We start from the raw sequence: 57671 nt of genomic DNA, 5'->3' as shown, positions 1-57671 counted from the left end.
GAAAACGCCGTGCTGCCACGGCGCGCGCGGGATGCGAAAGTCAGATCACAGATGCAGCGTACGCTGAGCGGCCGGCATCCAGGTTCGGGAAACCAGTTCGGTACGATTGACGACTTCGGTCTTGGCGAAAATGTTGCGCAGGTGCGTTTTTACCGTCGAGAGTGAGATATCCAGCTGGCGGGCAATCAGCTTATTGCTGGCGCCTTCGCGCACCATGCCGACGATTTCCCGCTCTTTCGCCGTCAGGATGACGGGCAGGTCATCTTCTTCCTGCAGACAGTCGCGAATGGCCAGCTCCACCAGCGGCAGCACCGCCTGAGCCCGCTGGCGCTCTTCGCTGGAGAAAGGCACGTCACGCATCAGCGAGATACCGGCGATGATCCGCCGCTCGCGACGAATAAAGATCTCGGTCATGTCGCGCACGTTATTCGGCAACATAAATTCATGATAGTAATGGCGGTTGCGGTCGCAGAGCCGCGGCGTCATCGCCGCCACGGTAGTGTTCTGGTGGCTAAAGTGCGACGGCAGAAGCGGATCCAGCGGCTGGAAGTTTTCCAGATATTGTTGATGCGTATTATCAGAAATATTATGCAATATATAGTTTTCGGGTTTTAAACGATTATTTACTCGATAAAAAACCGCGGAAGTCAGTGGAATTAACTGGGATATAGTCTGTAAACAACGGGCTATTATCGCATCATTACGGCTGGCTTTTAACAAAGCAGACATGATAGGGCCTCCCCGTCGAGATGATGGTACGTAACACATGAATAACTACCGATAAATGAAGCATACATTTCACATTTAAGCAACACAATCATTAACATATTAACAATGTGATAGCCGTTACAAAATTTTAATCAATGCATTGTTATATAAAGCATTTAAAAAATGCGAATGCCATGCTTTACCGTGGACGCGTTAAAACATAAACAAAAAATATTAACACCCTAACTACATTCCATTGGCGATAAAAAAAAGCTATCCCATACACCTCTCTCATCCTTAAGAACGATGGATTTCTGTTTTTTTTCACTTATACCCTTAACAGGATGCCCATTAACTTTCGCCGCGGCGTAATCCTGTGATTACGCCTGACCTGCTGTTGCCAAAATAATGTGAACAGCCCCCTTTGAGCGGGCGCCATTAACCGCCCGGCTATCGTTCTTTCGGGCGATAGCCGGGACCTGGCGCGCTTTTTAAGGTAATCGGAAATCCCATTACAGGAGAGTGCAGATGGCGAGAGTCGTGGTAATTACCGGCGGTGGAACCGGAATTGGCGCCGCCTGCGCGCGGCTGATGTGCGCCGCGGGCGACCGGGTGTTTATTACCGGGCGGCGCGAAGCGCCATTGCAGGCTGTCGCCGATGAGACCGGCGCCACGGCGTTGGTGGGCGATGCAGCCGACGGCGAGGTCTGGGGTCAGCGGTTGCTGCCGGCGATCCTCGACCAGGCTGGCGGGATCGACGTGCTGATCTGCAGCGCCGGCGGGATGGGCAACAGCCCCGCCGCCGAGACCAGCGACAGCCAGTGGCGCAAGGCGCTGGACGGCAATCTCACCAGCGCGTTCGCCAGCGTTCGCGCCTGTCTGCCTTCGCTGATTGCCTGCCGCGGCAATGTGCTGTTTGTCGCCTCCATCGCCTCGCTGGCTGCCGGGCCGCAGGCCTGCGGCTACGTCACCGCTAAACACGCCTTAATCGGTCTGATGCGCTCCGTGGCTCGCGATTACGGCCCACAAGGGGTACGCGCCAACGCCATCTGTCCCGGCTGGGTTACGACGCCGATGGCGGATGAAGAGATGCTCCCGCTGATACAGGCGGAAGGGCTATCGTTGACTGAGGCTTATCAGCGGGTCTGTCGCGACGTTCCGCTGCGCCGCCCCGCCAGCCCCGAGGAGATAGCCGAGGCCTGTCAGTTTCTCTGTTCGCCGCAGGCCGCCATCATCAGCGGCGCCACGCTGGTCGCCGATGGCGGCGCCAGTATCGTCGATGTTCCCACTCTGGCGTTTGCTTAACGCCCTACTCTCCTCAGGAGCCCACATGACTTCAGAAGCTGTATTTATCCAGGTCGGCGCGCTGGCCGATGGTTTTGCCCCGTACGGCAACCTGCTGGCTACCGCCAGCCTGCCCGCAGGCGAAACCTTTACCTTTTATGTCGCTGGCAGTAAGCCGCAGCAGTTGGTTATCGAAGATGACCAGACGCTCAGCTGGAACGGCAAGCGCGCCCCCTGGCGAGCAACCGCCCTGCGCCCCGATATTCTGTTTATCGACTTCCTTGACCCGGAGCACGATAACGCCAGCATCAGCGCGGTATGCAACCTGACGCAGCGCAATGCCACCCTGGTCTACGGCCAGTTGCCGGACGAAGCCGCCGCGCGGCTGGACGCCTTCAGCCGGGTGGAGCAAGGCCTGCCGCTAACCGCGGTAGAGGCACGGTTTGTTTTTGCCCGCCTGGATGAGCAGCCGGGGCCGCTGCCAGGCTTTACCACTGCGTTGGTCGGGATGCGTAATCAGTACACCTACAGTTCGACCGAGCGTTATGAGCATATTTATCTCAACGATAATTTTTACGCCTGGCAATGTCTGGATGGCGTGGAAAAGGGGCTGGCGGATGTCGATCGTTGCCACTATGTGCAGGTGGCGGAGGATCTCTATCTGTTCGTCTGGCGGGAGAAAATCATTCCCACGCTGGGGGTGATCCTGATCGATCTGCAGCAGATGCGCACCGACGGCAAGATCATGGGCTATCAGGGCAGCGATTTTGGCGCCTTGAGTAATTTCCCGGTCGGCGCGAGCGCGAAGATCCTCAACGTCACCCGCCATCAGGAATAAAGGGGCGTCGCCGGGCACGCTTTCAGGCACCACACCCGTCATTTCGCCGGGTGGCGGCTGGCGCCTTACCCGGCCTACGGTCCGAGCAGCCAGTCATTAATTTACCCACTTGTGCGACTGAAACTGCCGGTGTTGCGGCCTCAAAATCGCTGAAACGTTCCCGGAAGGCCGGGGCAGCCCGCATGGATGCGGGCTGAGGGCCGTGTTTTGCACGGACGCTGCCTCGGCCCGACCCGAAGCCTGCAGGGAAAAGTCGAAGGTACCACGCAGTGGCGATTTTGCTGGCCGGAGCCCGGGGGTACAGGGGGCGGCGGCGACTGGCCGCCCCCTGTGCGCTCCCTGCGCCATGAGTGACATAACGCAGAAGAAATATCGGGAGCGCAATCAGCTCGGAAATAGCACAGGAGTGGTAGCCCTGCTAAGCGCAGCGCGAGCAGGGACATTTCGATTGCGCCGTCATTTCGCCGGGTGGCGGCTGCGCCTTACCCGGCCTACGGGTCCCTCTCACAGACTGACACATCGTAGGCCCGGTAAGCGCAGCGCCACCGGGCGATGGCATCAGCTACGGAGCCGCTTTATTGCCGGGTGGCGGCTGGCGCCTTACCCGGCCTACGGTCCGCGTCATGTATAGCCCTTCCCCCCTCTCCCCGCCGGCGAGAGGGGTTGACTCAGGCGCTGGCGCTGTCCAGTCGCGCCACTTGCTCCGCGCTCAGGCTCAGCGCCGCCGCGCGGGCAAAACTCTCCACCTGAGCCACGCTGGTGGCGCTGGCGATCGGCGCGGTCACGCCTTCGCGGCCGATCAGCCACGCCAGCGCCACCTCTGCCGGTTTCACGCCCTGCTCGTCCGCGACCGCCACCAGGGTATCGATAATCCGCATCCCGCGTGGATTCAGGTACTTACCAATCCCGCTTCCGCGCTGGCTCTGCGCCAGATCCGACGGCTGGCGGTACTTACCGGTTAAGAACCCGGAGGCCAGGCTGTAGTAGGTCACCACCCCGATATCGCGGCTGACGCAGAGATCGCACAGCGCGCCTTCAAACGCGGAGCGGTGGTAGAGGTTATATTCCGGCTGCAGCACCTGCCAGGCAGGCAAGCCGCCTTTACGCGCTACCTCCAGCGCCCCCGCCAGCTGCATCGCATCCAGGTTAGAGGCCCCCATCGCGCGGATTTTCCCGGCCTGCTGCAGGCTGTGGAAAGCCTCCAGCGTTTCCGCCACCGGGGTTTGCGGATCCGGCCAGTGGGAGAAATAGAGGTCGATATAGTCGGTATTAAGGCGGCGCAGGGAGTCGTCTACCGCCTGTTGGATCCAGGCTTTGCTGAGCCCTTTATGGCCGGGGAGGCCTAAATCGGAGCCGACTTTGGTGAAGATTTTGACCTTATCGCGCATGCCGGGGCGCGCCTGCAGCCAGCGGCCGATGATGGTTTCGGATTCGCCGCCCTGGTTACCGTCCGCCCAGCGGGAATAAACATCCGCCGTATCGATAGCGTCAAAACCGTGGTCAACAAAAGCATCAAGAAGAGCAAAACTGGTTTTTTCATCGATGGTCCAGCCAAAGACGTTGCCGCCAAAGACTAATGGGGCGATGGAAAATCCGGTTTTGCCCAAGGGACGTGTCATCATGCCGAGTACTCCTTAGCTTATATTCTGCTTCCCTCAGGTAACCGCAGGGGTCAGGAGAGGAGGTGATTGGATAATCAGAAAAGGAATCTTACGGCGGGCGCTCCACGCCCGCAGGTACACTCAGACATTATGTCCCGGAATAAACATCAAAGCTAAAATATTTGCCGGCTAATTTTTTATAGGTGCCGTCGGCAAGAATCTTCGCAATCGCGCCGTTAATTTCCTGACGCAGTGTCTCGTCGTCTTTACGCAAGCCGATCGCCGCCCCGGCGCCAAACAGCGTATCGTCCTGCAGATGGCCGCCGACAAAGGCGAATTCCTTACCCTGCGGCTGCTGCAGGAAGCTGTAGTCGGCCATCATCCCGGAGAGCACCGCGCCGTCGATGCGCCCGGACTCCAGGTCACGCACCACGCTATCGGCCCCCTGGTAGGCCACAATGTTAATCCCCTGTGGCCGCCAGTGCTGGTTAACATAAGTTTCCTGCGCCGATCCCTGCTCCACGCCGATGGTTTTGCCCTTCAGCTGTTCCGGCGTATTGCCCTGCAGGGTATTTTTACGCGCCACGAGGAACACCGGCCCGTTATATAGCTTGTCGCTAAAGGCAATCTGCTCTTTGCGCTTCTCGGTCATGTACATCCCGGAAAGGATCGCGTCGAATTTGCGCGCTTTCAGCGCCGGGATTATGCCGTCGAAATTGCTTTCCACCCACACGCATTTCGCCTGCAACTGCTGGCAAATGGCGTTGCCTAAATCGATATCAAACCCCGCCAGCTTGCCCTGCGGATCTTTCCATTCAAACGGCGCGAAGGTCGGGTCGACGCCGAAGCGGATTTCTTTTCCTCCTTCGGCCAGCGCCGACGTCGACGCCATTAATGCCAGCCATAGCAACAGTGATTTTTTCATTCGCGTTCTTCTCCAGAGATTAGCGACAGTGCTTTTCCACCAGGCGGGCGAACAGCGTCGCGCCGGTGGTGATAATGTCATCGTTAAAGTCGTAGCCGGGGTTGTGCACCATGCAACCGCCCTTTTCCCCACTCTCACCGTTGCCGAGCAGGAAGTAGCTGCCCGGGCGTTCGCGCAGCATAAAGGCGAAATCCTCGCTGGCGTTCATCGGCGAGACCGACTCCAGGACCCCCTCGCGGCCAAACACCTCCAGCGCCAGCGCCCGGGCGAAATCGGTCTCTTCGGGACTGTTGGTTAATACCGGGTAGGAGTCGTAAACCTCCACGGCGCTGCTGGCGCCATAGCTTTTGGCGGTAAATTCAGCGAGCTCGTGAATACGCTTGATCAGCAGGTCGCGAATGTCCGGCTTCATCGCCCGCACGCTCAGCTCCATCACCACGCTCTCCGGAATGACGTTGGAGGCGATACCGGCCTGGAAAGTACCGACGCTGACCACTGCCGTTTCCCCCGGCGGCACATTGCGCGCCACGATGCTCTGCAGGGCCATCACCAGCGCCGCGCCGGCGACGATCGGGTCGACGGTACGCTCCGGATGGGCGCCGTGACCGCCGTAGCCGGTAATCGTAATTTTGACGGTGTCCGCCGAGGCCATAAAGTTGCCGGCATAGAAGCCCAGCTTGCCCACCGGCAGCCCTGGCATGTTGTGCAGACCAAAGATGCGTTCGCAGGGGAACTGCTCGAACAGGCCGTCTTTAATCATTAAATCGGCGCCGCCGATAGCCTCTTCCGCCGGCTGGAAAATCAGATGCACCGTGCCGTTAAACTGGCAGGCCGGCGAGGCGATATATTTCGCCGCCGCCAGCAGAATGGTGGTGTGGCCGTCATGGCCGCAGGCGTGCATTTTTCCGGGTACCGTACTGGCCCAGGGCAAATCAGTAGTTTCATGGATCGGCAGCGCGTCCATATCGGCGCGCAGGCCAATAGTACGCGGCGAGTCGCCTTTGCTCAGGCTACCGACGACGCCGGTTTTACCGAGGCCGCGGGTGACCTGATAGCCCCACTCCGCCAGCCTGCTGGCGACCAGTTCGCTGGTATTAAACTCTTCAAGACTTAATTCCGGATTGGCATGTAAATAATGACGGATAGAAATCATTTCCGCTTCCGTCGCTTTAATTTCTGGAATTACATAATCACTCATGCCGTTCTCCGGGAAATAAATTAAGAACTTAACACGTTATCGTGGTGGAAACTTTATGCAAGCAGCATTTCTAATAGCTGGAATGAACTCATCTTATTTAATAATCCGCACATTACAGAGTAATAAATAATCAAAATGGTGAAATTTAAAAATAAACGTTTATTTTATGGAGGATTTACCGTTATTTAACCTATCATTCCCGACCATATTCAGATTTAAATAAAATAAACGTATATGAAATTACAGACGCTTTTCCTCGCCGCTATCGTCACGCTGGCGGGCTGCAGCGCGCAGGGCGATACCGCCAGTCAGCAGCGGGCCAGCATCCAGAAGATGCGCAGCGAAACCCTCAACAAGCTTTACGCCCTGCAGCCTGAGGCCCGCAGTGATATTCAGCATGCGAAGGGGTATGCGGTGTTTGCTAATAACAGCAGCAAGATCCTGCTATTCGGGTTTGGCAGCGGCTACGGCGTGGTGCGGAATAAGGCCACCGGGAAGGACACCTATATGAAAATGGCCCAGGGCGGCGCCGGCCTGGGGATGGGGATTAAGCAGCAGCGCACAGTGCTGGTTTTCCATGATAAAGCGGCCCTGGAGACCTTTATCCGCCAGGGATACATGGTTGGCGCCGATGCGAACGCCGCTGCAAAATATGATGACAAAGGCATCGCGCCGATCGCCGCCTCCACCAGCGGCGTAGCGTCAGATACCGCCTCGCTGCCCTCGAAGGTCAACGTCTACGACCTGACCGAAAAAGGGCTGGCCGCGCAGGCAATGATCAATGGTTATAAATACTGGCCGGATGATGCGCTGAACCCGTAGATTTCCGCGAGTGCGCCATCGCCGGATCAGGCTTTGCCTGACCCGGCGTCGCGGAGAGATGCGTTTAGTGGCCGAGGGCGCCGCTCACCAGAATCGAGGTGATAATCCCGGTCGCCGCGGCGATCAGCACATAGTTACCGTCGATATAGGACCAGTGATGGCCTTCCGGCGGGCGCGGCAGGCCGCGGTCGCTCCAGTCGCGGACGCGATATTCATCGCCACGGAACGACGCCGGAGCCGGGTGGCCTTTACGGAAATCGTTACCGCGCCAGGCGAAATGATCCTGCTCATGACGCCCCTGATCGCGATTGTCATGACCGTCGCGATCCGGACCACGCTGGTCATGGTCGCCCTGGTGATGCGCGTCAGGTCCGCCCTGCGGCGCATGCCCATCATGGTCCTGGCCGTTCTGCCAGACCGTTGGCTGCCCCGGGCGATGGCCGTCGTTCGGGCCATCGGCAAAGGCCGGGACGCTCAGCACACAAGATAAAATTACTGCCAGAGAAATCATCTTTTTCATGGTACACCTCCTGATTGAGGTCTTTTGTACCGGGAAAATGTGAAGAAAGAGTGAGTATCTGGTTAACCAGGATGATTCCTGGCATCGGCGGCGTCGGCTATCGGGAAGAGGTGGTGCTGATGGCGGGACAATAAAAAAGGCCGCTCTCGCGACCTTTATTCAGACGGGTAAAAGGACTTATTCAGTCACTTTATTTTTTAACTCTTCGGCGCCGGTTTTGGTTTTATCCCAGCCCTTTTCTGCACCGGATTTGGTGGCGTTCCAGCCTTTTTCACTGGCCTCTTTGGTCTTATCCCACCCCTTCTCGGTGCCTTCTTTGGTCTTGTTCCAGGTTTTCTGCGCGCCTTCGCTCACCTGGCTGCCGACGCTGTCCTGCTTGCCTTCGGCGGCGTGTTTCGCCTTCAACTGCTGCTCTTCGCCCTCATGCTGGGCCTGGTGCAGCTTCTCTTTGGCGGTGTTGGCGTTGGCATTCGCCGCCGCGACGGTATCATCTGTTGCATGTGTTGTCGCAGCAAAAACCGGAGCTGCAACCAGAATAGCCGATAACGCAATCATTGCTTTTTTCATAATATCCTCTCTCACGTGTCGTGTTATGAGTCGCATTCAGGATGGCACAACGAACCGGGGATGACATTAGGAATTAGCCTGAAAAACGTTTTCGACCTCCAGCCATGGCAGAAAATGCTGCCGCCGCGCGCGCCCTGTCGGCGTTGGCATAATTTCCAACATGTTTGTTACATTTTATGAAATTTGCCCTTGATATACTTGCCGTTGATGTTCATTCGAGAATACTTCTCAGAATCATTATATTTATAAATTGGCAAATGGAACTCCTTTTATGGCAAGAAAATCAGTAAGATCGCTGTTGCTTACTGCGCTGATCGCGACTCCCCTCTTCAGCTATGCGACCCAATATCCCCTGACGGTCACCGACCTTGACGGCCGGCAGGTCACCCTGTCCAAAGAGCCGCAGCGTATTATTTTGCAGGATGGCCGCGACATTATGACCCTCGCCCTGCTGGACCGGGACAATCCGTTTAAACGGCTGGTGGCATGGAATAATCTGGCGAAAAAGCAGGACGTTGCCACCTGGCAGATGCTGAAAACGACGTGGCCGCAGTCGGCCACGATCCTTGACATGGGCTTCAGCGACAAAGGGAATGTCGATCTTGAAAGCGTCATCGCCCGTCAGCCGGATCTGATGATCGCCCAGCTACGCGCCAGGCCAGCGCTGATGGAGAGCGGCGTCATCGACAAGCTCAGCGCCCTGCACGTTCCGGTGCTGTTTGTCGACTATGAGATCGACCCGGCGAAAGATACCGCCCCCAGCATCGACCTGCTGGGCAAAGTCCTTAACCGCGAGAGTCAGGCCAAAGCCTTTACCGATTACTATCGTCAGCAGCTGCAGACGATTCGCCAGAAAACCGCGGCCATCACGCCGAAGGCCAATGTCTTCGTGGAAGCGCTGGCCGGCAACAGCGACGCCTGCTGCTTTACCCACGGCCACAGCGGCTGGGGCGGGTTGGTGGAGGCGGTCGGGGCGAACAATATCGGTTCGCAGCTGCTGCCGGGCGCCTCCGGGTTCGTCTCGCTGGAGAAAATCATCAGCATGAAGCCCGACGCCTGGATCATGACCGGCTCGAAGCGCGGCAACAGCCAGGTGCTGCCCCTGGGTTATGAGGTTAAGCCGGAGGCAGTGAAGGCCCAGGCGCAGATCCTGCTGGCGCGACCTGGGGTCAGCCAGATCCCGGCGGTACAGGAAAAGCGGGCCTATGGCGTCTATCACCACTTCTATAACCACCCGTGGAATATTGTCGGCATGGAATACCTGGCGAAAGATATCTACCCGCAGGCCTTCGGCGATCTCAACCCGGATGAGACTTACCATTATATCGTGCGCCATTTCACCGACCTGCCGGACCAGCCGTTCGTCTTCTCCTGGCAGCAGAGCGAGTAATCCGGCATGCGTTTAACCTCCGACTCCGTGCTCGACGGGCTGCCCGCCGGGACCTCTGGCGTGATAGATGATTATCGCCGTATCGTGCGTCGCCGCCTGCTGCTGATGCTCCTGCTGGCGCTGTTGATTGTCGCGTCGCTGCTGCTCGATTTTATGCTCGGCCCCTCCGGTCTGCCGCTGCAGAGCCTGTGGCAGACGTTAACCGATCCGGCCAGCGCCGATCCGGGCACGCGCGCCATCGTCTGGGATATCCGTCTGCCCTATGCGGTGATGGCGATTATCGTCGGTCTGGCGCTGGGACTGGCCGGCGCCGAAATGCAGACCATCCTCAATAACCCGCTGGCCAGCCCGTTTACCCTGGGCGTCTCCTCGGCTGCGGCGTTTGGCGCCGCGCTGGCGATTGTGCTGGGTATTGGCCTGCCCGGTATTCCCGGCCAGTGGTTTATCTCGGCCAACGCCTTTATCTTCGCCCTGCTGGCGGCCCTGCTGCTGGACGGCATCACCCGTTGGACCCAGGTGGCCACCTCCGGCGTCATCCTGTTCGGCATCGCGCTGGTCTTTACCTTTAACGCCCTGGTCTCGATGCTGCAGTTCATCGCCAACGAAGACACGCTGCAGGGGCTGGTGTTTTGGACCATGGGCAGCATCGACCGCGCCTCCTGGAGCAAAGTCGCCATCCTGCTGGTCGCCCTGGCGCTGGTGATGCCCCTGTCGCTGCGCAGCGCGTGGAAGCTGACCGCCCTGCGGCTGGGCGAGGACCGGGCCATCAGCTTTGGCATTAACGTTCGCCGTCTGCGCCTGACCACGCTGCTGCGGATCAGCATTCTGTCGGCGCTTTCGGTGGCTTTTGTCGGGCCAATCGGCTTTATCGGCCTGGTGGCGCCGCATATTGCGCGGATGCTCTTCGGCGAAGACCATCGCTTTTATCTGCCCGCCAGCGCACTGATCGGCGCCCTGGTGCTCTCCCTGGCCTCCATCGCCTCGAAGAACCTGATCCCGGGGGCCATTATTCCGGTGGGGATCGTCACTTCCCTGGTCGGGGTCCCGTTCTTTTTGAGCATTATTTTACGTCATCGGGGGCAGGTATGAGCGACCAGACGTTATCCGGGCTGTCGCTGTCTCACTTCAGCGCCGGCTACCCCAGACGCAAGGTGATCGAGAACCTGACGGTTCCCCATCTGCCGCGCGGGAAAATCACCGCGCTGCTGGGGCCAAACGGCAGCGGTAAATCAACGTTAATGCGGGCGATGGCAGGGCTAGGACCCTGCCGCGGCGAACTGCGGCTGGAGGGGGAAAATCTGCTGACGCAGCCGTTCTCACGTCGCGCAGAGCAGGTGGTCTATCTTCCGCAGACGCTGCCCGCCGGCGTGCATCTGCATGTGCTGGAGTCGATTATCGTTGCCCAGCGCGCCGCCGGAGGACGCCACAGTCCGCAGCACCAGGAGGAGGTGATGGCGCTGCTGCGACAGCTGGGGATTGCCCACCTGGCGATGAGCTACCTCGATCAGCTTTCCGGCGGGCAAAAGCAGCTGGTGGGTCTCGCTCAGTCGCTGATCCGCCAGCCGCGCCTGCTGCTGCTCGACGAACCGCTCAGCGCCCTTGACCTCAACTACCAGTTTCACGTGATGGATCTGGTGCGCCGGGAGACCCGGCGGCGCAACATCGTAACCCTGGTGGTGGTGCACGATATCAATATTGCCCTGCGTCACGCCGACCACGTGCTGATGCTCAAGGCGGGCCAGTTGCTCGGCGACGGCACCCCGGCCGCGGTCATCACCCCCGAGACCCTGGCGGCGGTCTATGGGGTCCGCGGGCGTATTGAACCCTGTTCGCAGGGGGTGCGGCAGGTGATTATTGACGGCCTGGTGGACAGCGAGGCCTGACTGCGGCGCGGGACGGCACCTCCGCCCCGCGCCCGCCGGCTTAGTGATCGAGATAGATATAGTTTTCCCAGCTCTTCATGCGGATCAGGATCTTCCTGATCAGCGACAGCTCTTTCAGGTGATCCGAGTAGACCGCCGCCTCAAGAGTGGCCCCCTGCGGCAGCGCGTATTCGGCAAATCGCGGATCGGTGACCTTCAGCACCACCAGCGCCCGGCCGTGGGTATTGAGCGCATCCGTGGTCAGCAGTTTGCCCTGCCCCTGAAACTGACTCTCGCCAATCGCCGGCAGTACGTCGGCCACTTCTCCGCGAAAGACGGTGCCCGGGATAGCCGGAAACATCAGCTCCGCGGGCTCGCCTTTGCGCAGACGCTGCAGGGCGTTCTGGCGAAATGCCGCGACGTACTCCCGCGAGGCGGCGCCCTCCACCGGCACAAAGGTCATCAGCGGGATCATCCCCAGCGCAGTGGACATGGTGCCCGGCCGTAAGCCGACGGTACTGACATAGCCATCCTCCGGGGCGCGGACGACGGTGTTCTCCAGCTGAAACTGCGCCTTCTGCAGCTGCGCCAGCAGGGAGGCCACGGTGGTATTTTTGCCCTTCACCACCGAGTCCAGCGCGTTGCGCGCCTGCACCACCTTCGCCTGAGCCGCGCTGACGCTGGCTTCATCGGCTTTCCACGTCTGCAGACGGGTATCAACCATTTGATCGGAGAAGGCGCCCTGGGCATGACCCTCCCGAAAGCGGGCATACTCTCGCCGCGACTGGTCGCGCTGGGCCACCGCTCTGCTCAGCTCGGCCTGCGCCTGGCTTAACGCCGCGTTTAAGGAGAGCGCATCCTGACTGGCCGCTTTTATCTGCGCCTGCAGATCGTCCACTTTCGCCTGGAACGGCGTCGGGTCGAGGGTAAACAACACATCGCCCTTATGCAGCATCTGGTTAGGCTTCACCGGTACGCTCTGCACCCGACCGCGCACCTGCGACACAATCGGCACGGTGCGGAACACCTGATTACCGACGTCGGTATACGGGAAGTTGTAGTTCATCCCGAAGATCACCGCGCCAATCAGGGCGATACCGCCGAGCACCGCCGTCGGCACGGTCCACTTATTGAGCGGGATGCGGAAGACTTTAAACACCACGATGCACAGCGCGGCGTAGGTCAGCAACATTAACGTTTCCATTAGTTTGCCTCCTTCGTTTTGAGCGCATCCACCTCGCGCTGGACCTGTTCCAGCTGCTGGACTACCGTTTCCAGACGCTGATGCAGCGCCAGCTGGTCATCGGCGATGCGGCGCATCCCCCACCCGCGGTCTTCGCGCCACAGCGTCGCCCAGATCCACAACAAAGGCCACAGGGCGTGTAGGGTAAATAAGCTGACCCAGCCGGCATAATGGATCGCATCCTGATGAGGATGGCGCCGCTCTTTAGCGATTTCATAAGGAATATCGTGAATAACAATCACGCCATAAAAAAGTATTAAGGCCACGGAGATCAGAATGGCCAGCGCAACATAATCCAGGGTCATAAAATAACTCCAGAGTGAAAGATTAACTAAATAAAACAGCCAGATTCAGACGTAACGGGGCCGGGGAAAAAGCGCGCTTAGCGCTTTCCCTGGCGGTGATAGCAACGTGATGGCGTGAATCTGCCGAATCGGGTTCAGAATTTCTCAGGAATATGACGGTCGATGGAGATCAGCTTGCCTTTTTTCACCGTGATATATCCCCCCTCGCGCAGCGCGGCCAGCACCTGGTACACATAGCTGCGCGAGAGATTGGTTCGTTTAATAATAAATGCCGACAGGCTTTCATGCTGACCACCATCAATTTCGCTGCGATATAAATAGCGCGACAGCATCGATTTAATGGTCTGAAAACTGGTCTGGCTGCCGCGTTCATAGTGGGCATCAAGGGCAAATATGCCCATATAGGCCAGGATCGTGGTCAGCTCTTGCATATAGCCCGGCGACGAATGAAAGAATATTCGCTCAAAATCGCTGGCGGTTATTTTCGCCAGCTGGCACTCGCCCAGACACTGATAATAGAGCGCGACCGACGGACAATAATGTTCCAGTAATCCTAACGGCATATGCGCGATAACAATGCCGATCAGGTTCTGCTCATCACCAAAGGCCAACGTCATTTGCCCCTGCAGCAGAAAGTAGAGATAGCCCGGCTGCGGAATAAAGCCCTGGTCTTTGCCCAAACTCAGCGTTTCACTGCAGGCGATCACCGCCGGCAGATGCGTGGTCAGCGTCAGCTTCTGGTACCGATCGTAAATATCGCCAAAACTGGGGTTCATCGCGCTGCGCACTCCTTTACCTTTGGCCACCGCGGCGGGGCTAACCGCGACCTGTTGAACTATACCTAAGCGGGTGGGGAAGGAAAAGTCCAGATCTGGAGTGGCGAAATATTTCGCCTGGGTCACATTTTTTACCCTCACCTCCCTGTTTCGTGACCCGATCGTTCCGCTTACCGGTGGGCTATGCTTTAATTAGCTAAACCGGTTTAACATAGTTTAGCTAAGAGGAATTTGTCGAATGAATGGAAAAATCTGGGTACTCGGCGATGCGGTCGTCGATCTCCTGCCCGATGGAGAGGGCCGCCTGCTGCAATGCCCTGGCGGTGCGCCAGCCAACGTCGCGGTCGGCGTGGCGCGGCTCGGCGGCGACAGCGGCTTTATTGGCCGCGTCGGCGACGATCCCTTCGGCCGCTTTATGCGTCACACCCTGGCGCAGGAGAAGGTCGATGTGAATTATATGCACCTCGACGCCGCGCAGCGCACCTCCACGGTGGTGGTCGATCTCGATCAGCACGGGGAGCGCACCTTTACCTTTATGGTCCGTCCGAGCGCCGACCTGTTCCTTCAGCCCGAGGATCTCCCGCCGTTTGCCGCCGGCCAGTGGCTGCACGTCTGCTCCATCGCTCTCAGCGCCGAGCCGAGCCGCAGCACGGCATTCGCGGCAATGGAGGCGATAAAACGCGCCGGGGGCTATGTCAGCTTCGACCCCAATATCCGCAGCGACCTGTGGCAGGATCCGCAGGACCTGCGTGACTGTCTCGACCGGGCGCTGGCCCTCGCCGACGCCATAAAACTCTCGGAAGAGGAGCTGACCTTTATCAGCGGCAGCGACGACATCGTCAGCGGCATCGCCCGGCTGAACGCCCGCTTCCAGCCGACGCTGCTGCTGGTGACCCAGGGCAAAGCGGGGGTCCAGGCCGCCCTGCGCGGGCAGGTTAGCCACTTCCCCGCTCGCCCGGTGGTGGCCGTTGATACCACTGGCGCCGGCGATGCCTTTGTCGCCGGGCTGCTCGCCGGCCTCGCCGCTCACGGTATCCCTGACAACCTCGCCGCGCTGGCTTCCGACCTTACGCTGGCGCAAACCTGCGGCGCGCTGGCCACCACCGCCAAAGGCGCCATGACCGCCCTGCCCTACAGGGACGATCTTCAGCGCTCGCTGTGATCCCGTTGGGCCGGCGTAACGGCCCACTTTGCTGGCGACATCACAATTCTTAAACCGGTTTAGCAATTTTTATTTTCACCGCGTTACTGACATGTTTACCATATTAACTAAACCGGTTTAGCAAAAGTTAGCACACTCACTGATTTTCACCTTTGGATGTCAACAGCATGTATAAAAAACGGAAGTTAGCCATTCTTATTGCTTTGCTAACCGGCACCGCCGCCGCCCATGGGCAGACAGACCTGAACAGCATTGAAGCGCGTCTCGCCGCCCTGGAAAAACGCCTGCAGGACGCCGAAACCCGCGCCAGCACTGCCGAAAGCCGTGCCGCCTCGGCGGAGCAGAAAGTTCAGCAGTTAACCCAGCAGCAGCAGCAAACCCAGGTCACCACCCAGCAGGTGGCCAAGCGCACCACTCAGCTGGAAGAAAAAGCCGAACGGCCTGGCGGCTTTGAGTTCCACGGCTATGCCCGTTCCGGCGTGATCATGAACGACTCGGCCGCCAGCACCAAATCCGGCGCTTATATGACCCCCGCCGGGGAGACCGGTGGCGCCATTGGTCGTCTGGGCAACCAGGCCGACACCTATGTGGAAATGAACCTCGAACATAAACAGACGCTGGACAACGGGGCGACCACCCGTTTCAAAGTGATGGTGGCCGACGGGCAGACCACCTATAACGACTGGACGGCAAGCAGCAGCGACCTGAACGTGCGCCAGGCGTTTGTCGAGCTGGGCAACCTGCCCACCTTCGAAGGCCCGTTCAAAGGCTCGACCCTGTGGGCTGGGAAACGCTTTGACCGTGACAACTTCGACATCCACTGGATTGACTCGGATGTGGTGTTCCTCGCCGGGACCGGCGGCGGGATCTACGACGTGAAATGGAACGACAGCCTGCGCAGCAACTTCTCGTTATACGGCCGCAACTTTGGCGATATCGCTGACAGCAGCAACAGCGTGCAGAACTATATCGTCAGCATGAATAACTTTGTCGGCCCGGTGCAGATGATGGTCAGCGGGATGCGGGCGAAAGATAATGACGAACGCCAGGACACGAACGGCAATCTGGTGAAAGGCGATGCCGCTAACACCGGGGTCCATGCTCTGCTGGGCCTGCACAATGAGAGCTTCTATGGCCTGCGCGACGGGACCAGCAAAACGGCCCTGCTGTATGGCCACGGGCTGGGCGCCGAGGTTAAAGGCATCGGCTCCGACGGTGCGCTGCGCCCGGGGGCCAATACCTGGCGCTTCGCCAGCTACGGCACGACGCCGCTGAGCGATCGCTGGTTTATTGCCCCGGCCGTGCTGGCGCAGAGCAGTAAAGATCGTTATGTCGATGGCGACAGCTATCAGTGGGCCACTCTCAACCTGCGTCTGATTCAGGAAGTGACGCAGAACTTCGCCCTGGCCTGGGAGGGCAGCTATCAGTACATGGATCTGCAGCCTGAAGGCTACAACGATCGCCACGCGGTGAACGGCAGCTTCTACAAGCTGACCTTCGCCCCAACCTTTAAGGTGGGCAGCATCGGCGACTTCTTCTCGCGTCCGGAGATCCGCTTCTATACATCGTGGATGGACTGGAGCAAAAAACTGGATAACTACGCCAACGATGATGCATTAGGCAGCAACGGGTTCAAATCGGGCGGCGAATGGTCGTTCGGTATGCAAATGGAGACCTGGTTCTGACGGTAACCCGGACGACAGGGTAAGTAACACATAAATATAAGGTTCGCGGTGCCTGCCACGGCCGGCACCGCCCACGCCATATCATCATGCATTCAGAGGGTACTATGGATTTTGATCAGATTTCCCGCTCACTGCTTCCCCTGTTGGGCGGCAAGGAAAATATCGCCAGCGCCGCGCACTGCGCCACCCGCCTGCGGCTGGTGTTGGTCGACGACGCGCTCGCCGACCAACAGGCCATAGGCAAAATCGACGGGGTGAAAGGCTGCTTTCGCAATGCCGGACAGATGCAGATCATCTTCGGTACCGGGGTGGTCAATAAAGTCTATGCCGCCTTTATCCAGGCCGCAGGCATCAGCGAATCAAGCAAATCCGAAGCCGCCGACCTGGCCGCGAAAAAGCTGAACCCGTTCCAGCGCATCGCCCGCCTGCTGTCCAACATTTTCGTACCGATCATTCCCGCCATCGTCGCCTCCGGCCTGCTGATGGGCCTGCTGGGGATGGTGAAAACCTACGGCTGGGTCGACCCGAGCAACGCTATCTATATCATGCTGGATATGTGCAGCTCGGCGGCGTTTATCATTCTGCCGATCCTGATCGGCTTTACCGCCGCCCGCGAATTTGGCGGTAACCCTTATCTGGGCGCGACCCTCGGCGGGATCCTGACCCACCCGGCGCTGACCAACGCCTGGGGCGTCGCCGCCGGCTTCCATACCATGAATTTCTTCGGTATCGAAGTGGCGATGATCGGCTACCAGGGCACCGTTTTCCCGGTGCTGCTGGCGGTGTGGTTTATGAGCATTGTCGAAAAACAGCTGCGCCGCGTTATCCCTGACGCGCTGGACCTGATCCTCACCCCGTTCCTGACGGTAATTATTTCCGGCTTTATCGCTCTGCTGCTGATCGGCCCGGCCGGTCGTGCGCTCGGCGACGGCATTTCGTTTATCCTCAGCACGCTTATCAGCCACGCCGGCTGGCTGGCGGGACTGCTGTTCGGCGGCCTCTACTCGGTGATCGTCATTACCGGTATCCATCACAGCTTCCACGCCATTGAGGCCGGACTGCTGGGCAACCCGTCGATTGGCGTCAACTTCCTGCTGCCGATCTGGGCGATGGCCAACGTCGCTCAGGGCGGCGCCTGCTTTGCGGTGTGGTTTAAAACCAAAGATGCCAAAATCAAAGCCATCTCCCTGCCGTCGGCGTTTTCGGCGATGCTGGGGATCACGGAAGCGGCAATCTTCGGGATTAACCTGCGCTTTGTGAAGCCGTTCATCGCTGCGCTGGTGGGCGGTGCTGCCGGCGGCGCCTGGGTGGTGTCGATGCACGTCTACATGACCGCGGTGGGCCTGACGGCGATCCCGGGGATGGCCATCGTGCAGGCCACTTCGCTGCTGAACTACATTATCGGTATGGCGATCGCCTTCGCCGTGGCCTTCATGCTTTCTCTGACGCTGAAATACAAAACGGACGCTGAATAATGTCATTACCGTCACGCCTGCCTGCGATCCTGCAGGCCGTTATGCAGGGCCAGCCGCAGGCGCTGGCCGACAGCCATTATCCGCAATGGCATCTGGCGCCGGTCAGCGGACTGCTGAACGATCCCAACGGCTTTTGCCAGGTCGCCGGGCGTTACCACCTGTTTTATCAGTGGAACCCGCTCGCCTGCGACCATACCTATAAGTGCTGGGGACACTGGAGTTCAGCCGATCTGCTGCACTGGCGGCATGAACCTATCGCTCTGATGCCGGACGAAGAGTATGACCGCAACGGCTGCTACTCCGGCAGCGCGGTCAAGTTCGAGGGCGCCCTGACGCTGTGCTACACCGGCAACGTGAAATTCCCCGACGGCGGGCGCACCGCCTGGCAGTGCCTGGCGACAGAGAATGCCGATGGCACCTTCCGCAAGCTGGGGCCGGTGCTGCCGCTCCCTGACGGTTACACCGGTCACGTGCGCGACCCCAAGGTGTGGCAGCAGGACGGGCGCTGGTACATGGTCCTCGGCGCGCAGGATTTGCAACAGCACGGTAAAGTGCTGCTGTTTACCGCCAGCGATCTGCGGGAGTGGCGCCTGGTGGGCGAGATCGCCGGACATGGCGTTAACGGTCTGGCGAACGGCGGCTATATGTGGGAGTGCCCGGATCTCTTTCCGCTGGCGGATACCCACCTGCTGATCTGCTGCCCGCAGGGGCTGGCCCGCGAAGCGCAGCGCTTTCTCAATACCTATCCGGCGGTGTGGATGGCAGGCCGCTTCGACGCCGAACGCGGCACCTTCGACCACGGCCCGCTGCACGAGCTGGACAGCGGGTTTGAGTTCTACGCGCCGCAGACCATGCTGGCCGAGGATGGCCGCCGCCTGCTGGTCGGCTGGATGGGCGTCCCGGACGGGGAAGAGATGCATCAACCCACCCGCGCACAGGGATGGATCCACCAGATGACCTGCGTGCGCGAGCTGGAGTGGCAGGCGGGTACTCTGTATCAGCGCCCGCTGCGCGAGCTGGCCGCTCTGCGCGAGGAAGCCCAGGGCTGGCGCGGGCAGACCCTGCCCCTCGCCCCGATGGAGCTGGCCTTTGACATCGCCCCCAACAGTACGCTGGGGCTGGACTTTGCCGGCGCCCTGCAGCTCACCGTCAACCGCGACGGCCTGCGTCTGTCGCGCCGCGGGCTGCAGACGGCCGAGATGCATCACCGCTACTGGCGCGGCGAAGCGCGGCGCCTGCGGATCTTTATCGACCGCTCCAGCGTGGAAATTTTCATCAACGATGGCGAAGGGGTGATGAGCAGCCGCTTCTTCCCGGGCTATCCGGGGCAGTTAATCTTCAGCGGTGCGACGCCGGTGGCATTCTGCCGCTGGCTGCTGCGGCCATGCATGGTAGTATAAGCGTTTTGCTTTCAGGCTCCTGAGTGGTGATGAAAACCAAACGCGTAACTATCAAAGATATCGCCGAACTGGCGGGCGTCTCCAAAGCGACCGCCAGTCTGGTGCTCAACGGCCGTGGCAAAGAGCTGCGCGTGGCGCAAGAGACGCGCGAGCGCGTGCTGGCGATCGCCCGCGAGCAGCACTATCAGCCCAGCATTCATGCGCGCTCGCTGCGCGATAACCGCAGCCATACCATTGGCCTGGTGGTACCGGAGATCACCAACTACGGGTTTGCCGTTTTCTCCCATGAGCTTGAGACGCTCTGCCGGGAAGCCGGCGTGCAGCTGCTTATCTCCTGCACCGACGAAAACCCCGGTCAGGAGAGCGTGGTGGTCAATAATATGATTGCCCGCCAGGTCGACGGTCTGATCGTCGCCTCGTGCATGCACAGCGATGCCGACTACCTGAAGCTCAGCGAACAGCTGCCGGTGGTGCTGTTTGACCGCTCCCCCAGCGACAGCGCCCTGCCGCTGGTGATGACCGACTCGGTGACCCCAACCGCCGAGCTGATCTCCCGCATTGCGCCTCAGCATGCGGACGAATTCTGGTTTCTGGGCGGCCAGCCGCGGCTGTCGCCGTCGCGCGACCGACTGGCGGGGTTCACGCAAGGCCTGACCCAGGCGGGGGTCACGCTGCGCCCTGAGTGGGTGATCAACGGCAACTATCACCCCAGCTCCGGCTATGAGATGTTCGCGGCGCTCTGCGCGCGGCTGGGACGTCCGCCGAAGGCCTTGTTTACTGCGGCCTGCGGACTGCTCGAAGGGGTACTGCGCTACATGAGCCAGCATCATCTGCTGGACTCCAATATTCATCTCGCCAGCTTCGACGATCACTACCTGTATGATTCGCTTTCCCTGCGCATTGATACCGTGCAGCAGGATAATCGCCAGCTGGCCTGGCACTGCTACGATCTGCTCAGCCAGCTGATCGACGGCCAGGCGCCGGAGCCGCTCCAGCGCTACCTGCCCGCCACCCTGCAGTTTCGCCATCCCTGACGGCGCCGTCGGCAATTAGCGTTTTCGCCGGGCGTGCGCTGCCTGCCTCACCGCCAGCAGCGCACCGGCAAACAGCATGCCCAGGCCGATCGTCACCGGCCAGCGGTAAGCCATCAGTAACGAGGGCAATCCGCCGTCCGGCGCCAGCACCACCAGATTCCAGCCCGTTAGCCCCGCCTCGCCGTTCAGCGCGCGGGTTAACATCCGCTGGTGCGGGGCGAAAGGCTGGATAGTCTGGTAGTGGCTGCCGAATAGCGGCGGTTGCATCTCCCCGGGGAACTGCGCCTGCACCTGGGCCAGTACGCTGGTCGGCAGCGCATGCGATGCCGCCAGCAGATGCCCGTCACCATTCACCAGCAGCAGTTGATAATGCCGCTGCCGGGCCAGGGTATGGAGTTCGGCGCGCATCGCCGCCAACGGCCAGGCGGCTTCCCGCTGCGGCGCCGGCGTGTTCATTCGCCGCTCAAGGCGCTCCGCGACCCACTGCGCATCCTCCTCCAGCTGGCGGGTCTGCATCTCCCGGTAAACCTCTCTGGCCGGCCAATTCACGCCCCGACTGAGCGCCAGGATCGCCAGGCCGGCGAGCAGCGTGACAATAATGCCCCTGCTTGCCGGTCGCCAGAGCGGCGAGGATGTGACGACGGATGGTGTATTCATACGACTCCAGAAACAAGAGGCCACGCGTGGGCCTCTGACGAATGGACAACGGAAGTGGCAAAACTGTACAGGATGAGCCGGGCGGGCAAAACAGACAGGCCGCGCCTGGCGGGGAGTATTTTGTTTATTTCTGGACAGGACGGGCGGCAACGACATCCTTCGCCATTGCCGCCCGTTGATAAGATTAGTGTTTTTTCCGGTTGCGACGCATGTCGATGGTCACCGCCGCGACGATAATGATGCCTTTAATAATATCCTGCACATAGGCATCGACGCCGACAAAGGTAAAACCGCTTTTGATCAGGCCAAGGATCATCGCGCCAATCAGGGTGCCGGTAATACGCCCCACCCCGCCCATCAGGCTGCTGCCGCCAATCACCGCCGCGGCAATCGCGTCCAGTTCGTAAGACATCCCCATGCTCGACTGGCCGCTGCTGACGCGCGCCGCCAGCACCACCCCCGCCAGCCCGGAGAGCGCCCCGGCGATGGTGTAGACAATCACCAGATACTTATTCACGTTAATGCCGGACACTTTGGCCGAGGTCATGTTGCCACCGATGGCATACACATATTTGCCATAACGGGTATGCTTCAGCGCAATGTGAAACACGGCGGCGATCACGAAGAAGATAATCACCGGCATCGCCCCCTGACCTATCGCCGTAAAGCTGTCGGAGAGGAAGCTAATCGGGTTGCCCTGGGTGTAATACTGCGCCAGACCGCGCGCCGAAACCATCATCCCGAGGGTGGCGATAAACGGCGGAATACCGGTCCGCGTCACCAGAAAACCGTTGGTCAGCCCGCACAGCAGGCCGACGCCGATCCCCGCGCAAATGGGGATCACCGCCGGCAGGTTGACCAGCGCCGGGAACATTGGCGACAGGCTGTCGGAGGTTTGCGCCAGGCTCGCCGCCACCACCGCCGCAAGGGCGATAACCGAGCCGGAGGAGAGGTCAATCCCGGTGGTGATGATCACCTGGGTGACGCCGACGGCGATGATGCCGATAATCGCCACCTGCAGCACAATCAGCACCAGGCGGTTGGTATTGAGCAGAAACGACTGGTCACGAACATACCAGCCGGCAATTTCAAAGGTCAGGGCAATCACCAGCATCACCACAAAGATGCCGGTATCTTTCGGCATTTTATGCCGCAAATTAGCGAAGAAGGAGGAACCCTCGCTGGCCGGAGCCGCCGTTAATTTCATATTACTCATTCTCTGTGCCTCAATGGGATGCCAACGACAAAATGGTTTCCTGGTCGGCTTCGTCTTTTTCCAGGATGCCGGTGATACGGCCTTCATGCATCACCATGACCCGATCACTCATACCAAGGATTTCCGGCAGCTCAGAGGAGACCATAATGACCGCCACCCCCCGATTCGCCAGTTCACTGATCAGATGATAAATCTCCGCCTTCGCCCCGACGTCGATACCGCGGGTCGGCTCATCGAGAATTAAGATTTTCGGTTGCGCTAACAGCCAGCGCGCAATCAGGACTTTTTGCTGATTCCCCCCGCTGAGGTTATTAATAATTTGATCCATCGTCGGCGTTTTAATATTGAGCCGGCGAATTTGCTCCATGCAGTCTTCGGCCATTTTCACGTGCTGGACAAAACCGCTCTTGCCGATATATTCCGGCATTTTGACGATGCTCATATTTTCCAGCACCGACAGCACCAGGAACAGGCCCGACTTTTTGCGGTCTTCGGTTAATAACGCCATCCCCTTTTCAATCGCCACGGAGGGGGACTCAATGGTCACCGGCGCCCCGTCGATCAGCACTTCGCCGCTGTCGAAGCGCTCCATACCGAACAGGCTTTCCATCACCTCGCTGCGCCCGGCGCCCACCAGCCCGGCCACGCCAAGGATTTCGCCCCGGCGTACGCTAAAGCTGACGTCATGGAATACGCCCTGGCGCGTCAGGTTGCGCACCGTCAGTACCTCTTCGCCGATGGTGTTATTAAATTTCGGGAACAGCTGGGTTAATTCGCGGCCCACCATCTGGGTGATCAGCGACTGGCGGGTAAATTCGGTGGTGTTTTTGCTCCCCACCCAGGTACCATCGCGAAAGACGCTGATCTCATCGGTGATGGCAAAGATCTCATCCATTTTATGGCTGATATAGATGATCGCTTTGCCCTGGGCGCGCAGGTCACGGATGATGGTGAACAGGTGAGCCACCTCGCCTTCGGTCAGCGCCGAGGTGGGCTCATCCATGATCACAATATCCGCGTTCCACGAGACCGCTTTGGCAATCTCCACCATCTGCTGAGCGGCGATACTCAGGTCGCCCACCAGCCGGTCGGCGGTTAAGCGGATATTGAGCTTATCCAGCAGCGCCTGGGTCTGGCGGGTCAGCTGGCCGTGGTCGACAAAGCCGTACTTCATCGGCTCGCGCCCCAGCCAGATATTCTCCGCCACCGTCATATGCGGCACCAGATTGAGCTCCTGGTGGATCATCGAGATCCCCGAGCGCAACGCATCCATGGTGTCGGTAAACTCCACCGGCTCCCCTTTCACGCGAATCGATCCTTTATCGGGGCGATAGATACCGATCAGGCACTTCATCAGCGTGGATTTGCCGGCGCCGTTCTCGCCCATCAGGGCATGCACCGTTCCCGGACGCACGCGCAATGAGACATTATCGAGCGCCTTCACGCCGGGGAAGAACTTACTGATACCTTCGGCTTCAAGTGCAAAAGCGTTCATACATCCACCTCCGTACCACGGGTTGGCCAGAACTATTTCTGATTACGGTTAGTAAATTCAGCCATGTTCTCTTTGGTGATCAGCTGATACGGCACGTCGATGATTTTTTCTACTTTCTCGCCATTCGCCAGCTTGATGGCCGCGTCGACTGCGCCTTCACCCTGGCCTTTCGCATCCTGGAAGATGGTGGCGATCATTTTGCCGCTCTTCAGCATCTGCAGCGCATCCGGGGTGCCATCCACGCCAGCGATGAGAATATGGTTCGGGTTTTTGCCCAGTGCCTGCAGGGCGCCGATCGCCATTTCATCGTTGTTGGAGGCGATGGCCTGGATATCCTCACCGCTGGTCATCCAGTTGCTGACCACGTCCACGGCGTCATTGCGGGTAAATTTCGCGGTCTGCTTCTGGACGATTTTGATGTTCGGGTATTTCGCCACCACCTCTTCCACCCCTTTGGTACGGTCGCGGGTAGATTCATTCGCCAGGTCGCCGAGCAGGATCGCCACATTACCCTTACCGTTCATCGCTTTCGCCAGCGCTTCCATCTGCAGACGGCCAGCAAGGATAGAGTCCGACCCCACATAGGCCATCTTGTCGGTCAGATCCGCCTGCGGGCGACGGTTCACAAACACCAGCGGGATCCCGGCTTTGGTGGCCTGATCCATGATCGGTTTCACCGCATTGGTATCGACCGGGTTGACGATAATGGCGTCCACCCCCTGGCCGATAAAGTTTTGCACCTGCTGCAGCTGCTGGGAGACATCCCCTTTTGCGTCCTCGATCTGCGATTTAACCCCATCTTTTTTCATCTCTTTTTGCATCGAGGTCCGCAGGATCGTCAGGAAGTTATCGTCAAACAGCGCCATGGAGACGCCAATAGAGACGTCTTTTGCCATAACCACCGCAGGCAGCATGCAGGCTAACAAAGAGGCAACAATCGTTTTCTTAATATTCATAGTTGATCCTTGATTTTGTAGGTACGCCGGTGAATGAAACAAAATGAAAAATTAATTTCAGTTACGTTGCGGCAAATGTCTGCTGCGATGTCGACGGCACTGCGGATCCTCTCGCACTCCCTCGTGATCTAAATCACAAATAACGGCTGTTTTATCATCACTTTTTTGAAACGTCAGTCCATTTACACCGCAACCTGGATTTCAGACCATTTATTTCATTAACAAGACATTTGAAACTTTTATAAGTAAATAACTGAAACGAAAATTTTAAAACTATGCAGTAACAGAATTTTGACAGACATCTAACATTGCCGCATAAATGAGCGAAAAATGAGAGGCAGACAACGCTTTGAAGCGATCGCTTCCCCGCCAGGCGGGTATTTACCCGCCAGGGATAGTCATGCGGTCAGGAGGGGATACGCCGACCGACTCAGTCGACGTTTTCGGCGCTGTAGAGGATAAAGTCGACTTTACCGTCGGCATAGGTTTGCGGCTGGTAGCCGGACTCCAGATGGTGCAGCATCAGGTCGATCGCCAGCTGGGCGTGCTGACGGGTGTTCTGATCGAGCGTTAACGCCAGACTCCCCTTCGCCAGCTGCTGCCGGGTGGTGTTGTAACGCTCATGGGTGATCCAGCAGACGTCGCCTTCGCGGCGGTGGCGGGCCAGCGCCTCGGCAATCTGGGTATTGCCAAGCCCGGTGTTATAGATCCCAACAATATTCCGGCTGCGGCACAGGGCCTGTTCCAGCAGGCGGGTGATCTGCTCCCGCCGCTCCTCACCCGCCAGCACGTCGCTGAGCTGCAGGTGGGGAAAGCGCTGGCTCAGCACCTCGCGAAACCCCTGAATGCGCAGGCGATGCGCGCTGTAATCTTGCCGGCCGCTGACCATCAGCACCTCGCCGGGCCGCGGCGTCATCCTCCCCAGCATTAACCCCGCCGTGCGGCCAGCCTGCAGCTGATTGATCCCCACGTGGCAGAGTCGGTCGGCGCCGGGCAGGTCCGTCGCTAGGGTGATCGCCGGGACGCCCGCCTCCCGGCAGCGGCGCAGCGCGTCGTGCACTGCGGGATGGTCATTGCCGAAGACGATGATCCCCTGACGCTGCTGGCAGCTGCGCACAATGCGCCGGGCCAGCGTCGTCGGCTGCGACTCCGGGACAAAGGTGCGGTGCAGGGTCAGACGGCGATAGCCGAGGCTATCCGCCACGGCGGCAAAATCCTGCGCCAGCTGGGGAAAGAAGAACGAGTCATTGCTGCTGAGAAAGACCTCAACCTGCCAGGGAAAGCGGTGCTCCTCCGGCAGGATCCGCTTCAGCCCCGCCTCGCGCGCCGCCTGCAGCACTTTGCGGGTGGTCTGCGGCGATACGCCGCCGCGTTCGTTCAGCACCCGGTCAACGGTGGCCACGCCGACGCCAATCTGTCTGGCCAGCATCGCCAGTGAAATGTTTTTCATCGCCCCTCTCTTCATGATGGAAATCCATCAAAACGGCAGTGTCAGTGAGTTTAGCAAACCGATTATGGTGGCAACGTCCCCTCGCCATTCTGGAGAAAAAAATGATCTGCAAACGTTTTGCCCTGGTAGGCAGTGGTTTTATCGGTCAGGTTCATGCCGCCAGTCTTGCCCGTCATGAAGGAAGTGCGCTGACGATGGTGGCCGATGCCGCCCCGGAGCGCGCCCAGGCGCTGGCCGCCCGCTATGGCGCCCGGGCGGTGACAGTGAGCGAGGCGATCCATAGCGACGCCATCGACGCGGTGCTGATCGCCAGTTCAACCCCGTCGCATGCCGAACTGCTGGAAGCCGCCGCCCGGGCGGGCAAGGCGGTCTATTGCGAAAAACCGATCGACCTCTCCCTGGCGCGCGCCCGTGAGGTGGTGGAGCGGGTGCTCCCCCTGAACGTGCCGGTGACTGTCGGCTTTAACCGGCGCTTCGACAGCAGCCATCAGCAGCTCCGCCGCCAGCTGGAGCAAGGGCTGATCGGCCGGGTCGAGCTGGTGCAGATGGTCTGCCGCGCCTCCACCATGCCGCCGCTCGACTATCTGCGCAGCTCCGGCGGCCAGATGCGCGATCAGGCGATCCACTTCTTCGATCTCCTGCGCTTTCTCACTGGCGATGAAGTGCGTACCGTGGCGGCGATGGGCGCGGCGCTGGCCCTGCCGGACATTGCCGAATTTGGCGATGTCGACACCTCCATCCTGATGATGCAGATGCGCGGCGGCGCGCTGGCGCAGCTGGACAACACCCGCCGCACCGGCCACGGGTATGATGAACGGATCACGCTGCTGGGCGCCGAAGGCGCGCTGGAGTCCGGTAGCCAGTCGCCGGCGGGCCCTACCCTGTGGCGCGGCAATCAGCGCATTGAGCCGGGCCTGTGGCCGGACTGGTTCAGCCGGGTACAGGGATCTTATTACCAGCATCTTGACGCCTTTATTCGCGCCCTGAATGGTGAAACCGTGGCCGATCTGCCCGGCCTGCTGGACGGCCTGCAGGCGCAGGCCATTGCCGAAGCGGCGGTTCAGTCCCTGCAGCATGGCCAGTTTGTCGCCGTCGACGACTGTCGCTGAGTGGTTGCGTGGCAACCGCTATCAGGCGCTGTACCAGCCTTTATGCCGGGCGGCGGCGACGCCTTGCCCGGCCCACATAACACAGGCATTAATCCGCTTTAATATCAAACGGTTGCAGAAACCTCGTAGGCCCGCGCAAGCGCAGCGCCGCCGGGCAAGGACAGCGGGCACGGAGCCGCTTTTATACCGGGCGGCGGCGACGCCTTGCCCGGCCTACATAACACAGGCATTAATACACTGTAATATCAAACGGTTGCATAGATATCGTAGGCCCGTGCAAGCGCAGCGCCGCCGGGCAACAGACATCAGGCATCGTACGCGTCCTGGTGCCGGGAAATGGCAGATACGCTCGCGCTGTCTGCAAACCAAAGCCCGGCCAACCCTTAGCGTTCTTCGTTAAACACCGCGCCCACCTGGCGCCGCACCTCATCCATCACCTGCAGATTCTGCAGCACCCGACTGAGCGGCCGCAGCGGCGAGTCCTGCAACCCCTGCCCGATGCACCAGGCAAAATGCTCCGCCTGCCAGAACAGCTGGTCGTAGCGATTGCGCGGCTCTTCCCAGCGCAGCGCCTGTCCGCCCTGGCTGGCGGCGAGCGTGAAGCCGCCGGGGGCATAGAATTGACCGTCGAGCGTCAGGGTCGCCTGGCGTCCGGCCACCACCGCCCCGCCCGGCGTGTTGCTGAACAACGTCGTGTTTAACAACCCCTGCATCCCGTTCTGCCAGCTAAACAGCATCGACGTCTGACCGTTAAGCCCCTCCGCCGTGGCGCTGCCGCGGGCGACAATCTCCTGCGGCATGCCGCCCACCATCAGCGCAAACGAGGTCAAATAGCTGCCGAGGTCCATCATCGGCCCGCCGGCAAGGTCGGCATTGAAGATGCGGTGGTCGGGGGTGAAATACTCGCCGTGATCGGCCAGCAGGGTATGCAGGTCGCCGAGCGCCCCATCCTCCAGCAGCTGGCGGATCACATCATATTTCGGCGCGTAATCGCACCACATCGCCTCCAGCGCCAGCTTCCCCTGGCGGGCGGCTTCGGCCTGCAGCTCACGCCCTTCGCCGAGGTTGAGCGCGAAGGGCTTCTCAATCAGCACGTGTTTACCCGCCTTCAGCGCCTGCATGCCGTCGGGAAAGTGATGGTTGTGCGGCGTCGCAATGTACACCGCATCAATATCCGGGCGCGCCAGCATCTCCTCCACCTGGCCGTAAGCCTGGGGGATCCCCCATTCCGCGGCCACCCGCTCGGCCTTCGCCTGGCTGCGGGAGGCCACCGCCACCACCTGCTGCCGGCTGTAGGTTTTCAATGCATGAACAAAGCGCTCGGCGATCCAGCCAGGACCGATAATGCCCCAGCGCAGGGAGGGAATGCTCTGCGCCGCCGGGCGGCGCGGGCTCGGTAAGTGTGAGGGAAACATAGCGGCTCCTTAGTCTTTAACCACGTTCACCCAGCGACGGCTGGCCATCGAGGCTTCAATCGCCGACAGCACGCGCTGATTCTGCAAACCAAATTCGAAGTTGGGATAGCAGTCATCGTCCCCGCAAATCCCCTGCACCAGGTCATGCACTTCGATCACCTTGACGTCAAAATAGCCCAGCCCGCCGCCGCCAAAATCGAAGCCGAAGAAGCCGGCATAGGCCGGGATCTGGCTCCCGGCATACAGCGTCTTAAAGCCGCGGTCGTGTTTGTCATCGTTGAAGCGATACACCTGCAGCTCGTTAAAGCGCTCCCCGTCCATATACAGCGTGCCTTCGGTGCCGGAGACCTCCCAGAACACGCCGAAGATCCGCCCAGCGGCGATGCGCGAGGCCTCAATCACTCCCGCCGCGCCGCTGTCGAAATTGACCAGGCACTGAACCTGATCGTCATTTTCTACTTCCCGCCACTCGGCATCGGCCGCGACCCGGCTGGCATACCCGGCATCGCGCTGCGGCACCGGACGCTGGCGCAGGCAGGTTTGCGCGCTGGCGGTCACTTCGCGGATCCCGCCCAGCAAAAACTGGGCGACCGACAGGGTATGGGCGCCAAGGTCGCCAAGCGCCCCGCTGCCGCCGAGGGTTTTCGAGCAGCGCCAGGACCAGGGCAGGTTAGGGTCGTTATAAAACCCCTGATCAAAGGTGCCGCGAAAGCGCACCGGTTCGCCAATATCGCCCCGGGCGATAATCTGCTTTGCCAGCAGTGCCGCCGGCGTTTTGATGTTGTTAAAGGCCACCATGGTCTTCACCCCCGCGCGCCGTGCCGCCTGCGCCATCTCCTGCGCCTGCTGCTCGTTGACCGCCAGCGGCTTCTCGCAATAGACATGTTTACCCGCCGCGATCGCCGCCATCGCCATTGTGTAGTGCAGATGGTTCGGCGAGGTGATATCCACCACATCAACCTGCGGATCGTTTACCAGCTCGCGCCAGTCGCCGTAGGCCTTTTCCGCCCCCAGTTTCGCCGCATGGCGTTCAGCCATCGCCTGATCCTGATCCGCCAGCGCGTAGAGATGCGGGCGCTTCGGCAGATCGGGATAGAACATGGCCGCACGACGGTACGCGTCGGCGTGTGCCTGACCCATAAAACCCGAGCCGATAAGACCGATATTTAACCGCGCGCTCATGCTGCGTGCTCCTCTGACGGTGAAGGGGAAGATAAATGGTGCGCCAGCCAGGCATAGGCGCGGCGGGCGGTGGCCAACGGCGGCGCCATCGCCGGGTCCTGCTCGGCTTCGATAATCAGCCAGCCGCGGTAGTCGCTGTCCCGGACGAAGTCGAGGATCGGCGCATAGTCGATGCAGCCGTCGCCCGGGATGGTAAACAGCCCAGCGCGCACCGCCTCGTTAAAGCTCAGGTTTTCACGATACAGACGCCCCAGCACCTGCGGACGCACGTCTTTCAGATGCAGATGGCGGATACGGTGGCCATATTTTTGCAGCACGCGCGGGATCTCGACCCCGGCGACAAAGGCGTGTCCGGTATCAAACGCCAGCCCGACGTTGTCATGGGTGTGAGACAGAAACCGCTCCAGCTCGTCATCATGCTCCACCAGCATCATCAGATGATGGTGATAGGCCAGCTGGAGGCCATAGTCGCGTAGCAGCAGGTCGGCAAAGGTATTTAGCTTGTGGCAATACGCCGTCAGGCTGACGCGGCTTAACGGCGGCGAGAGCGAAATAGGCTCATCAAGCGGGGTTTCACCCGGCAGTTGCCCGCACTCGCCGTAAACCATCACCCTCGCGCCGAGCTGCCGGAGGAGTTGCGCGTGCTCCCGCACCGCCTCCAGCTCCGCTTCCACGCTGCGGTCGGCCAGCAAGCCGCTGTACCAGCCGGACGCCAGGCGCAGGTCAGCCGCCGCCAGCAGCGGGCCCAGCGTCTCTGCCTGACGGGGAAATTTCCGTCCTAATTCAATGCCCTGATAGCCCGCCTCCCGCGCCTCGCGCAGGCAGGTATCCAGGGGGATATCACCGCCTAAATCCTCCAGCACATCGTTGGTCCAGCACAGGGGGCTAACGCCCCACTGCAGATGCTCTGTCGCCATCTTGTTCTCCTTTTCACCCTGTGGTCTTGTCTGGCGTCACTATAAGCAGGCGACGACCGACGATGAAAACGGAGAAATGATGGAAATCCATCATTGCGCTGGCGATATATCCGCTATTTCAGGTAACCCTGAAAAATAAATGGAAATAATGCTTGCCGCCAGCTTATTTTGCGGATAAAAATTACTGGCTTAATAACCCGACTCAGAGGTTATCCCTTTCATTCGAAATATGATGATAGCAATATGAAAAAAACTCAACACCGCACCGGCGCGGGCTTTAGTCCTGCGCCCAGGCCTGGCCTGCTGTTATTTGCGTAAGTGACAAATAGCCACTTTTAAAACATCAATTACTTAACATTCTCTCTGCAATAATATGACAAGCAGCGGGAAGGCTCTGTGATAAATAAGCTCAGGGTAATGATGTTTTACCATTAAATAACCCATCTCCTTCCTGGTAGTTATTTATCAGGAATGGCTGCGGTTATATTTATTCTGACGCCACCGGGAGAATGCACCAATGTGTATCAACCTTTATGACAATGCGCGCCGCTATCGCGATGAGAAACAATAAGATGAATAAGACCTGGCTTTTCACCACCCTCACCCTGGCGCTGGTTGCCGCCGCGCCGGCCCACGCCATTAGCGCGAAATACCGGGAACAGCTTGAACGTTCCGGTTGCACGCAGATGACCGACGGGACCACCTGCGATATTCATAAAACCAAAGCCGAGAATGCCGCCGCCGAGCAGCAGGCCAGCAGCGGCTTCGGCCCCTGGGTGGGCACCTGGTATGTTTATACGGAGTATGGCGATAAAATTGATGAGATTACCGTCACTGCTAAAACGGTGAAAACCCATGGTCATCTGGTCGAGGAGGCGAAAGCCAGCCAGGGTAAACTGACCTTCCGGGTGAAAAGCTCAGCGTTTACTCTCAACGACGCCTTTAACGGCGTCTGGACAAACGGCAGCCAGCGCGGCTCCCTGCAAAAAGTGCAGTAATCTCTCCGCCCCTGCCATGCGGCAGGGCAAACGACAGGATGGGGATAATGCAGGGAGGACCTCCCGGCGCAGGCCGGGAGGGAGTGCAACGGATTACTTCTGCGGACGCATGGCCGGGAAGAGGATCACGTCGCGGATGGTATGGCTGTTGGTAAACAGCATCACCATGCGGTCGATACCGATACCCAGACCCGCGGTCGGCGGCAGGCCGTACTCGAGGGCAGTCACGTAGTCTTCGTCGTAGAACATCGCTTCGTCATCGCCCGCCGCTTTGGCGTTCACCTGATCCTGGAAACGCTGCGCCTGGTCTTCGGCATCGTTCAGCTCGCTGAAACCGTTACCGATTTCGCGGCCGCCGATGAAGAATTCAAAGCGGTCAGTGATTTCCGGGTTGACGTCGTTACGGCGCGCCAGCGGGGAAACTTCCGCCGGGTATTCGGTGATGAAGGTTGGCTGAATCAGATGCGCCTCCGCCACTTCATCAAAGATTTCGGTGACGATACGTCCCAGACCCCAGCTTTTCTCTACCTGAATACCGAGAGATTCCGCCAGCGCTTTCGCCGCGTCGAAGTTATCCAGATCCGCCATGTTGGTTTCCGGACGGTGTTTCTTGATCGCTTCGCGCATGGTCAGTTTTTCAAACGGCTTACCGAAATCAAACACCTGGTCGCCATATGGCACTTCGGTTTTGCCCAGCACCGTCTGCGCCAGGGTGCGGAACAGCGACTCGGTCAGTTCGATCAGGTCTTTGTAGTCCGCATACGCCATATACAGTTCCATCATGGTGAACTCTGGGTTATGGCGTACGGAGATCCCTTCGTTACGGAAGTTACGGTTGATTTCAAACACGCGTTCAAAGCCGCCAACCACCAGACGTTTCAGATACAGTTCCGGCGCGATGCGCAAGTACATATCCAGATCCAGCGCGTTGTGATGGGTGATGAACGGACGGGCGGACGCACCGCCAGGGATCACCTGCATCATCGGCGTTTCGACTTCCATAAAGCCGCGAGCCACCATGAACTGGCGCATGGTCGCGAGGATCTGCGAGCGGATACGGAACGTATGACGCGACTCTTCGTTGGCGATCAGATCCAGATAGCGCTGGCGATAGCGAACTTCCTGATCCTGCAGGCCGTGGAATTTATCCGGCAGCGGGCGCAGGGCTTTGGTCAGCAGACGCAGCTCGGTGCAGTGGATGGAAAGTTCGCCGGTTTGCGTTTTGAACAGCTTGCCGCGGGCGGCGATGATGTCGCCGAGGTCCCATTTTTTAAACTGTTCGTTGTAGACGCCTTCCGGCAGGTCATCGCGCGCCACGTACAGCTGAATGCGGCCGCCAACGTCCTGGAGGGTGACGAAGGAGGCTTTGCCCATCACGCGGCGGGTCATCATCCGGCCAGCCACCGCAACTTCAACGTTCAGGGAAGCGAGTTCATCGTTATCCTTCGCATCGAATTCAGCGTGCAATTGGTCAGAGGTATGATCGCGACGGAAGTCGTTGGGGAAGGCTACGCCCTGCTCACGCAGTGCAGCCAGTTTTTCGCGACGAGTTTTCAGTTCATTATTAAGGTCAATGGCCTCATCGGCACCTTGTGCTTGTTGTTCAGACATATGGATTCCTCATAACCTTGCTTTCAAACTAGCTTCGATAAATTGAACCAGGTCACCCTTCCGCGCGGCCTGTCTCTGGAAAGACACCAGAGCACAATCTTAACGATCCTGGATTCACTCCAAGCTGATCTCACTCAGCTATGGCTTCAGTAACGGTATTTTTTATCGTTGGCCTCCGCGCATGCCAGAATATCCTCCTATTGTTAGCTTGACAGTTGATTTAATGCCCCCGGTGGCGCTGTGCTTACCGGGGCTACGAATCGCGGCCCGGATAAGGCGTTTACGCCACGAGCCGGGACGAGCGTCAGGCGCCGCCGCCGGAAACTTCACCGGCAGCCGCACGGCGTTTGCCGACGCTACAGGCCGCGGCAAAGGCGATAACGACCATCACCGCCACGCAGCCGAGGGTCCATTCGCCCATCTGCGAGAAGAAATGCTGATAGGCGGCAATCGCCGTGTCGCTGATTTGCGATTCGGTGGTTTGCTGCGCCACCACCCCGGCCAGCCAGTTGGCCACCGCGCCGGTGGCCAGCATATAGATCCCGGTCAACACCCCGGTGACGCCGGGCATGTTCAGACGGGTGATTTGCGCCATCGCCACCGGGTCGATAAACAGTTCGGCAAAGCCCATCATCGCCAGCCCGGCAACCATCATGCCCATCGAGGCCTGGCCGTCAGCCGCGCCGTGGCGGGCATTGAGCGCCAGCAGCATAAAGCCGCCGCCCATCAGCAGCAGGCCGAAAGCGAATTTCAGCCAGACGCGCAGCACCGAACGCACACTGCCTTCCGGGCGCATCAGCCACGCCAGCACCACGCCGGCCGCCATCACCGCCACCGCGTTGACCGACTGGAACAGCGCGGTCGGCACGTCCCAGTTCAGCAGGCGACGATTGACGAAGTGGTCGATAAACAGGCTAATCGAGCTTCCGCCCTGCTGCGCCAGCACCCAGAACAGCGTCCCGGCGAGCATCAGCAGGACGATCTGCCACAGCGCGCGACGATGCTCCGGGGCTTTGATCATGATCCGCGCCACCATCTGGGCGGCGAACAGGCAGACGATCGCCAGCAGATAGCCGGACCAGTTGTTTTGCAGCAGCAGCGTGAAGAACACCGGCGCCAGGCACAGCATCACCAGCAGCCAGCCCCAGGTCGGCAGCACGAATTTCACCGCCCGTAGCGCCGGTTTATCCACGCCGCGGGTATGCCGGAAATGGCGGCTGCCGCTTAGGAAAATCATCAGGCCGATGAACATACCGATCCCCGCCAGGGCGAAGCCGATATGCCAGCCGTACCACTGCGCCGCCAGTCCACAGGCGATGGGCGCGGCAATCGAGCCGACGTTGCCGGCGGCGTACAGCAGCGAGAAGCCGCCGTCGCGACGCGGGTCGTCGTGAGCGTACAGTTCGCCAAGCAGGCAGCTGATATTGGATTTGAACAGGCCATAGCCGCAGATAATGATCGCCAGCGCGACGTACAGGCTCCATGCCGAGGTCGACTCGACGCCCAGCACCACGTGGCCGAGGGTCATCAACAGCGCCCCGGCAATCACCGCCGTGCGGTTGCCGAGCAGGCGGTCGGCAAGCCAGCCGCCGAGAATAGGGGTTACGTAAACTAAAGATGCGTAGGCGCTGAACAAACTGATGGCGTGGCTATCGTCAAAGCCAAGCTGGTGGGTGAGGTAAAGGATGAGTAAGGCGCGCATGCCGTAAAAGCTGAAGTACTCCCAGATCTGGATCGCTACGATGTAGTAAATCGCGCGCGGCTGTGAGGGTGTTTTCATAGGTTCTCCTTGCAGCGTGAAAAAAGGGAAGTGGCAAGCCACTTCCCTTGTAGTGCGTCTATTACTTGTTGTTCTCTTCTTTCAGCACTTTAACGGTGTAACGACCATCCGCCTGACGATATGCGCCGTGGATATCGGTTTCGAAGCCCGGGTAGTGAGCGCCGATTTCGCACAGCATCTGCAGGAATTCCAGTACCGGGCGGCTTTCTTCGGTGATCATCTCACCCGGCATCACCAGCGGTACTCCCGGAGGATACGGCAGGATCATGTTGGCGTTGACGCGGCCGACCATCTCTTCGAGGTACACTTCTTCCGTCTGACCGTGCAGCTCTTTCTGGAACGCGGCATACGGGGTCATCACCATCGATGGCAGCACTTCAAACGCGCGGAACATCAGGTCCGGCAGGTTGTGATGCTCAATCAGTTTGTGAATGTTCTGCGCCAGGTCCTGAATACGCATGTTTTCATAGAATTCAGGATCTTCACGGTACAGCGACGGCAGCATGTTTTTCACCCGCAGGTTCAGGTCGAACGCGCGTTTGAAGTCGGTCAGCGCACGCAGCAGGCTCAGCGCTTTGGTTTTGTCGATACCGATGCTGAACAGGAACAGCAGGTTGTACGGACCGGTTTTCTCCACCACGATGCCGTGTTCGTCGAGATATTTCGCCACGATGCTCGCCGGAATACCGAAGTCATCCATGGTGCCGTCTTTCTTCATCCCCGGCGTCAGCAGCGTGACTTTGATCGGGTCGAGGTACATGTGCTCGTTATCGATGTTTTTGAAACCGTGCCATGCGCTGTCGGAACGCAGCGGCCAGCATTCAGGACCATCGATATGCTCCGGCTGCCAGACGTCGAAGAACCAGCCGTCAGACTCGCCTTTCAGACGTTTGATCTCTTTACGGAACTTGATGGAACGTTCAATAGAGCCGTCGATCAAACGCTTACCGGCGTTACCCTTCATCATCGCCGCCGCGGTTTCGGTGGACGCCACGATCCCGTAGTGCGGGGAAGTGGTGGTGTGCATCATGTAGGCTTCGTTGAAGGTCTCTTCGTTTACGTCGCCTTTCACGTGGATCATCGACGCCTGAGAGAATGCCGCCAGCAGTTTATGCGTGGACTGGGTTTCGTAGATCACTTTCCCTTCGACACGGCCGCCGCTCATCCCGCATTTGCCTTCATAGATCGGCGAGAAGTTGGTGTAAGGGACCCATGCGGAGTCAAAGTGGATGGATTTCACATCCAGGGTTTTCTTGATGAAGTCGGTGTTATACAGCAGACCATCATAGGTTGAGTTGGTGATCACCGCGTGTACCGGCCAGGTCGCATTCGGCGTCTCTTTCACACGCTTGGCGATAGTCGCGTGCTGAAATTCGCTCTGCGGAATACCGCCGAGGATACCGTAGGCGTTACGGGTCGGACGGAAGTAGATCGGCGTAATGTCGCTCATCATCATCAGGTGAGTCAGCGATTTGTGGCAGTTACGGTCAATCAGCACGGTGCTGCCGGCCGGCGCGGAGTACATGCCGACGATTTTGTTAGCAGTAGAGGTACCGTTGGTCACCATGTAGCTGCGTTCTGCGTTAAACACACGAGCGATATACTCTTCCGCTTCTTTGTGCGGGCCGCTGTGGTCCAGCAGGGAACCCAGTTCAGAAACCGAAATGGAGATATCGGATTTCATGGTGTTGGAACCAAAGAAATCATAGAAGATGCTGCCTACCGGGCTTTTCTGGAACGCGGTACCGCCCATGTGGCCAGGGGTACAGAAGGTGTATTTACCTTCACGGACATATTTGAACAGCGCTTTGGTCAGCGGCGGCAGAATGGTGTCGATGTATTCGTCAGTGTTCTGTTTGATTTTGTTCGCGATATCTTCCGCGGCGCCCAGCGCATATTCGAAGAAGCGAACCTGCATGCGCAGATCGTTCAGGCTAACGTCCAGGGTGGAGTAGGTGTTAGCGAACGCGTACAGCGGCATGTACTCATTCATTTTGCTGATTTCTTCGCACAGTTCGAGATTGTATTTATCCCAGTCGAAGATCACGCCGCACAGACGAGAGTTATTTTCGATAAGTTTTAATAAGTCGTCACGGTCGTTCGGGTAGACAATACGGAAGTCCAGGCGTTCGAGAGCACGATGCAGTTCACGGATGGGTTCTTCTTTGAAGTAAACACCCATGTGATTCATGATTGCAATAACGTTCATAGTCAAATCTCCAGATGTAGAAAGCCCCTCCCGTCGCGTTGTGACAGGTGATGGAAGGAGCCTCAGGAAAACGGGTTACTGATTAGTGCGCGTTAGCGGGGCTGTTGTTATCCGTTGCGTTGTTCTGCTGGCGCTGGTGCATTTTGCGACCGTAGAACATCAGGATAATCAGGCTAACGATAAAGGTGCCGGCCAGTTCGAAGGAGCTTGCGCCCATCAGCGCGATGAAGCAGAACACGCAACCCAGTACCGAACAAATCAGGCTAACGAAGTTACGAATGTTGATGCCTTCGAAACGAATCAGGTCAACACAGGAGTAGAAGTAAGGCAGCATGGTCAGCAGTACCGCGATACCGGTCAGTTCACCGAACAGGTCGGAGGCTTTACCACCGGCGGAGTTCATCAGGGTAATCAGCACCATCAGCGCGGTCATTTTCACCGCCGCCAGCAGCAGGCCTTTTTTCGGGATACCGTTGCTATCGACTTCGCCATACACTTTCGGGAAGTTACCGTCGTTGGCGGCACGTACACCGGCCTGGCCAACCAGCATCATCCACGAGCCCAGAGAAGTCAGGCAAGCGAAGGCAGTGAAAGCGGAAACCATCGGAGCAGCCCAGCCGCCGAGAATGGTAGAGGCGCTAATCGCGAACGGCGCACCGGACGCGGCCATCTGAGAAGCAGGATACATACCGGCGATAACCTGAGTCGCGGCGATATAGACGATACCGGCCATCGCAGTACCCAGCATGGTTGCCAGCGGTACGGTACGTTTCGGGTTTTTCACCATCCCGGTACTCACGGCGGCGGATTCGACGCCAACAAAGGCCCACAGGCAGAGCAGGATACTTTTAATGACCGCGTGGCTATCGGTGGTGCTGGAGGTGTTCCAGTTCGCCTGATAGGTCGCTGCGTCAAACCAGTGCCAGCCGACAACCGCGGTCATGACCACTGGAATAAGCACCAGTACCAGACCAATAGTGGTCAGACGGCTGACCCAGGTCCCGCCGAGCATATTAACGAAAGTAAAGATCCACACGATGGCAATACAGGCAATACCTGCTGGCACCGGGTTATTTAAAATTGGGAAGAACGTAGAGAGATAAGAAACTGCGGTAATCCCGATGGCCAGGTTACCAATCCAGTTTGCATGATAATAAAGCACACCGGTCTGGAAACCGAATGCGGGAGATATTTCCCCGGCGTAGGCAATTGGACCACCCTGTTGCGGGTTCTTAGTGGCCAGTCGGGCATAAACATAAGCCAGAGACATCGCACCAATAATTGAAATTACCCAGCCCCAAATGGCAATACCACCGATGCTGGCCAGGTTCGCAGGTAATAATGCAATACCGCTCCCCATCATATTACCGGCGACGACACCGGTACAGGCAAATAGCCCGATCTTCTTGGCAGAACTCATGGTTGTTTTTCTCCTAAGTTTATTTGGGAGGTACAGATCATGATACAGAACCATTAATTGACCCGACCAACTGCCAACAAGATTACTGATTTGTACGAGATAAGTCCTAAAGATAAAGTGAAATAACAACAAACATCAGACAAATGATATTTTGACCTTTTTCGCTTAACATATAAACATGACAACAGGGTGTCAGAAAAAGATAAACATCGTTGTATTACATGCAGTTAGAGTAAGGTGAGTGTGTTACTTAACTGTTATTTAAAGCCTCCAGAATGCTAAATATAAATAACAACCAGAGGCTTCATGAGAAACATAAATTTAACCTCATCACGCCCAAAACCTTGCGCACGATGAGGGTTTACTTATTCTGAAGAGAGAAAATTATCGAGATACGGAACCACACGGTTAACCGACGTCTGGAAAACGCCGTTTTCTATCCAGTACAGCGTATCTCCGCCGGGCCGTAAATTAAACGCAGTGATGTAAGAATCGGCAGCCAGTCGGTTCTCTCCTTTCATCTCATAGACTTTGCCTAACAGCACATAATTCAGCCACGACATCTCTAAATCAATCGCACTGTTAATCGCGGTATTCGCTTCGTCGACTTTACCCTTACCCAACGAATCTACCGCTTTTATTTGATAATAAATCGCCATGTCTTTAATACCCGGCATCTCCCCTACCCGCTCAACTTCACTGTAGAGGGCAGCCAGCTGTTTATCGTCCAGCGGCTGCTGCGAATGGCGTAATACATCCACCAGCGTTTTTTCGGCATAGGCGTAAATAAAATCCGGCGCCCGCTTAATCACATCGTCCAGCAGACTGCTGGCCTTACTTAATGAATCGACATCGCCCTTCATTAGCAGCTGATGCGACTGGTAGAAGTAGGTTAACGCCACGCTTTGCGACGGCTGATACTGCCTGAGCATCGCCTGCATCCGCGCCGGCCACGGCTGCGTCAGGGCATCCGACAGGCTGTTCATCAGATCGTTCTGAATGGTCAGCTGGTTGTCATTGGTCACAAAGTAGCGTTTATCCAGCATCGTCGAGCTGTCAGCGTTATCCACCAGCTGGACCGACATAAAGCACTGCTGTGCCCGGTAGTGGCGCTGATTGACGAACTCAATGGTCAGCGTTTTCCCGGAACTGCTCGGCTCATTGATGTTGTAGTCCGTTTTGTCATGCACCATAAAGGTCGAGAAGGTGTTTAGCGAGGTGGTGATCAGGCTGGCCAGGCCGACCGCGTAGGAGTGCTGCGACGACCAGTTGGTGCAGGAGTTACCATTGACCAGGTGGATATCGATATCACGCGGATTAAGCAACAGGCGCGCCTTGTTAACCGGCGGCCGCGACTCTATGCTCGACAGCGCCACCAGCGCCACGCAGGTGCCCAGCGCCAGCAGAAACAGCCCCCACACCAGAGCGGTAGTGAGACGTTTGCGGGTTGACGGCGCGCTGGCGACGGCAGGCGCCGGTGCGGCGAGATCCGGAGGGGGTTCCGGCATGTCGGGCGGCGCAGCCGCCGCCGGTGGCATGGGCATGTCAGCCGACGGTGAAGACGTCAGCACCTCCATCTGCGGGGCGAGTTCCTCCCCCTCCTCGGTGCACCAGATCACCGGCACCGTGAGCTTATACCCCCGTTTGGGTACCGTCGCGATGTACTCAAGGCTAACGTCATCGCCGTCTTTGAGCGACTTGCGCAGTTCGGAAATACTCTGCGTGACGACGTGGCTGGTCACAACGTTACGGGTCCAGACGTTTTCGATAAGCTCGTCCCGGCTAAGCACTTCCCCCGGATGGCGAGCAAAAAAGACCAGAAGGTCGATTAAACGCGGTTCAAGGGTAAGCTGGCGCCCCTTCCTGCTGATTTGGTTTACAGAGGGGGTTACCAGCCATTCACCGACGCGAACAACAGGTTGTAGCATACAAGAAAGCCCCAGACAAAAAGGGAAAGGCGCGATGATAACACATTTGTCCTACCTATTTTTGCCAGGGGTCACTCCCTCAGGCATTAGGTCGGAATTCGCCTTTTGCGGCAATGAAAAGCAATATTTCATTAACATCGTGATCATGAAATTTATATATAGCGATAAAAACGCGTTTTCGCTGTCGAGATTGCCGGTGGAAATTCCCGTCGCAGGAAAAAAATAAGCCTGGAGGCTTAACGCGCTCCAGGCTCAGTCTGTCGCGCGCCGCGATGGCACGCTTTAAAAAAGGTTATTTATACACTTCCGCTGTGGCTTCGAAGTTAGGACCATGCTCGCGCGCAGCGGTAATCACGTAATATTTTCCGCCTTTCTCATCGGCCAGCTTAGAGAGCTGATCGTGCAGATCGGAAGGCGAAGAGAACTCGCCACCAGACGGCCCTACCGAGATCGGTCCGACCTTGGTCAGTTTGAAGTGTTTCACTTCTTCTTTGGTGATCAACTGCGCGGCGGACGCGCCAAATGCAACGGCGGAAAGGGCTAACGCGACTATCACTTTTTTCATCCTGCAATCTCCTTGGAATTAGCCTTCAGTCAGGCTCTTTCAGTATAGACGGCGATTTACTGAGCGTGCTACCGATGCGCTTATTTTTTGGCCGAAGCGTTCAGTAACGCGGCGGTACCCCTTCCGGACGGGTCTTAAAACGCCGGTGTAGCCACATATATTGCTCGGGCGCCATCAGGATGCACTGTTCGATGATCTGATTCATCCATGCCGCCGTGACCTCGGCACTCGCCAGCGGCGGCGTGCGCTCCGGCGTCAGGGAGATCAGCTCATACCCCATGCCGTTGGGCTTGCGCCGCGGAACAAACGGCACAATTGTCGCTCCGGACATTTTCGCCAGCATCCAGGTGCCGGTGGTGGTCGCCGCCTGCTCGACGGCAAACAGCGGCGCAAAAACGCTGCTGGCCGGACCGTAATCGTGATCTGGCGCATACCAGAGGATCTCCCCATCCTTTAGCGCCCTGACCATCCCTTTCAGATTTTTTCGATCCAGCATGGTCTTGTTAGAGCGTAAGCGTCCCCAGGTCTGCAGCCAGTCAATCAGCGGATTGTCATTGGGCCGGTAGACGCCAATGCCTGGGGTAAACATGCCATACATCCGCGCCCCCATTTCGAGGGTCAGAAAATGGATACCGATCAGTAAGATGCCCTGTTTTTGTTCGAGGAGTTCGATCACCTCGTTAACGCCGCTGGTCTCGGTCCAGCGCGCCACCCGGTGCGTCGGCCAGAACCAGGCCATGCCGGTCTCCATCAGCCCCATACCCAGCGATTCAAAGTTTTTCACCAGCAACGCCTCGCGGTCGGCGGCGCTCATCTCGGGAAAGCAGAGTTCGAGATTACGTCTGGCAATCCGCGCGCGGCTTTTCATCACCCGCATCGCCAGTCGCCCAAGCGCCGTCCCCAGACGGTAGATCACCGGATACGGTAATTGCACCAGCAGCCATAAAAAGCCAATTCCCAGCCATAACAGCCAGTAACGCGGGTGCAACAGCGCGCGGGAAAATTTGGGTAAATTTGACATAGTAATCCTGTTAATTCACTCAATAATAGCTGAGCAAAAACCGCGAAATAAAGTAGCGGATCCTGCATGTTGTATTTTTCCAATTCGTGCGGTAATACTCAGACACCAGACGCGTTATTATAAGTTAACGCTTAAACCATTTCAGCCATTGCGCTGGCACTTACCTATTATTAGACTCACCGAGTAAGATTTCCTGTTTTATACGGAAATAAATAAACCTAACCTCTACGGCGCGGCCGATTGCCGACAAAGTAACCAGTGAATTTTCTCAGCGCCGGTTTTGTTGCTCCTCTTCGTCGGCCTGCAGCATGGCGATAACAGACACTGTAGCGAAACGTTCAGCTTCATCCGGCGACGCCAGCATGCGGTTATTTGTGACTGGGGCAATGGTTAAGCATCGACATTGCTGATCCTTTTCCCAGATATGCTACGTTTACAGCGCTCATTCGACGCAAGTGCCTTTGCCGACGTCGCCGCTTTCAGAAGCCATAGTGAGAAGGAACTATGACAATGAATTATCAATTAGTGAAGCAAGTCAGAGAAAATAGCCCATTAAGAAAAAGCTTCATTGACCTTGCCGTTAAGACTTTTGATCTGTCTTTTGAAGAGTGGTATCAGCAAGGTTACTGGACCGACGCCTATATCCCCTACGCCTTTGTCGAACGCAATAAAGTTATCGCTAACGCTTCGGCCAATATCATCGACCTGCGCTGGCAGGGCGAGCCCCGGCGTTATATTCAGATTGGCACCGTGATGACCGAACCGGACCACCGTAATAAGGGATTAGCCGGCCAGCTTATCCATCACATCCTGCAGGACTGGCAGCAGGAGGCGGACGCCTTCTTTTTATTCGCCAATCCCACTACAGTGGATTTTTATCCCAAATTTGGCTTCACCCGCAGCGAAGAGCATCAATATATTATGCCGGTCTCCCCGCGAGCCGGTGATTTTCGCAAACTGAATATGGACAGCGCAGACGATGTTGCCCTGCTCCGCCATTACTACGAAAAATCCAACCCGTTCTCACCGCTGCGGGTGGAGCATAATTTTGGCCTGCTGATGTTTTACTGCTCAGCCTTTATGAAGCATTTCGTCTATTACTCGGCAAAAAATGAGGCGGTGGTTATCGCCATGCAAAACGGTCCGGTGCTGATCTGCTTTGACCTCTTCTGCGAGGAGGGTAAGAGCCTGTCGACGCTGGTCAACGAACTGGCCGATGACCATGTTTACCAGGCCATACTCGGTTTTACCCCCAGTGAAGACCGGCTCGGCGAGTACGAGAAGATTGAGGGAGAAGATATCCTCTTCGTCTATGACCAGAAGGAAAATCTGTTTAAAGACAGGAAGTTGATGTTTCCTTTATTGGCTCATGCCTGACGACGCTACGCCGTCAGGCCAATCAGTGATAAGTCACCACGAAGGTCGCGCTGGCGTTCGCCTCGCCCGCTGTCACTGCGGGCTGCGTCTGGATATAGCGGGCCTGATAGGATAAACGGTAGTTCGTCTGACTGCCTTTATTCCCGGACCAGATCTGGCTCACCTGGTTTAGCGGCACCAGCGCGCCGCCGGCACTGAGGATTTGCACGCCAAGTCCGGATGCGCCTTCAGGTTGGTCATCGATTTTAATCACCTCGTTGGCGGCGACAGTGCTGTCCACCGTCGCGTTAAACTGCATAAACACGCTGCCGACATTTTCACAGTTCGTCAGGTTGATGTTAAAAGGAACCGGGGCGGTGGTGCTGTTGAGCCCGGTAAACGCGGTTTTGTTATGCCGCCCGAGGAAGACGTTAATGTTTTTACTGTCGTCAGTAATCTTGCAGGTGGGTGATTTGACCTGAATACAGAGCCCACTGACGCTAAAGCGCATCGCCTGTACTCCGCCAAGATAAATATCGCCAAGGTAATCGTTAAGGCAATACTCGCCCGGCGGCGGTAGACCGCCGTTATCGGCAATCCGCCAGAAATAGATGGTCGGTTTTTTATTTTCCGCCTGAAATGCGCGCTGGCCGGAAAATACCGGCGCTGAGGGCCAGGCCGTGAACAGGGGATCGAAATTAATGCCATCCTGTTCCCCCATCTGGAAGCTGTAGCCAATGCCCGGCAGGCGGTCGATGCTGTAGATATCCCCGGGCTTGCCGTCTCCCGCCGGGCCGACCCGTGAGCCGCCGATGCTCTGAAACCCGCCGGGCTCGCTGCCGCTGCAGGCGATCTCCCAGCGTTCGTTATTAGTGATAATCATCCCTCCGTAGCTGTATAGCAGGGAGCCGATGGGGCGATTGCTGACGTCAAGGTTGATACTGGCCTGGCTGACGTTCACTGAATACTCGATAGTTTTGCCACTGACCATCTGGCACGCTGCCGACAGCGAGGCGCAGTATCCGCCGGCCAGCAGAAGCGGTACCCCTGATGCGATGATTTTTTTCATATTACTTCTCCTTTATTTCCGGCCAGCAGACCTGATGCGGCGTACCGCGGCTAACCTGCTGCGCCGCGTCGCCGCGGATGGCATAGGCCAACCGGCAGTGTTGCCCGCTGCGTTCGCCCCATACTACCGAGACGCTGCCGTGGGCCTGCGGCACCCGGGCATACAGCAGCCCGCCCTGACCGACGGCGCCAACCGCCCGACCGCTCTCGTCAAACACCTCCGCGCCCAGCGGGGGCGCCGCGCCATCCGGCAGCGTGACATGGGCAAACCAGGGATAGCCGGTACGCGTGATAAATTTGACCTTCACCGCCGCGCCCGAATCGGGCACCACCGTCGTACTACTGGAGACAATCTCCACGTGGTCGTTCAGACCCTGCGGATCGAGATCCAGCCAGTTATGGGTAAAGGGATCGAGGTAAGGGATGATCGTAAAACCCTGGCGGTTTATCGGCTGTCCGAGGCGGTTTGCCACCCGAGCGCCCGCCGCGCCGGGCGCTTCCACAATGGCGAAGGTTTCCCCCAGTTCGGGGGTGGCGGTCATTCCGCCCTGATGCGCCACCAGGGCGCCCGATGCCCCCAGCGAGTACTGCTGCTGGTGGCGACCGGCGCTGGCGCTGGCATTCAGGTACGCATAATCCGTACGCAGGCTACCGTTGCCCCCAACGCTGGCCTCGTGCGGGTTCTCCCGCGGCATGTCGTAGCTGGCGGTCAGGCCATAGCTAAAGGCATTTTTCTCGCCAGCGCTGCCGGTATAGCTGGACTGCAGCTGGCTGCCGTAGCTCTTATCATGGTTAAAGCGGGTAGTCAGGCTGCCCGCCTGCCCGAACGGCAGCGAAAAGGAGACGCCCACCACCTGATTATTGCGGTGATGAATATCCTGACTCTGCTGGGCGTACAGGTAGTAATTGAGCTGACCATAGCGGTTGGCGTACCCCAGCTGATAGGAGCGCCAGCGGTGGTGGCGGACATCCTCACTCCAGATTCCGTTAAATGACAGGCTACCGCTGCTGGCCTGCTGAGACAACGTCGCGCTGTAGCGGGTCATCTCCCGCCAGTCGTTGGGGTAACGGTCGTGCTCCCGGACGGCGTCGCGAATGGAACGATAGTTGCCGTCGTTGCTGTGGCTCATCGAGACCAGCATCCGCGTATCGGACGCGAAGGATTTTGATGCGGATACCCGCCAGCGATACCCCTCCTGCCAGCCGCGTTCCCTACCCTTCGCCGCAGAACGGGAAAGATCGACCGCCAGCGCCCCCCAGTAGGTATTGAAGGCGCTGCCGACCAGCGTCGAGTAATAATCCGTCGTCGCGTTGGCGCCGGTATAGCCGCTGACATAGTCATTGAAGCCGTACTGCACTGTGGCTTCGCCAAATCCCGGCCGCCCGGCGATCTCGTCCTCATCCAGATAGCCCAGCGACAGGTCATAGTAGACCGCGCCTGCCCGCACCAGGCCAGGCAGCGCGGCGTACGGCACGGTAAAGGTCTCCTGACTGCCGTCCGCCTCATGGATCGTTACCTGTAAATCGCCGCCGGCGTTGGTGGGATAGAGATCGTCAAAGGTGAATTTGCCCGGTGGAACCGTGGCCTCGTACAACAGGGCGCCGTTCTGGGTGACCGTCACGCGGGCATTGGTGCGCGCCACGCCGCTAACCGACGGTGCAAAGCCGCGGCGGGAGCCCGGCAGCATGCGAACATCGGTGGCCAACCTGCCGCCGATAAAACTGACGCTGTCAAAGAAGGTCCCATCGGTCCACCCCTGACCCAGCCGTAACGTGGACGCCCAGTTCACGACACTTCTCTCAGCCCAGGTGGCGATGCTATCCCAGTGCGTGCTCCCCTCCTGAGCCTGGTAGCTGGACTGGTGATGTAACCGCCAGCCAAAGGCACGCAGGCTGGCATCCAGCCCGAGATAATGATTGCTGCTGGTATCCCCGTCGACGATGCTCTGATAGCTGTTGGCCTGATAGCGCAGCACTGCGGCGGGCACGCCGCTATCCACCTTCTTCAGGTTCACCGCCCCCCGATAATGGGGTTGCAGCAGCGCCTGGGGCATATTTACCCGCAGGACGTTTTCCCCGCTGTCATACTCCCAGCCGATCGCCTTATCGATCTGCGAGAAGCGCAGGCAGGTGGCCGCCGCCGGCCACTGGGCGTCCTTCAGCTGCAGGGCGTCGAACAGCGAGGGCGAGATGCAGGGCTCAAGCTGGCCATCGTGTTCCTGGATGACAAACGTTTCTTCCGCCAGGTCCCGGCCATTCACCGAGAGCGTGCTGCGATACTGTCCGGCGTGCAGCGGATTACCGTATTGATATTTCTGGAGATCAACCTGCGCGGCGCCGTGCAAATGGGCGCGGTTAAAACTAAACGCCTCTGCCGCCCATGCCTCCTGCCAGGGAAGGAGCAGCATCAACCCAAACTTGATCTCCCTGAGTTTCATAATAATGTCCTTACTGAGGATAATTATGATTCACTACCGCGCCGTAATCATTGATGGTGGTGAAGCTGAATTTCTCCGGCAGCGTGCGCAGCGCGACCCCTTTAGGCGCGATCTCCAGCGAGGAAAAAGGGGCGACCATGCCAGCGGACTGTTTTTGTCCGTTAAGGGTGATGCTGTCGATGGTGATATAGCGCGCTGAGGCATTGCTCACCCGCAGCCCGTTGCCCGTGGGAGCCAGCGCCCAGCGCAGGGCATTCTCCGGTGCCATTTTTTCCGCCGCCACGCCTGCAGGACGGTAAAACAGCTTGATACGCGACCGTATCGCGAGCTGCAGATAATTGATTGCCGTGCCGTTTTTCGGCTCAGGTGGAATGTCCAGCAGATTGAACCAGAACAGCGACTCCCGATCCTGCGGCAGACGGCTGCCGTTGAACATCAGACGCCAGCTCTGGCCCTTTCCCGGCTCGATACGCACAATCGGCGGCAGCACAATAAACGGCGCCGCATCTTTTTCCGGTTGATTTTGCACGCGGCCATCGTCGACCCAGACCTGCGTCAGAGAGGGGGTTTCCCCCATATTGGTGGCCCGGATGGCGATCTCTTTTTTATCGCCGGGAAAAATAATCCGTGTGCCGTCAATAACCATGCTGGCGTCCGCCGAGGGTAAAATGCTGGACAGCAGCCATGCCAGAACCATACGCCGCATATTCACCTCCTCCTTGCCGGGTGGATAAACGGCCCCTGAGCGGGGCCGTGGACAGGGTTTATGGATAAACCACCGTAAAGTTGACGTAGGTGGCGACTTTTCCAGCCGAAGCGGCGTCGGTCGCATAGTAGCGGGCATAGAAAGGCAGCGAGGCGGAACCATCCTGCTCAGCCACCGCCACCGGGATCACGTCCGGGCGAGCAATGGTGCCGTCCGCAGCGACCGCCGGGGTCTCCGCGAGGTTAATCGGCGTAAACCGGGTGTTCAGCAGCTCCACATCGACGTTTTCTGCTTCCGTGCCGTCAGACAGGGTGTTTTTTAGTCGGCCCTCCGTGGAAACGTATTGATCTTTCTCGAAGTACACCGAGACATCAGCCCCTGGGGTGCAGCTCGTCAGATCGATGGTGAAGGGAACCACGCCCGCCGTCTCACCCGCGCTGCTGAGCGCCGAACGCTGGACCGTCGGCAGGGTCACCGTCTTGTCTTTATTCACTACCGTACAAGTATTTTCGATGACTTCACCATTAAAGGTGACTTTGCCATCAGCAGCCTGAGCCGCTACCGGAGAAAGCATCATCATCACCACGAAAGATGCCATTCCATTGCTGTATTTTTTCATATTCACTCCTCATCACCACGCTTATGGAGAATCGTTCAGGAAATACCCTGGCGTACTTTATACGTACAATTTATTAATGCTCAGTCCATTGGATTAGCCTGTTATCTTTTAAACCCTTCCCTGCACTGACATCCTACTCACTTCATTGTTTATTATTCAAATTCGCTACCAGGACCATTCCTTCTTTTTATAGAAAAATCTTAACGCCACTCTGAAAAAGAAATAAAAAAAACCCACATTAAAAACATAACTCATTGTAAATAAATAATAATTTTTATTTTTTATTTTCTAAAAGACATTCGAAAAATGCGATCTAAATATCTCACCATCATTATTAACTTCCTCCTCCCACGTTCTCCCCCCTGGATTCAAAGCGCAGGGAGTATGTTATTTAAGGCGGGTATTCTCTACAGTAAATTGTCGAATCAGGCAGGACAGCATGCACAGCGTATTTATGCCAGGAGGTCATTATGTTGATCTGCATTGCGGATTCAGAATATTTTAATATTGCGCTGAAGGCGTATATTAATGAACCAAACAGCAAGCCTCTGGATATTAAAGAAATGCTCTGTTACCCGTTTAGCGGACAGAGTGAGATGTTCTATACTTTTTTTGCGACCGATGCTGGAGCCCGGTTAAGCACTATCCTTATTGATTACAGCAGCGCTAACATCGAAGTACTGCAGGTCGCGCTCAGTTTAAAATCGTTTAATCCCCTGATCCGGATCTTTATTTTTGCCAAATCAGGCTACCCGTTGAGCGAGCTCGAAAGCAGCCTCGCTATTGTGCTCGGCGCAGAGTTCATCACCAGTTTTGCCGGGCTCAGTACGGCCCTTGCCCGCGGACCGCGCTGGACGTCGCCCCCCGCCGACAAGCTCTATATCGCCATACCTGACAGCTATAACCTGACCCGTAAGGAAACTTTTTTAATCAGCCTGCTGATGGGGGGAATGCCGTTGTGTCACGTGGCCAGCACCATGCAGCTCACGATCAAACGGGTCTACTACTACCGTTCACGCGTCCTTAGCAAGCTGGCGGTGAAAAATAACGTGGAACTGATGAACAAAGTTCAGGGGATGGTGTTGCGCCACTACCGACAGGAGACAGGCCATGAAATCGTATCTCTACGCTAAAAATCGCCTCATGTTGATTATCCTGAGCTGGCTAAGCGCAGACGAGGCGTTGCCATCTCGTCACGATTTCCAGCAGACTGAAGCCATCCTCAGCACCCTGCATATACCGTATGTGCTGAAGCCTGACCTTGATCAACTGAGAGCTACGCTACAGCCATTACTCGCCACGCCCGGGCCGCAGGCCTGTGAGGTAGGCGCTTTTCTCAGCGCCCTGTTGGCGCTGTATACCCGGTTAACCGAATATACCGCCGTCGAGCACTATCTGCTCTCCCGGCATCTCTAAGTAGCAACCCGCCTGGGCAGGAAGACGCCGCGCGCCTCCTGCCCGTACGCATTACCTTGGGCCAGCAGGCTGCTCGTCGCGTCGGGAGACGTAATCCCGATAGCCCTCGCCAACGTAAATTTGCCGTGGGCGGTAGATGGTCAGCGGCGCCTGGTGCATCTCGTTCCAGTGCGCCACCCAGCCGACCGTCCGACCGACCGCGGTGACCACCGCAAACATCGACGAAGGCAGATTCATCGCCTTGAGGATCACCGCGGTATAAAAATCCACGCTCGGCGACAGGCCATTTTCCACAAAGTAGGGGTCTGTCAGCGCCACGTCCTCAAGGGCCATCGCCACCTGCAGCAGACGGTCGGACATGCCTACCTCCGCCAGTACCCGATGGCTGGTTTCACGCAGGATCCCGGCGCGCGGATCGCGGTGACGGTAGCGCGAGTTGCCAAAACCCAGCCGGCGAAATGCCTGCGGATCGCGCTTCGCCTGGCGCAGAAACGCCGGAACCTGATCAACGCTTTCAATCTCCTCCAGCATTCGCATGCTCGATTCATTGGCGCCACCATGCATTGGCCCCCACAGCGACGCCAGCCCGGCGGCGATGCAGGCGAATAAGTTTGCCCCGGAGGAGCCCGCCGCACGCACCGTGGTGGTCGAGGCGCACTGCCCGTGATCGGCATGGAGCACCAGGATCTGGTTCATCGCTTGCTCAATAACCGGATTGAGGACGTATTTTTCCGCCGGGATAGCAAACAGCATCTGCAGGAAATTTCCGGCATAGGAGAGATCGTTGCGCGGATACGCGGCGGGTTGCTCAATGGTGTACTTGTAGCTCATGGCGGCGATGGTGGGCATTTTCGACAGTAACCGGGTGGCGGCCAGCGCCCGGTGCTGCGGATTTTCCACATCCAGGACATCATGATAAAACGCCGCCAGCGCCCCCACCAGAGCGCACATCAGCGCCATGGGGTGCGAGTCACGTCGAAAGCCGCTGCACATGCGGGCTATCTGCTCGTGGACCAGAGTATGGCGGGTGATGGTCTCGCGAAAGGTTTGATAGCTGGCCTCATCCGGCGCGTCACCGTTCAGCATGATGTAGGCCACTTCGAGAAAATCGCACTGGCGAGCCAGCTGATCGACGGGATAGCCGCGGTGCAGCAGCACGCTGTTTTCCGTATCGATCCACGAGATCGCCGACTGGCATCCGGCGGTATTGGCGAAGCCGGGGTCATAGCTGCAGAATCCGGACTGATTTAGCCCGCGCATGTCGACTCCCACCGGCCCCCGCGTTCCCGGCACCTGCGGCAGGGCGATGGGCGGTTGTTGCCCGGCAAAAGAAAGCGTTAACGGTGTAGTGCTCATCCTGTTAGTCCCCCAGCAAGCTTATCAGCGACCTGAAGTCATTCTTCAGGCGGAAAGACCAACATAACCAATGTGATGCAGCTTATTCATTGATGTCATCACTATAACCCTGACAAAGAGAATATTTTGCTGGCCTTCACGGGGAAACAGGCCGTCTTTCCCCACCCCACCGCCGGATAGCGGCACAAATCGCCAAGGATAAAGGCGATCATCGCTGTCAAAATTTAAGCTGAGTAAAGATAGGATGAAGAAGAGCTACCATGAATTTTGTGCTGTCGATGACCCTCATCTGCATTACCATCGCCTGGTTGATGATGAGCCAGCTGCCAGTGTAGACGTACCGCTAACCGCCACGCCAGTGGCCTGGATAACCCCCTCCTTCAGTTGACTTCCGCCGTGGTCTTCGCCTCTGAGGTTTCACAAGAGCCATACAAGAAGTACTGGTTGCATATCAGGCTGTTGCGGTTTCCCGCCGAGGGGTAGGCTAAAGGCCCACTGTTAAGGAGGTAATATGTCTGGACTGATCAATCCGCATGCAGCCCCGGAAGAAGCAGCCTATGCGCTGCTGATTGAGCTCGTTCGCGCCCAGCGCGTGCCGCAATATGAAGGCGATATTTCCGGTCTGCTGGCGATGTACGACGAAGCTGTTAAACACTTTAAAGAGAAAGAGACCGAGCGTTAGGCGTGGAGGTCGTTGTGTGAGGAAAACGTGACGCCTGCGGGAGACGCGCAGGCGTTGGCTGGATGGCGGCTTGCGTCATCAGCTGCCGCGGTAGGTAGAGTATCCGTACTGACTGAGCAGCAGCGGGATATGCAGTTTTTGATTTTGCTTTGTGACATTGAAAATAACCGGAACCACCGGGAAGAACGTATTCATGTTTTGGCTTTTAAAATAGTCACCGGTTTTAAACGTCACTTTATAAACCCCCGGCTCCATATTCTCCGCCTGCGGATAGAGCGATTTAATCCGCCCATCGGCATCCGTTTTACCGGTGGCGATATGCTGCCAGCTCTCCCCCTGCTGTTTATCCAGCTCAATCTGCACCCCCGGTGAAGGGAGCCCGGTTTGCTGATTAAGAATGTGTACGCTGAGCGTCCCCTCTGGCGCCGCCAGCGCGCTGAAGCTGAGCAGAGAAATTACGGAGGCGATAACTAATTTCATAATCGTGACCTTATTGGGCAAGTGAAAGTGCCCTAACTATAGTCAGCGCGGCGGGGAAAAAAATTAAACTTTTTGTTATCAAAATATAGACATATAGAGGATATGTCTGCTGAGAAGGCTATCCGCAAGCAAAAGATTTGCGACCAGAGCCTGGCTCTATCGCACGCCTCACAGCCCAGGGTCGTGTTTCTGACTACGTTGCCTACTTATTTTCATGCAGTATGATTAGCCTGTTACGCTCAAGCTCACCACTATTCCTGAAACTGATAAGAATGGTGAGCGAGTTGACGCCTGATATATTCCCGCTTTTAAAAGACATCATTGTTATTAGGGTATCGTTCTTCTGCAGTATCGGATTGTTTTATTCCAGCCATCGATCAAGATGCTATCTCTGTTATCAAAACGAACGCGTAAGTCTGTACTGTTTAAACTTTCCGTGACCATAATCGAAATGGCTGAGTTCATATCTTGTTTCGTTAAGAAAAGCTTACCCTCATCAGTTAACTGACTATCATCAAGAATAAAACCGTTAATTTTCGCACCGGTTTTAAGGCATCGAACGGTTGTCTGCGGGTTTGAAACAAAACTGACATTCATCGTTTGCGAGTTTCCAATATTCGTCATAAACACAGAGCAACTAGCGATAAGTGTTCCTGAAAAAAAGAGGCAAATTACCTTTAAAAAATAAGATGGTTTTTTCATAAAACACCCTAATTTTGAGATATTCCATTTTTACCATGCCAGCCTTAAAGCGTAGCTGGCATTAGGTATTTATGTTATTAACTATTAAAATTAGCGTGGGGATACTGTCGTTTGCCCACCTACGGATGAAATGGCAACACGTTGCCCTACCGAGAATCGCGTTGGCCCCTGACGTTGTACGACCATGAACGTTCTTCCATCATCTAAGCGTATTTCAAGCTCGACCCCTTGAACAAGATTCATTCTTGCCTGAACCGCCTGACCTGCTAAACCTCCCGCAACAGCGCCAGTCGCCGTCGCCAGTCTTTGGCCTGAACCGCCACCGACGGCACTTCCCGCCACACCACCAATGACGCCTCCGGCGACAGCGCCAAGCGCATTGCTGTTATCACCCGCCTGAATTTGCACCGCTCTGACTGACACCAGCTGGCCATAAAAAACTTGTTGTATGCGTCCAGCCGTGGCTGAAGAATGGACATCACCTGAAAGATGACTGGTATTGGTACATCCAGCAATAACTAATGTAAAAGCAATTAAACACATTTTTTTAAGCATGTTAACCTCTCCATTTGCTGCATATTAACGTCATCATTTCATAAATAATCAGCTGGACAATAATGATAAAAATTTACTGGTATAATATGTATTATAGGCTTTAATCATTACGTCATCCTGAAAAAAATTGAAGATGAAGGGCAAGGGCTCACCAGCCCCATTTGACGCCAGCAATAATCTACTAAGCTCTGATAATTGGGCATATCATGCAACGTCTCCCCCACCGCTGCCGGGTTCCAGGTCACAACCAACTATTTCAATGACCTCAATCCCGTCTTTTCATAACCGCGTATTTGTTTTGATATTTCTGTCGCAGGCCAGATCTAATGGGCGGTGATAATGATCATGTTATTCCGGCTATTGTAGCCGGGATCAATCACCACGCTGTCGCCTGTACTTCCCGTCGTGGAAGCACTCTGGCTCTGGGTGGGGTCCGCTTCACACAGGTCGTGCTGTAACTGGCTGGCAGAAGCGGGATTCAGCACTCACACACCGGTGATGGTCAGCGTGGAACAGGAACAGCTGTGATCGAGCCGGTCAGGTGCTGACGGCTAAAAAGAAGATCCAGGTGCGATTGCCGGGATGCTTACATCGCAAGCATGCCGCCTGCGCATCTTCACTACCACCAAGTAAATCATTCTCAACAATAACTAAAAACCCTTTAATCTCAGTAGCCTGGCAGCCCACATAACTATCCCAACAAAGCTACCAACATAAACACTGATTTTGCATATGAGCAAAAGGTTATATGTAGTAAAAGATACTGGAATTTGTTTATAAAAAAGGAAGAAAAATTCTCCACATACATATAAAACAAATCCAGTTAGGAAGATAGACACCATACTAATCAAAACAAAGAAAATAAGAAGCAATACTGAGTTAAGTAACCTCATTTCTTATTTTCCTCTTGTTTCATTTTTTGCTCTGTATACTTACTTTCTAATTCTGAAGTGATGCTCCCTCCAATATCACCAATCGAGCTGGGGAAATTGCTTGGTGTCATTTCCTTCGAAATACCAAAATCACCTTTAATTTCAGTGTATTTCTGCAAGTCAGGGTTAAATTTCGGATCCCAACCGCCTTTCCACCAATTTGTGCCAGTATTAACTCCCCACGAAATCCCTTTGCCAACACCATAGCCCACAGCAGAACCTGCACCATTAATCAACGCGCCTGACACGGGATCTTTCCCATCTATCCAGTTACTGAACGCACCGCCCGCCGTATTCCAGCCTACGGTACCCCTCAGTCCATTCCCCATACTTAACACATTCACCCAGCCAGCAATTACCGCGCTGGAAGGGTCAACCGAGCCATCCGCTAAATAGCCAATCCCGGCACTTGCACCTGTGCCAAGCGCCCACATCGCCTGTGCTGTCCCTGGGAGTATAGCTACCCCACCAGACGCCAGTGCCATCCCTACTGCATTACGCTCATTTATTGCTTTCTGACATGCAGCCCCACTCGGATTATCGGAACAGGTCGCCATATCAACACCATGCTGCCGTATCCATGCCGCCTGCGCATCTTCACTACCGCCAAGTAAATTATTCTCCACCGCATTCTTCCCTGCCTGCGCGCCCGCCACGGCTGACGCCGTACTGTCCCCGGCCAGACCGCCTGCCATTCCCGCTGAAATAGTGGCCAGCGTACTGACCGTCTGCTTCTGTGCTTCCGTCAGCGTGGACAAGTCCGTCACGCCCGGATACAGCATACCAGCAATCGCCCTCGCGGCCAGTTCACCTGCTGCCGCGCCGGCTGCGCCCGCCGCGGCACTGTTGCCCTGCAATGCCGCCACCGCACCGCCCAGGATAGCGTGCGCCACCACCGCGGCACCGTCACTCAGCCCTGAACCGTGACCGATAAGATTCGCCAGCTCCGGCGCGCCCCTGCCAGCGCCCCGGCGATATCACCGCCCGCCAGCCCCTGAAGCGCTGCAGTGGCTGCCTGGATACCCCGCTGGATATCGCTGCCCGTGCCGTATTTCGCCTGTTCATCTTTGTACGTTTGCGTCTCTTTCAGCTGCTCCGCTGACATTGCCGGATGAACCTTGGTTAATCCAAGGAATTACCGTAGGGGCTTAGCAACGTCAGCGGGTTGCCGAAAAAATGACGGTTAAAAAGAAGATCCGGAATTCGTCGGGATCTTCTTTTTACTCTTTTCTTATGTATATCAGTAAACCATTTTTATTTTTTATCGGTTGTGGGGGATCAAGACGCTTAACCGTCGTGTCAATAGTAAAATCTTCATCAAAATCAGCAATAATTTCAGTTTCTATTACTGACACTAGCTCTTTATCATCATCATCAATTTGTCCATCAAAATAAAATAGTAAGCTAATGTTCTTACCTGATAATTCAGCAACAACAGCTCTGATATTAGGAGTCACATTTCCAAATAAAGCTCTTTGCACTGAAAGTTTTAAATACACATTTGAATCATATAAAACCATTATATATTCCTTAGTTACTCTGATGGTCTTGCAGGAACAATATGTACACCATTTTTACCATAGTGAACTATGCCGTTTGTTGTCGGTGTGGACACTCCAGTCTGAGGGTCAATATAGTTTCCAATATTTTGACCATAGTTTATTCGTTCCTTAGAACCAGGGGTACCGACTGGGGTATTACCTACCTGCTGACCAGTTCCCAATTTGGGTAAAAATAAATCAGGTGAGACAGTAAGAATACTTTTATTCAAACCTGCTTCCGATGCTATATTATACTCATTAGTTCCAGGTAAGTGTTTGTTCTGTTGTCCTTTATTAATCGTAAACTTACCAATCCCACCACCGCCTTTCAGCGGATCGCCATCAGCCCCTTCAATACCTATCTTCAGCATCGGGTTGATATCGAAGATCTTATCTTTCTTACTCAGCGAGTTATTCTCCACCGAGTTCTTCCCGCCCTGCGCGCCCGCCGCCGCTGACGCCGTACTGTCCCCGGCCAGACCGCCTGCCATTCCCGCTGAAATAGTGGCCAGCGTGCTCACCGTCTGCTTCTGTGCTTCCGTCAGCGTGGACAAGTCCGTCACGCCCGGATACAGCATGCCTGCTATAGCCTTTGCGGCCAGTTCACCTGCTGCCGAACCTGCCGCACCCGCCGACGCACTGTTGCCCTGCAGCGCCGCCACCGCACCGCCCAGGATAGCGTGAGCCACCACCGCGGCACCGTCACTCAGCCCTGAACCGTGACCGATAAGATTCGCCAGCTCCGGCGCCGATGCCCCTGCCAGCGCTCCGGCGATATCACCGCCCGCCAGTCCCTGCAGCGCTGCCGTGGCTGCCTGGATACCCCGCTGGATATCGCTGCCCGTGCCGTATTTCGCCTGTTCATCTTTGTACGTTTGCGTCTCTTTCAGCTGCTCCGCTGACATTGCCGGATGAACCTTGCGCGCCGCTTCCAGCGCGTTTATTTGCCCCTGCGTGCGCGCAATATCTGCCGCCTGGCTGCCAATCTCCCCTGTCAGCTGCACTTCCTGCAGGCGCCGCTGCTCCTTCTCCTTGTCAAATATCGGCCCGATACTGCCGCTGGCGTGTTCCGTGTCGCGACTCAGGTCAGCCACGT

51 protein-coding genes and 2 pseudogenes are annotated in these 57671 nt (G+C 57.2%); 17 read left to right on the top strand and 36 right to left on the bottom strand.

The genetic code is table 11. From position 1 onward, the window contains the following. Nucleotides 1-45: 45 nt before the first annotated feature. A complete protein-coding gene (locus tag CWM58_RS24150) occupies nucleotides 46-729 on the bottom strand; it encodes a response regulator transcription factor (protein WP_074386648.1) in 684 nt (227 codons plus the stop codon). Nucleotides 730-1236: 507 nt separating this feature from the next. Between CWM58_RS24150 and CWM58_RS24145 the strand changes: the two genes are divergently transcribed. Both CWM58_RS24145 and CWM58_RS24140 read left to right on the top strand, forming a co-directional pair. After that, complete coding sequence (locus tag CWM58_RS24145; RefSeq protein ID WP_100681975.1) at nucleotides 1237-2013, top strand: SDR family NAD(P)-dependent oxidoreductase; 777 nt, start codon at nucleotides 1237-1239, stop codon at nucleotides 2011-2013. A 25-nt stretch (nucleotides 2014-2038) separates the two neighbouring features. Next, the gene (locus tag CWM58_RS24140; protein WP_100681974.1) at nucleotides 2039-2830 is read left to right on the top strand and encodes a MoaF C-terminal domain-containing protein; all 792 of its coding nucleotides are present in this window, start codon (nucleotides 2039-2041) and stop codon (nucleotides 2828-2830) included. Between the two features lie 668 nt (nucleotides 2831-3498). On the opposite strand, the gene CWM58_RS24125 is transcribed toward CWM58_RS24140, so the two are convergent. From CWM58_RS24125 to CWM58_RS24115, 3 genes are all read right to left on the bottom strand, one after another. Continuing rightward, nucleotides 3499-4452 carry an aldo/keto reductase gene (locus CWM58_RS24125; protein WP_074386651.1) on the bottom strand — a complete coding sequence of 318 codons (954 nt, stop codon included), beginning with the start codon at nucleotides 4450-4452 and terminating at the stop codon, nucleotides 3499-3501. Nucleotides 4453-4579: 127 nt separating this feature from the next. After that, nucleotides 4580-5356, bottom strand: coding sequence for an ABC transporter substrate-binding protein (locus CWM58_RS24120; RefSeq protein WP_100681972.1), 777 nt, complete (start codon nucleotides 5354-5356; stop codon nucleotides 4580-4582). Nucleotides 5357-5375: 19 nt separating this feature from the next. After that, the gene (locus CWM58_RS24115; protein ID WP_100681971.1) at nucleotides 5376-6554 is read right to left on the bottom strand and encodes a M20 aminoacylase family protein; all 1179 of its coding nucleotides are present in this window, start codon (nucleotides 6552-6554) and stop codon (nucleotides 5376-5378) included. A gap of 234 nt (nucleotides 6555-6788) precedes the next feature. Here CWM58_RS24115 and CWM58_RS29485 point away from each other — a divergent pair, with 234 nt between their 5' ends. Further along, nucleotides 6789-7376, top strand: coding sequence for a YSC84-related protein (locus tag CWM58_RS29485; RefSeq protein WP_061155447.1), 588 nt, complete (start codon nucleotides 6789-6791; stop codon nucleotides 7374-7376). 64 nt (nucleotides 7377-7440) lie between these two features. Here CWM58_RS29485 and CWM58_RS24105 read toward each other — a convergent pair whose 3' ends face one another. Both CWM58_RS24105 and CWM58_RS24100 read right to left on the bottom strand, forming a co-directional pair. After that, a complete protein-coding gene (locus CWM58_RS24105) occupies nucleotides 7441-7896 on the bottom strand; it encodes an RcnB family protein (protein ID WP_061155450.1) in 456 nt (151 codons plus the stop codon). Between the two features lie 177 nt (nucleotides 7897-8073). After that, nucleotides 8074-8463: a hypothetical protein gene (locus CWM58_RS24100; RefSeq protein ID WP_061155451.1), complete on the bottom strand. Its 390-nt coding sequence runs from the start codon at nucleotides 8461-8463 to the stop codon at nucleotides 8074-8076. A gap of 271 nt (nucleotides 8464-8734) precedes the next feature. On the opposite strand from CWM58_RS24100, the gene CWM58_RS24090 reads away from it, so the two are divergent. From CWM58_RS24090 to CWM58_RS24080, 3 genes are read left to right on the top strand one after another with little or no spacing between them, the layout of a single operon-like run. Continuing rightward, on the top strand, nucleotides 8735-9853 hold the full coding sequence (locus tag CWM58_RS24090; protein WP_061155452.1) for an ABC transporter substrate-binding protein: 1119 nt from the start codon (nucleotides 8735-8737) through the stop codon (nucleotides 9851-9853). A 60-nt stretch (nucleotides 9854-9913) separates the two neighbouring features. Next, nucleotides 9914-10942: a FecCD family ABC transporter permease gene (locus CWM58_RS24085; protein WP_074075518.1), complete on the top strand. Its 1029-nt coding sequence runs from the start codon at nucleotides 9914-9916 to the stop codon at nucleotides 10940-10942. Continuing rightward, nucleotides 10939-11736, top strand: coding sequence for an ABC transporter ATP-binding protein (locus CWM58_RS24080; protein WP_074386657.1), 798 nt, complete (start codon nucleotides 10939-10941; stop codon nucleotides 11734-11736). Before CWM58_RS24085 ends, CWM58_RS24080 begins: the two co-directional genes overlap by 4 nt. Before the next feature lie 40 nt (nucleotides 11737-11776). Here CWM58_RS24080 and CWM58_RS24075 read toward each other — a convergent pair whose 3' ends face one another. The 3 genes from CWM58_RS24075 to CWM58_RS24065 all read right to left on the bottom strand — a co-directional run bounded on the left by CWM58_RS24075 (nucleotide 11777) and on the right by CWM58_RS24065 (nucleotide 14039). Continuing rightward, nucleotides 11777-12919, bottom strand: a complete 1143-nt coding sequence (locus CWM58_RS24075; protein WP_100681970.1) for an HlyD family secretion protein — start codon at nucleotides 12917-12919, stop codon at nucleotides 11777-11779. Next, on the bottom strand, nucleotides 12919-13263 hold the full coding sequence (locus CWM58_RS24070) for a DUF3302 domain-containing protein (RefSeq protein ID WP_100681969.1): 345 nt from the start codon (nucleotides 13261-13263) through the stop codon (nucleotides 12919-12921). Before CWM58_RS24070 ends, CWM58_RS24075 begins: the two co-directional genes overlap by 1 nt. Before the next feature lie 134 nt (nucleotides 13264-13397). Then, entirely contained in the window at nucleotides 13398-14039 is a 642-nt protein-coding gene (locus tag CWM58_RS24065) for a helix-turn-helix domain-containing protein (RefSeq protein WP_165785845.1), read from the bottom strand. A gap of 238 nt (nucleotides 14040-14277) precedes the next feature. Between CWM58_RS24065 and CWM58_RS24060 the strand changes: the two genes are divergently transcribed. The 5 genes from CWM58_RS24060 (at nucleotide 14278) to CWM58_RS24040 (ending at nucleotide 20795) form a co-directional block, all read left to right on the top strand. Next, entirely contained in the window at nucleotides 14278-15201 is a 924-nt protein-coding gene (locus tag CWM58_RS24060) for an aminoimidazole riboside kinase (RefSeq protein ID WP_100681967.1), read from the top strand. Between the two features lie 167 nt (nucleotides 15202-15368). Continuing rightward, nucleotides 15369-16886: a carbohydrate porin gene (locus CWM58_RS24055; RefSeq protein ID WP_074386691.1), complete on the top strand. Its 1518-nt coding sequence runs from the start codon at nucleotides 15369-15371 to the stop codon at nucleotides 16884-16886. A gap of 104 nt (nucleotides 16887-16990) precedes the next feature. Next, nucleotides 16991-18361, top strand: coding sequence for a sucrose-specific PTS transporter subunit IIBC (locus CWM58_RS24050; protein ID WP_100681966.1), 1371 nt, complete (start codon nucleotides 16991-16993; stop codon nucleotides 18359-18361). After that, nucleotides 18361-19761, top strand: coding sequence for a sucrose-6-phosphate hydrolase (locus CWM58_RS24045; protein WP_100681965.1), 1401 nt, complete (start codon nucleotides 18361-18363; stop codon nucleotides 19759-19761). Before CWM58_RS24050 ends, CWM58_RS24045 begins: the two co-directional genes overlap by 1 nt. 23 nt (nucleotides 19762-19784) lie before the next feature. After that, entirely contained in the window at nucleotides 19785-20795 is a 1011-nt protein-coding gene (locus CWM58_RS24040; protein ID WP_162677900.1) for a LacI family DNA-binding transcriptional regulator, read from the top strand. Nucleotides 20796-20842: 47 nt separating this feature from the next. Here the strand turns inward: CWM58_RS24040 and CWM58_RS24035 are convergent. The 5 genes and pseudogenes from CWM58_RS24035 to CWM58_RS24015 form a co-directional block, all read right to left on the bottom strand. Next, a pseudogene (locus tag CWM58_RS24035) lies at nucleotides 20843-21452 on the bottom strand (hypothetical protein). 184 nt (nucleotides 21453-21636) lie between these two features. Next, nucleotides 21637-22659: an ABC transporter permease gene (locus tag CWM58_RS24030; protein WP_004152946.1), complete on the bottom strand. Its 1023-nt coding sequence runs from the start codon at nucleotides 22657-22659 to the stop codon at nucleotides 21637-21639. A 19-nt stretch (nucleotides 22660-22678) separates the two neighbouring features. Continuing rightward, nucleotides 22679-24163 (bottom strand): sugar ABC transporter ATP-binding protein, encoded by a 1485-nt coding sequence (locus tag CWM58_RS24025; RefSeq protein WP_061155464.1) that lies wholly within the window; start codon nucleotides 24161-24163, stop codon nucleotides 22679-22681. Nucleotides 24164-24195: 32 nt separating this feature from the next. Beyond that, complete coding sequence (locus CWM58_RS24020) at nucleotides 24196-25119, bottom strand: sugar ABC transporter substrate-binding protein (protein WP_060656283.1); 924 nt, start codon at nucleotides 25117-25119, stop codon at nucleotides 24196-24198. Between the two features lie 430 nt (nucleotides 25120-25549). Beyond that, nucleotides 25550-26569: a LacI family DNA-binding transcriptional regulator gene (locus CWM58_RS24015; RefSeq protein ID WP_100681963.1), complete on the bottom strand. Its 1020-nt coding sequence runs from the start codon at nucleotides 26567-26569 to the stop codon at nucleotides 25550-25552. Between the two features lie 101 nt (nucleotides 26570-26670). Here CWM58_RS24015 and CWM58_RS24010 point away from each other — a divergent pair, with 101 nt between their 5' ends. After that, nucleotides 26671-27678, top strand: coding sequence for a Gfo/Idh/MocA family oxidoreductase (locus CWM58_RS24010; protein ID WP_012542555.1), 1008 nt, complete (start codon nucleotides 26671-26673; stop codon nucleotides 27676-27678). 383 nt (nucleotides 27679-28061) lie between these two features. Here the strand turns inward: CWM58_RS24010 and CWM58_RS24000 are convergent, their stop codons facing one another. The 3 genes from CWM58_RS24000 to iolE are packed head-to-tail and all read right to left on the bottom strand — an operon-like array spanning nucleotide 28062 to nucleotide 31192. Beyond that, on the bottom strand, nucleotides 28062-29093 hold the full coding sequence (locus CWM58_RS24000; RefSeq protein ID WP_100681961.1) for a Gfo/Idh/MocA family protein: 1032 nt from the start codon (nucleotides 29091-29093) through the stop codon (nucleotides 28062-28064). Between the two features lie 9 nt (nucleotides 29094-29102). Further along, nucleotides 29103-30275 (bottom strand): Gfo/Idh/MocA family protein, encoded by a 1173-nt coding sequence (locus tag CWM58_RS23995; RefSeq protein ID WP_086519398.1) that lies wholly within the window; start codon nucleotides 30273-30275, stop codon nucleotides 29103-29105. Further along, a complete protein-coding gene (iolE, locus tag CWM58_RS23990; RefSeq protein WP_100681960.1) occupies nucleotides 30272-31192 on the bottom strand; it encodes a myo-inosose-2 dehydratase in 921 nt (306 codons plus the stop codon). The genes CWM58_RS23995 and iolE overlap by 4 nt, the downstream gene beginning before the upstream one ends. 572 nt (nucleotides 31193-31764) lie before the next feature. Between iolE and CWM58_RS23985 the strand changes: the two genes are divergently transcribed. Next, entirely contained in the window at nucleotides 31765-32190 is a 426-nt protein-coding gene (locus CWM58_RS23985) for a hypothetical protein (protein WP_100681959.1), read from the top strand. A gap of 93 nt (nucleotides 32191-32283) precedes the next feature. Here CWM58_RS23985 and lysS read toward each other — a convergent pair whose 3' ends face one another. The 7 genes from lysS to CWM58_RS23945 all read right to left on the bottom strand — a co-directional run bounded on the left by lysS (nucleotide 32284) and on the right by CWM58_RS23945 (nucleotide 42724). Further along, the gene (gene lysS, locus CWM58_RS23980; protein ID WP_004202393.1) at nucleotides 32284-33801 is read right to left on the bottom strand and encodes a lysine--tRNA ligase; all 1518 of its coding nucleotides are present in this window, start codon (nucleotides 33799-33801) and stop codon (nucleotides 32284-32286) included. 304 nt (nucleotides 33802-34105) lie between these two features. Continuing rightward, entirely contained in the window at nucleotides 34106-35581 is a 1476-nt protein-coding gene (gene dtpD, locus CWM58_RS23975; protein WP_061155470.1) for a dipeptide permease DtpD, read from the bottom strand. A 61-nt stretch (nucleotides 35582-35642) separates the two neighbouring features. Continuing rightward, the gene (cadA, locus tag CWM58_RS23970) at nucleotides 35643-37790 is read right to left on the bottom strand and encodes a lysine decarboxylase CadA (RefSeq protein WP_002892486.1); all 2148 of its coding nucleotides are present in this window, start codon (nucleotides 37788-37790) and stop codon (nucleotides 35643-35645) included. Nucleotides 37791-37872: 82 nt separating this feature from the next. Next, complete coding sequence (gene cadB / locus CWM58_RS23965; RefSeq protein WP_015367859.1) at nucleotides 37873-39210, bottom strand: cadaverine/lysine antiporter; 1338 nt, start codon at nucleotides 39208-39210, stop codon at nucleotides 37873-37875. Nucleotides 39211-39575: 365 nt separating this feature from the next. Then, entirely contained in the window at nucleotides 39576-41138 is a 1563-nt protein-coding gene (gene cadC / locus CWM58_RS23955; RefSeq protein ID WP_100681958.1) for a lysine decarboxylation/transport transcriptional activator CadC, read from the bottom strand. A 292-nt stretch (nucleotides 41139-41430) separates the two neighbouring features. After that, nucleotides 41431-41703, bottom strand: coding sequence for a DUF1471 domain-containing protein (locus CWM58_RS23950; RefSeq protein ID WP_002892402.1), 273 nt, complete (start codon nucleotides 41701-41703; stop codon nucleotides 41431-41433). A gap of 100 nt (nucleotides 41704-41803) precedes the next feature. Further along, a complete protein-coding gene (locus tag CWM58_RS23945; RefSeq protein ID WP_100681957.1) occupies nucleotides 41804-42724 on the bottom strand; it encodes a Kdo(2)-lipid IV(A) acyltransferase in 921 nt (306 codons plus the stop codon). Between the two features lie 510 nt (nucleotides 42725-43234). On the opposite strand from CWM58_RS23945, the gene CWM58_RS23935 reads away from it, so the two are divergent. After that, entirely contained in the window at nucleotides 43235-44101 is an 867-nt protein-coding gene (locus CWM58_RS23935; protein WP_100681955.1) for a GNAT family N-acetyltransferase, read from the top strand. A gap of 22 nt (nucleotides 44102-44123) precedes the next feature. Here CWM58_RS23935 and CWM58_RS23930 read toward each other — a convergent pair whose 3' ends face one another. From CWM58_RS23930 to CWM58_RS23915, 4 genes are read right to left on the bottom strand one after another with little or no spacing between them, the layout of a single operon-like run. Beyond that, the gene (locus CWM58_RS23930; protein WP_100681954.1) at nucleotides 44124-45149 is read right to left on the bottom strand and encodes a fimbrial protein; all 1026 of its coding nucleotides are present in this window, start codon (nucleotides 45147-45149) and stop codon (nucleotides 44124-44126) included. A gap of 1 nt (nucleotide 45150) precedes the next feature. Then, nucleotides 45151-47586 carry a fimbria/pilus outer membrane usher protein gene (locus CWM58_RS23925; protein WP_100681953.1) on the bottom strand — a complete coding sequence of 812 codons (2436 nt, stop codon included), beginning with the start codon at nucleotides 47584-47586 and terminating at the stop codon, nucleotides 45151-45153. A 10-nt stretch (nucleotides 47587-47596) separates the two neighbouring features. After that, entirely contained in the window at nucleotides 47597-48292 is a 696-nt protein-coding gene (locus CWM58_RS23920; RefSeq protein ID WP_100681952.1) for a molecular chaperone, read from the bottom strand. A gap of 58 nt (nucleotides 48293-48350) precedes the next feature. Next, nucleotides 48351-48911: a fimbrial protein gene (locus CWM58_RS23915; protein ID WP_100681951.1), complete on the bottom strand. Its 561-nt coding sequence runs from the start codon at nucleotides 48909-48911 to the stop codon at nucleotides 48351-48353. 470 nt (nucleotides 48912-49381) lie between these two features. On the opposite strand from CWM58_RS23915, the gene CWM58_RS23910 reads away from it, so the two are divergent. Then, nucleotides 49382-50044 carry a LuxR C-terminal-related transcriptional regulator gene (locus CWM58_RS23910; protein ID WP_074386675.1) on the top strand — a complete coding sequence of 221 codons (663 nt, stop codon included), beginning with the start codon at nucleotides 49382-49384 and terminating at the stop codon, nucleotides 50042-50044. Beyond that, a complete protein-coding gene (locus CWM58_RS23905) occupies nucleotides 50022-50327 on the top strand; it encodes a hypothetical protein (protein WP_070611853.1) in 306 nt (101 codons plus the stop codon). The genes CWM58_RS23910 and CWM58_RS23905 overlap by 23 nt, the downstream gene beginning before the upstream one ends. A 51-nt stretch (nucleotides 50328-50378) precedes the next feature. Here the strand turns inward: CWM58_RS23905 and CWM58_RS23900 are convergent, their stop codons facing one another. After that, entirely contained in the window at nucleotides 50379-51683 is a 1305-nt protein-coding gene (locus tag CWM58_RS23900) for a citrate synthase (RefSeq protein WP_074386677.1), read from the bottom strand. 45 nt (nucleotides 51684-51728) lie between these two features. After that, the gene (locus tag CWM58_RS28880) at nucleotides 51729-51869 is read right to left on the bottom strand and encodes a hypothetical protein (protein ID WP_162677911.1); all 141 of its coding nucleotides are present in this window, start codon (nucleotides 51867-51869) and stop codon (nucleotides 51729-51731) included. A 325-nt stretch (nucleotides 51870-52194) separates the two neighbouring features. On the opposite strand from CWM58_RS28880, the gene CWM58_RS23895 reads away from it, so the two are divergent. After that, nucleotides 52195-52365, top strand: coding sequence for an ATP-NAD kinase (locus tag CWM58_RS23895; protein WP_074386678.1), 171 nt, complete (start codon nucleotides 52195-52197; stop codon nucleotides 52363-52365). A 78-nt stretch (nucleotides 52366-52443) separates the two neighbouring features. On the opposite strand, the gene uraH is transcribed toward CWM58_RS23895, so the two are convergent. The 6 genes and pseudogenes from uraH to CWM58_RS29480 all read right to left on the bottom strand — a co-directional run. Continuing rightward, entirely contained in the window at nucleotides 52444-52845 is a 402-nt protein-coding gene (uraH, locus tag CWM58_RS23890; protein WP_008805473.1) for a hydroxyisourate hydrolase, read from the bottom strand. 327 nt (nucleotides 52846-53172) lie between these two features. Next, on the bottom strand, nucleotides 53173-53547 hold the full coding sequence (locus CWM58_RS23885) for a hypothetical protein (protein ID WP_133122438.1): 375 nt from the start codon (nucleotides 53545-53547) through the stop codon (nucleotides 53173-53175). 90 nt (nucleotides 53548-53637) lie between these two features. Next, nucleotides 53638-54102 (bottom strand): glycine zipper 2TM domain-containing protein, encoded by a 465-nt coding sequence (locus CWM58_RS23880; protein ID WP_071839111.1) that lies wholly within the window; start codon nucleotides 54100-54102, stop codon nucleotides 53638-53640. 889 nt (nucleotides 54103-54991) lie between these two features. Further along, a pseudogene (locus CWM58_RS23870) lies at nucleotides 54992-56115 on the bottom strand (VENN motif pre-toxin domain-containing protein); the annotation flags it as partial. 139 nt (nucleotides 56116-56254) lie between these two features. Then, the gene (locus CWM58_RS23865; RefSeq protein WP_100681950.1) at nucleotides 56255-56554 is read right to left on the bottom strand and encodes a hypothetical protein; all 300 of its coding nucleotides are present in this window, start codon (nucleotides 56552-56554) and stop codon (nucleotides 56255-56257) included. Between the two features lie 14 nt (nucleotides 56555-56568). After that, on the bottom strand, nucleotides 56569-57671 hold a 1103-nt coding region (locus tag CWM58_RS29480; protein WP_206056653.1), incomplete at its 5' end, for a VENN motif pre-toxin domain-containing protein.

It is taken from the genome of Klebsiella sp. H-Nf2 (assembly GCF_002806645.1).
GTDB classification, from domain to species: Bacteria; Pseudomonadota; Gammaproteobacteria; order Enterobacterales; family Enterobacteriaceae; genus Klebsiella; species Klebsiella variicola.
The sequence above is the reverse complement of the archived record's forward strand: the minus strand, read 5'-3'. Positions and strand labels throughout refer to the sequence as shown.

Excerpts from the sequence above, each read along its gene's own strand:
- CWM58_RS24075 (WP_100681970.1), bottom strand. The coding sequence starts at position 12,919 with ATGGAAACGTTAATGTTGCTGACCTACGCCGCGCTGTGCATCGTGGTG.
- cadC (WP_100681958.1), bottom strand. The coding sequence starts at position 41,138 with ATGCTACAACCTGTTGTTCGCGTCGGTGAATGGCTGGTAACCCCCTCT.
- uraH (WP_008805473.1), bottom strand. The coding sequence starts at position 52,845 with ATGAAATTAGTTATCGCCTCCGTAATTTCTCTGCTCAGCTTCAGCGCG.
- CWM58_RS24050 (WP_100681966.1), top strand. The coding sequence starts at position 16,991 with ATGGATTTTGATCAGATTTCCCGCTCACTGCTTCCCCTGTTGGGCGGC.
- CWM58_RS24025 (WP_061155464.1), bottom strand. The coding sequence starts at position 24,163 with ATGAACGCTTTTGCACTTGAAGCCGAAGGTATCAGTAAGTTCTTCCCC.
- CWM58_RS23920 (WP_100681952.1), bottom strand. The coding sequence starts at position 48,292 with ATGCGGCGTATGGTTCTGGCATGGCTGCTGTCCAGCATTTTACCCTCG.
- CWM58_RS24015 (WP_100681963.1), bottom strand. The coding sequence starts at position 26,569 with ATGAAAAACATTTCACTGGCGATGCTGGCCAGACAGATTGGCGTCGGC.
- CWM58_RS23950 (WP_002892402.1), bottom strand. The coding sequence starts at position 41,703 with ATGAAAAAAGTGATAGTCGCGTTAGCCCTTTCCGCCGTTGCATTTGGC.
- cadB (WP_015367859.1), bottom strand. The coding sequence starts at position 39,210 with ATGAGTTCTGCCAAGAAGATCGGGCTATTTGCCTGTACCGGTGTCGTC.
- CWM58_RS23905 (WP_070611853.1), top strand. The coding sequence starts at position 50,022 with ATGAAATCGTATCTCTACGCTAAAAATCGCCTCATGTTGATTATCCTG.
- CWM58_RS23880 (WP_071839111.1), bottom strand. The coding sequence starts at position 54,102 with ATGCTTAAAAAAATGTGTTTAATTGCTTTTACATTAGTTATTGCTGGA.
- CWM58_RS24115 (WP_100681971.1), bottom strand. The coding sequence starts at position 6,554 with ATGAGTGATTATGTAATTCCAGAAATTAAAGCGACGGAAGCGGAAATG.
- CWM58_RS29485 (WP_061155447.1), top strand. The coding sequence starts at position 6,789 with ATGAAATTACAGACGCTTTTCCTCGCCGCTATCGTCACGCTGGCGGGC.
- lysS (WP_004202393.1), bottom strand. The coding sequence starts at position 33,801 with ATGTCTGAACAACAAGCACAAGGTGCCGATGAGGCCATTGACCTTAAT.
- CWM58_RS23865 (WP_100681950.1), bottom strand. The coding sequence starts at position 56,554 with ATGGTTTTATATGATTCAAATGTGTATTTAAAACTTTCAGTGCAAAGA.
- CWM58_RS24030 (WP_004152946.1), bottom strand. The coding sequence starts at position 22,659 with ATGAAATTAACGGCGGCTCCGGCCAGCGAGGGTTCCTCCTTCTTCGCT.
- CWM58_RS23925 (WP_100681953.1), bottom strand. The coding sequence starts at position 47,586 with ATGAAACTCAGGGAGATCAAGTTTGGGTTGATGCTGCTCCTTCCCTGG.
- CWM58_RS24000 (WP_100681961.1), bottom strand. The coding sequence starts at position 29,093 with ATGTTTCCCTCACACTTACCGAGCCCGCGCCGCCCGGCGGCGCAGAGC.
- CWM58_RS24055 (WP_074386691.1), top strand. The coding sequence starts at position 15,369 with ATGTATAAAAAACGGAAGTTAGCCATTCTTATTGCTTTGCTAACCGGC.
- CWM58_RS24070 (WP_100681969.1), bottom strand. The coding sequence starts at position 13,263 with ATGACCCTGGATTATGTTGCGCTGGCCATTCTGATCTCCGTGGCCTTA.
- CWM58_RS24060 (WP_100681967.1), top strand. The coding sequence starts at position 14,278 with ATGAATGGAAAAATCTGGGTACTCGGCGATGCGGTCGTCGATCTCCTG.
- CWM58_RS24145 (WP_100681975.1), top strand. The coding sequence starts at position 1,237 with ATGGCGAGAGTCGTGGTAATTACCGGCGGTGGAACCGGAATTGGCGCC.
- CWM58_RS24020 (WP_060656283.1), bottom strand. The coding sequence starts at position 25,119 with ATGAATATTAAGAAAACGATTGTTGCCTCTTTGTTAGCCTGCATGCTG.
- CWM58_RS23995 (WP_086519398.1), bottom strand. The coding sequence starts at position 30,275 with ATGAGCGCGCGGTTAAATATCGGTCTTATCGGCTCGGGTTTTATGGGT.
- CWM58_RS23885 (WP_133122438.1), bottom strand. The coding sequence starts at position 53,547 with ATGAAAAAACCATCTTATTTTTTAAAGGTAATTTGCCTCTTTTTTTCA.
- CWM58_RS23930 (WP_100681954.1), bottom strand. The coding sequence starts at position 45,149 with ATGAAAAAAATCATCGCATCAGGGGTACCGCTTCTGCTGGCCGGCGGA.
- CWM58_RS24065 (WP_165785845.1), bottom strand. The coding sequence starts at position 14,039 with ATGAACCCCAGTTTTGGCGATATTTACGATCGGTACCAGAAGCTGACG.
- CWM58_RS24140 (WP_100681974.1), top strand. The coding sequence starts at position 2,039 with ATGACTTCAGAAGCTGTATTTATCCAGGTCGGCGCGCTGGCCGATGGT.
- CWM58_RS24100 (WP_061155451.1), bottom strand. The coding sequence starts at position 8,463 with ATGAAAAAAGCAATGATTGCGTTATCGGCTATTCTGGTTGCAGCTCCG.
- CWM58_RS23900 (WP_074386677.1), bottom strand. The coding sequence starts at position 51,683 with ATGAGCACTACACCGTTAACGCTTTCTTTTGCCGGGCAACAACCGCCC.
- CWM58_RS24080 (WP_074386657.1), top strand. The coding sequence starts at position 10,939 with ATGAGCGACCAGACGTTATCCGGGCTGTCGCTGTCTCACTTCAGCGCC.
- CWM58_RS24010 (WP_012542555.1), top strand. The coding sequence starts at position 26,671 with ATGATCTGCAAACGTTTTGCCCTGGTAGGCAGTGGTTTTATCGGTCAG.
- CWM58_RS23915 (WP_100681951.1), bottom strand. The coding sequence starts at position 48,911 with ATGAAAAAATACAGCAATGGAATGGCATCTTTCGTGGTGATGATGATG.
- CWM58_RS24090 (WP_061155452.1), top strand. The coding sequence starts at position 8,735 with ATGGCAAGAAAATCAGTAAGATCGCTGTTGCTTACTGCGCTGATCGCG.
- CWM58_RS24125 (WP_074386651.1), bottom strand. The coding sequence starts at position 4,452 with ATGATGACACGTCCCTTGGGCAAAACCGGATTTTCCATCGCCCCATTA.
- CWM58_RS23895 (WP_074386678.1), top strand. The coding sequence starts at position 52,195 with ATGTCTGGACTGATCAATCCGCATGCAGCCCCGGAAGAAGCAGCCTAT.
- CWM58_RS24120 (WP_100681972.1), bottom strand. The coding sequence starts at position 5,356 with ATGAAAAAATCACTGTTGCTATGGCTGGCATTAATGGCGTCGACGTCG.
- CWM58_RS23910 (WP_074386675.1), top strand. The coding sequence starts at position 49,382 with ATGTTGATCTGCATTGCGGATTCAGAATATTTTAATATTGCGCTGAAG.
- CWM58_RS23945 (WP_100681957.1), bottom strand. The coding sequence starts at position 42,724 with ATGTCAAATTTACCCAAATTTTCCCGCGCGCTGTTGCACCCGCGTTAC.
- cadA (WP_002892486.1), bottom strand. The coding sequence starts at position 37,790 with ATGAACGTTATTGCAATCATGAATCACATGGGTGTTTACTTCAAAGAA.
- CWM58_RS24150 (WP_074386648.1), bottom strand. The coding sequence starts at position 729 with ATGTCTGCTTTGTTAAAAGCCAGCCGTAATGATGCGATAATAGCCCGT.
- CWM58_RS23935 (WP_100681955.1), top strand. The coding sequence starts at position 43,235 with ATGAATTATCAATTAGTGAAGCAAGTCAGAGAAAATAGCCCATTAAGA.
- CWM58_RS24105 (WP_061155450.1), bottom strand. The coding sequence starts at position 7,896 with ATGAAAAAGATGATTTCTCTGGCAGTAATTTTATCTTGTGTGCTGAGC.
- iolE (WP_100681960.1), bottom strand. The coding sequence starts at position 31,192 with ATGGCGACAGAGCATCTGCAGTGGGGCGTTAGCCCCCTGTGCTGGACC.
- CWM58_RS23985 (WP_100681959.1), top strand. The coding sequence starts at position 31,765 with ATGAATAAGACCTGGCTTTTCACCACCCTCACCCTGGCGCTGGTTGCC.
- dtpD (WP_061155470.1), bottom strand. The coding sequence starts at position 35,581 with ATGAAAACACCCTCACAGCCGCGCGCGATTTACTACATCGTAGCGATC.
- CWM58_RS24045 (WP_100681965.1), top strand. The coding sequence starts at position 18,361 with ATGTCATTACCGTCACGCCTGCCTGCGATCCTGCAGGCCGTTATGCAG.